This window comes from Bilophila sp., from assembly GCF_057864385.1.
Genome location: NZ_DBMAFI010000008.1, coordinates 1 through 57,671, shown reverse-complemented (window position 1 = coordinate 57,671; position 57,671 = coordinate 1). Strand labels below are relative to the sequence as shown.

The window sequence follows — 57,671 nt, the reverse complement described above, 5'->3', positions numbered from 1 at the left end:
ATAACCTTGGGGGGGCGGAACTCGGCCTGTCCTATACCGCGACCAGTTTCCTGCCCGTGGCCCTGATGGTCGGCATCTGCGCGGGCTCGCTACTCGCCGCGAGGGGCACGCCCGAAAGCTGGCGCACGTTGCTGGTTCCGGCGCTCATGGGCATCGGCATCCTGCTGTGCCTCGTGCCGCTCGCCGCGTCTGCCGATCCCGCGTTCCGGCTTCCGTTGCTGTTCGGGCTGTACGCGCTTGCCGGGACGTGCGGGGGGCTCTACCTCATCCCGATCACCAGTTTTATCCAAGTCCGACCCGCCGCCACGGACAAGGGGCGCATCCTTGGGCTCGACAATTGCCTTTCCTTCACCGGCATCCTGCTTGCGGGCCAGTTGTATCTGCCCCTGTCGGCGTTGCGGCCCTCATACGGGCATGTCGCCCTCGGCATCCTCTGCTTGGGCGTCGCCTGCGTGTTTCTGGCCGTGATGCGTGGGTTCGGGCGGCATCAAACCCCTGAAGAACCGCTTTCGGGGCCAGCCCCGGCCGCTTCGTCCCCGCGCCCGGCGGCGCATGGCCCCGGTTTCCGGGCGCTGCCGGCGTTTGTCCGCGGGCTGCTGCGGCTGCGCTATACGATAGAGGTGGAAGGGCTTGAAGCCGTGCGCGCCCGCGACGATGGACGCCCGATCCTGTTCCTGCCCAACCATCCGGCGCTTATCGATCCGGCGCTTGTCTACACGAGCCTTGCGGACTTTGCGCCGAGGCCGCTTGGGGACGAACGCCAAGTCGGACAGCCGCTGATCCGCACCCTGGCCCGATTGATCGGAACCATTTCCATACCGGATCTGCGCAGGGAAGGGCGCACGGCAGAGGGCGGGGTACGTGAGGCGCTGGAACGTGTTGCCGGAGTCCTGCGCTCAGGCGGGAATGTCCTTCTTTATCCCGCCGGGGGGCTTACCCGCACGGGCCGGGAACGGCTCGGCGGCAATCGGGGTGTATACAGCCTGCGCGGGCTGGTGCCGGACGTGCGGCTGGTGCTCGTCAGGACGACGGGCCTCTGGGGAAGCTCGTTCAGTTGGGCGCGGGGCACGGCCCCGGAGATTTTGAAGGGTTTGGGCAGGGGCATGTTCAAACTGCTGCTCAACGGCATATTCTTTATGCCGCGCCGAAGGGTGCGGATTGTGGTATCGGAACCGGAACTGCCCGGACAGGCCGAGGGGCTGCGCACGCTCAACGAGGCGCTGGAAGCCTTTTATAATGCGGACATGAAGCCCGCGCTCGCTGTGCCGTACCATTTTTTGCTCGGTTCCACGCCGAAGGAACTGCCTGCGCCCGCAGCCCAAACCCCGGACGGGGCTGCCTTGGCGGACGTGCCGAAGGCCATCCGGGAAAAGGTAGAGGGCATCCTGCGGGAAGAGAGCGGGGTGGAGGTTCTTGAAGATACGGCGACGCTCGCCGCGGATCTGGGGATCGACAGCTTGTCGCTCATCAATGTCAGCGTACGGCTGGAAGAGGTTTCCGGCCAGCCCATCGAACGGCTTGAAGCGCTGCGCACGGTTGGGGATTGCATCCTCGCGGCGGCAGGGCTGCTCGGCGCGGCAGGTGAAGCCGCCGAACCGCCCGCCGCGTGGTTCCCCACGGGCGAGGCGCGCACCCTTTCGGTGCCGGACGGACGCAATCTGGTGGAGACGGCATTCCGGCAGGCCATGCGCTCACCCTCGCGGCCCATGCTTGCCGACGGCTCCGCCGCACTCTCGGCGCGGGATATGGTCATGCGGGCTTTTGCGCTGGCGTCCTTCATCAAGGCAAAGGCGGGGGGCGCGGAGCGCGTCGGCATCATGCTGCCCGCTTCCGCCGCAGCCGTGCTCGCGTGGCTTGGGGCGCTCATGGCCGGAAAGACGCCCGTGATGTGCAACTGGACGGTCGGGGCGGCCAACTTCTCCCACGGCCTCGAAGCGGCGGGCGTGCGCCGCGTCTTCACTTCGTCCCGCCTGCTGGACAGGCTTGCGGAGCAAGGGTTCCCCGTCCGCGAATACGTCGATGTCTGGGCGGCGCTTGAAGACGCGAAGCGCCTTCCGTTCCCGGCGAAGCTCGGCGCATTCCTCAAGTCCCGCCTGCTGGGTATCCCCGGCCTTGGCGGGGCCGTCATCCCGCGCCGCGTGCCGGAAACGGCGGCGATCCTGTTTACATCGGGTTCCGAGGCCCTGCCGAAGGCCGTGCCGCTCACCCATGCGAACATCCTCGCAAATTGCCGGGACATCGCCGCCGTGCTCAAGATCACGTCGCACGACAGCATGCTGTCCATGCTTCCGCCGTTCCATTCCCTTGGGCTGACCGGGAATATCGCCTTGCCGCTGGCTTTCGGCCTGCCCGCCGTCTACCACGCGAATCCCACCGAAGGGGCGCGGCTTGCGGCCTTGGCCCAGCGCTGGAAGCCCACGATCACCGTGGCCCCGCCCACGTTCCTTGACGGCATGTTGCGGAAGGCCCGCCCCGGCGATCTCGTTTCCCTGCGCCTTGGGTTCGTTGGTGCGGAAAAGTGCCCCGACAGCGTGTATGCGGCCTTTGCCGAGGCCGCCCCCGGCGGCGTCCTGTGCGAAGGCTACGGAGTGACGGAATGCTCCCCGGTCATCAGCGTGAACCGCCCCGGAAGCGTCCTCCCCGGCACCATCGGCCAGCCGCTGCCGTCCGTAAGGGTTGCCGTCGTGTCCGCGGAAGGGGAACCGCGCCGCGTGGCCCCCGGCGAAACCGGCATGCTGCTGGTGTCCGGCCCCAACGTCTTCGGCGGGTATCTGGGCGCGGATGCGGACAGGCAGCCCTTTGTGGCCTTTGAAGGCACGGAGTGGTACCGCACCGGGGATCTGGTAAGCGAGGCCGCCGACGGCTGCCTGACCTTCCGGGGGCGTTTAAAGCGTTTCGTCAAGATCGGCGGCGAGATGGTTTCACTCCCGCAGATCGAGGGCGTGCTTGCGGCGGCCTTCGGCAGGGGGCGTTCCGAAGAACCCGGCGGGCAGGGCCCCGCGCTTGCGGTCGAAAGCGGGGAGGACGGAGCCATTGTCCTGTTCACCACGCTCGACATTACGCGGGAAGAGGCCAATGCGGCCTTGCGGGCGGCGCACCTTTCCGGGCTGTTCGCCGTCGCCCGTGTGCAAAAGCTGGCGTCCATCCCGGTTCTGGGAACCGGAAAGACCGATTACAAGGCGCTCAAGGCGGCCTGTGCGTGAGAGGGGGCAGCCTTGCCCCATGCGGCCGGAGTTCCCGTCAACGGGGTGCCCTTGGCGGCGTTCTTTGAGTGCCTTGCCCTATCTAGTCGGAGTTCCTTTCTTCTTGACAACCTGCGCACGAAGGGGCAGCCCACAAAAGTCTTTGAGGAGAGGGAGGGGGTGGCGGCCTGCATGTGAAGGGGCAGCCGCTGCGTCCGGCGCGTATGGGGTTTCCTGTCATCATGCAGTAAAAAGTATCTCCGTTCATCAATGCGTCCGGCGAGTATAGTTTCCTGACTGGTGGGGTGCAGCGCGGCGGGAGTCCCGGATGCGTCCGGCGCGTATGTTTTCCCCCTTTTGAGAAACAAAAAAGGTAGGCTGTGTTATAGAAGCTGTGTTATAGAAAATGGTTGATGCTTTTTTCCTTGAAGTTCCAAAGGGACAACCGGAAAAATGCCTTAGCCGTGGCTCCCGCCAAGGGGAAAATCGGAGAAAAAGGCTGTATTTTCACCGCACAGTGGAGATGAAACAACCACATACTCACGAGCCAAAAGGTAAAACGGTTGCGTCCCGCATGGGATTTCCATGCAGTGGCTTACGTGTGATGGCGCGCTTGGCCTCATACGTCCTGCCCTCTTCGCTTTCAAGACGGCCTGTATGGGAGGGAAACGCCCGTTCCTTCCACAGGGTAGGGGAGACACGGATTTCTTCTGCAAAGGATTGAGCGGATTCCAGCAAGGCGGCCTGCACATGGGGAACGTGAGGCCGGGTGATTTGCCCCGTCAGGGCAAACGGCTGATGCCTTATTGCTTGCTCCCCATAACGAACCAACTACATACTCCCAATTGTTAGCATCAACAGAAAAGGCATACACCAAGCCTATCCGCCATGTCGTATGAATATATCAATCATAGCCTATGCCGGGGCCTTCTGAAATATGCCTTTCAGAGCCGACCGGCTGAAGGGGCGGCAGGGAGCCAAGGCGTGCAAGGCCCTTTGCGGGCTGAAGGAAAGGCCCTGCCATTGGGATGTGGTTGTTTCATCTCCACAATATGCTGGAACCACGGACTTTTTCTCTGCTTTTTCTGGCAACAGATCCTGCGGTTGTGGCATTTTGTTGAGTATCCCCTTGGAGTTTCAAGAAATAAGGCATCAACCATTTCCTATGATACGGCCTGGGCCGTGTCGTCATTTTACACATAATTATATGAAATTATTAAAAAACATTTTTTGTGACCTGAAAATGGTCAAATAGTTTCAACAGATTATATCTAATTAACGCCACGGCCTCAGGAAAAGGTTTCACGTTGGCGGGCTGCCGGGGCGGGGAAACTCCGTTGGGAAAATTCCGTTTCGGAAAGCTGCCCCTGCCCCGGCAGTCCCCGGTTTTCAGGCGCATCAGCGGCAGCGCCTTCCCCTGCCGCCCGTCAGCGCGGGCTATACAAAAGGATGAAGGCGCGGTAGGAATGCGCCATATTTCGGGGAGGTTCCTTCCCCTTTTTTGGAGGAAACGTTTCATGCTACAGGTTCCTGTTTTGGCTATTCATGGCGGCGCGGGCACAATCAACCGGGAAGCCCTTTCCGCCGAGGCGGAACGCGAATACCGCGGCGCTCTTCAATCCATTCTGGAGAAAGGGCGGGACGCGCTGGCTGCCGGGGCCTCCGCCCTTGATGCGGTGACGCTGGCGGTGTCCATGCTTGAGGACTGCCCGCTGTTCAATGCCGGGCGCGGCGCGGTGTACACCAGTGCCGAAACCCATGAGCTGGACGCCGCGATCATGGACGGCAGCACGCTGCGGACTGGTGCGCTTTCATGCGTGCACGGCGTCAAGAACCCGATCCGGGCGGCCCGTGTGATCATGGAGCAGTCCCCCCATGTCCTGATGACCAGCGACGGCGCGATGGCGTTCCTCCGCGGGCATGGCGTGGAATTCATGCCCGATGCGTACTTCGACACGGAGCACCGTTTGGCCCAGCTCCATGAGGCGCAGAAGAGGCAGCCCGGCGCGGCTGTGCTCGACCATGACGGCGCGGCTGCGGCAAGCAAGCTCTCCTTCTCTGGAAACCCGCTCGACGAAAAGACGAAAATGGGCACTGTGGGGGCGGTGGCGCTGGACAGCCGGGGCAATCTGGCTGCGGCGACCTCCACGGGCGGCATGACCAACAAGCTCCCCGGACGGGTAGGGGATACGCCCATCGTCGGCGCGGGCTGCTATGCCGATGGCGGCGTGGCGGTTTCCTGCACCGGTTCCGGCGAATATTTCATCCGGCTGGTGGTGGGGCACGACGTTGCCGCCCGCATGCGGTATCTGGGGGAAAGCCTTGAGGATGCCGCCCACGCCGTCCTGTCGCGGGTGGGCGAACTCGGAGGCACGGGCGGGCTCATCGCCGTGGACAACGCGGGGCATGTGGCGCTGCCTTTCATTTCCGAAGGGATGTACCGGGGATGCGTCCGGGGGACGGATGCGCCGCTCGTAGCCATTTATGGAAAGGAAGAAGGCTGCTGAACAGGGAAAACAGCGGGCCTTTTCCATAATGCCATTTCCGCCTGTCGGCGTCGCCTATTCGGAAAGATGAAGGCGTGTTGCGGTTTTGTTCTGTTTTTCACGATAAAAGGGAAAAAGGCGTTCCACCCGTTTTGCAGAGGGGGGAATGCTTTTTTTCTATTGACAGGACAGGGGCGTTTAGGCTTCTAATAGGTATTCTCGAACGAAAACGAAGGCTGCGGGATTTCACAATGTGGTTTTGCCGGTTCTGCAAGGCCCTGTGAGATCCCCAGCCTCGAATTTGTTCCGCAAAAGTTTGGCTTGTCCGTACCGCCTCTGGGAAGCGTTCCGGGGAAGGGCGGAGTACCGTTAGGTTGGGAGTTGGAGAAGGGAATGGGGCCGAGTGACAGAAACGTCCTGGAAGTTCAGGGATTGACCGTCCGCTTCGATACGTCCGAGCGAAGCGTTGTTGCCGTAAAGGATCTGGAATTTCATGTGCGGGCCGGGGAAGTCTTGGCCATCGTGGGTGAATCAGGCTCCGGGAAATCCGTTACGTCATTGTCCATCATGCGCCTCATTGAGCATGGCGGGGGAACCATTGCTTCGGGGAGGATCTCTTTCACCCGCAGGAACGGTGGGAAGCTCGATCTTGCCAAAGCCGCCGACAGCGTCATGCGCACTATCCGGGGCGGCGAAATCTCAATGATTTTTCAGGAGCCCATGACCTCCTTAAACCCCGTGTTTTCCGTGGGGGCGCAGGTGGCGGAGGCGGTCATGCTCCATCAAGGGCTCAGCCACGCGGAAGCCGAGGCCGAAGCGCTCAGGATGCTTGAGCTTGTCCGCATCCCCGAAGCCAAGCAGATCCTCAAGCGGTACCCGCACCAGCTTTCCGGGGGGATGCGCCAGCGCGTCATGATCGCTATGGCCCTGTCCTGTAAGCCTTCCCTGCTCATCGCCGACGAACCGACCACAGCCCTCGACGTGACCATTCAGGCGCAGATCCTCCAGCTCATCCGGCAGCTTCAGGAAGAGATGGGCATGGCGGTCATCTTCATCACCCATGATATGGGCGTGGTGGCGGAGGTCGCTGACCGGGTGCTCGTCATGTACCACGGGGAGGCGGTGGAAGAGGGCACCTGCGAACAGATTTTCCACAACCCGCGCCATCCCTATACGCAATCCCTGCTGGCGGCTGTCCCGCGCCTCGGTTCCATGCGGGGGACTGACGAGCCCGCCCCCTTCCCCTTGCTGCGCATCACTGATCCCGAAGCTGAACAGTTGGGCACCGCCGACATGGACGAAACGCCCGCCAGTGCGCCCGAACCTGCCGCCCCCGCGCCGTCCGTGTCGGATGGCCCCGTACTCAGCGTGGACAAGCTGATCACCCGTTTTGATGTGGAAACCGGTTTCTGGGGGAAGGTCAAACGCCGCGTCCACGCCGTGGAACAGGTCAGCTTCAATCTGTATCCGGGCGAAACCCTCGGCTTGGTGGGTGAGTCCGGCTGCGGCAAATCCACCATAGGCCGTTCGCTGATCGGGCTTGAAACCCCGCGTTCGGGCAGCATCGTCTTTAACGGGCAAGAGCTTACGCAGGTATCCGGGCCTCGGCTGCAAAAACTGCGGCGGAATATCCAGTATGTGTTCCAAGATCCCTATGCGGCTCTGGACCCTCGCCTTACGGTCGGCTTTTCCATTATGGAACCCCTGCTGATCCATAAGGTCTGTTCACGGCAGGAAGCGGAACGCCGGGTTGGGGAACTGCTGGAGCGCGTCGATCTGGACCCCGCGATGGCCGTCCGTTATCCGCATGAGTTCTCCGGCGGGCAGCGCCAGCGCGTCTGCATCGCCCGCGCCTTGGCGATGAACCCGGAAATCATCATTGCCGACGAATCCGTTTCCGCCCTCGACGTGTCCGTACGCGCCCAGATCATCAACCTCCTTTTGGCCCTTCAAAAAGAGTTCCGCATCGCCTTCCTCTTTATTTCCCATGATATGGCCGTCATAGAACGCGTCTGCCACCGGGTGGCCGTCATGTACCTTGGGCGGATCGTGGAGCTGGGCTCCCGGCGTGACGTCTTTGAAAACCCGCTGCATCCCTATACCAAACGGCTCATGTCCGCCGTGCCCATCCCGGATCCCTCGCGGCGCACCATGTCGCACACTTTGCTGACGGGTGAAATCCCAAGCCCTGTCCGCCCAGCGGATTATGAGCCCGTGGTGCCCCCCCTGAAGGAAGTAAGCCCCGGACATTTCGTATCCGAAGATCAGGTGGCGAACTGGTTTTAGGGGCACCTGAAGCCCCGCGTTTCAAGAGGGGTTCGCCGGGGAAGGATTTTTCGGCGGAATTCCGCTTTTATGGCGAGCTTAGCCGTCAGGCGGCTGCCCCCTTTGGGCGAAAGGGCGCTCGTCCAGACATTCAGGATTGTCCGACGTCCCGCAATGGCGCGGGACGCCGTTATCAACCCCGCCGTCAGGCGTATGTGAGGAGTATGTATGTTTTTCTGCAACACATGGAAAAAAGTGCTTATTGCCGCAACGATGGTTGCTGCGTTGTGCGCTCCGCAGGCCCATGCTTCCAAAGACGTGGTGCTTGCCGTCGCTTCGACCCTGACCACCACCGATCCGTGGGATGCCAATGATACGTTGTCCCACGCCTGTGCGAAAACATTCTATGAAGGGCTGTTCGGCTTCAACGAGAAGCTTGAGCTGCGCCCCGTGCTCGCCGAAAGCTACGACGTGTCCCCTGACGGGCTCGTATATACCTTCCATCTGCGCAAGGGCGTGAAGTTCCACGACGGCACCGACTTCAACGCCGAAGCCGTCAAAGTCAACTTCGACCGCGTTACCAACCCGGAAAACAAGCTGAAGCGGTACAGCCTGTATTCCAACATCGCCAAGACCGAAGTGGTCGACGACCTCACCGCCAAGGTCACTTTGAAGACGCCCTTCTCGCCCTTCATCAACCAGCTCGCGCATCCCTCCGCGGTCATGATTTCCCCCACCGCGCTCAAGAAGTACGGCAAGGACATCATGTTCCACCCCGTGGGCACCGGCCCGTACAAGTTCGTGGAATGGAAGCAGACCGACTATCTCAAGGGTGTGAAGAACGAGAACTACTGGCGTCCCGGCTTGCCCAAGATCGATACCATCACTTGGGTGCCCGTTGTGGACAACAATGCCCGCTCCGCGATGATGCGCACCGGCGAAGCCCATTTCACCTTCCCCGTGCCGTATGAACAGGCCGCCGTCCTGGAAAAGGATGAGAACCTCAAGCTCATCGCCGCGCCTTCCATCGTGACGCGCTACCTGAACATGAATATGCTCCAGAAGCCGTTCGACGACATCCGTGTGCGTCAGGCCATCAACTACGCCATCAACAAGGAAGCCCTCGCCAAGGTGGCTTTCAGCGGTTACGCCTTCCCTTCGGAAGGCCCGCTGCCGCAGGGCGTCGACTATGCCATCAAGCTCGGCCCTTGGCCGTACAACCCCAAGAAGGCTAAGGAACTGCTTGCTGAAGCCGGGTATCCCAACGGTTTCACGACCACGCTGTGGTCTGCCTATAACCACACCACCGGCCAGAAGGTGATCCAGTTCATCCAGCAGCAACTCGCCCAGGTGGGCATCAAGGCCCAGGTTCAGGCTCTGGAAGCCGGCCAGCGCGTGGAAAAGGTGGAAAGCCATCAGGATGCCGCCACCGCGCCCGTCCGCCTGTACTATACCGGCTGGTCCTCCTCCACCGGCGAAGCCGACTGGGGCCTGCGTCCGTTGTTCGCCGGCGATAAGACTCCGCCGTCCATGTACAACATTTCCTACTATAAGAACCCCACGGTGGACGCGAACATCATGAAGGCGCTCGGCACCACCGACCGCGCCGAAAAGACCAAGCTGTACACCGAAGTGCAGGAAGAGATCTGGAAGGATACCCCGTGGGCCTTCCTCGTGACCGAAAAGCTGCTCTACGCGACCAGCAAGAAGTTGACCGGCATGTACGTCATGCCTGACGCCAACTACTTCTTTGAAGAAATCGATCTGCAATAACTCCAGTGTCAGGGCCGGGCGTCATGCCCGGCCCGTCATTCCGCCCTTCGGCGAGGTTTCAACGGATGCTCCACTATCTTGTCAAACGCCTTCTTGGGTTGCTGCCCACGCTGTTTCTGGTCGCGGTGATCGTATTCCTGTTCGTACACATGCTTCCCGGCGATCCCGCGCGCCTTGCCGCCGGGCCGGAAGCGGATCAGGTCACCGTGGAACTGGTGCGCAAGGATCTTGGGCTGGACAAGCCCCTTCCTGAACAGTTCATCACCTATTTCGGCAACATCATTACCAAAGGCGACTTCGGCACCTCCCTGCGCACCAAGCGCCCCGTCAGCGTGGAAATCGGGGAGCGTTTCGCGGCGACCTTCTGGCTCACCGTCTGGAGCATGGTCTGGTCGGTCTTCTTTGGGCTGATCATCGGCATGATTTCAGCCACCAAGCGCAACAAATGGCAGGATCACGCGGGGATGGCGCTCGCCGTTTCCGGGATTTCCTTCCCGACCTTTGCGCTTGGGCTGCTGCTCATGGAAATTTTTTCCGTTTCGCTGGGGTGGCTGCCCACCGTAGGGGCGGACTCGTGGAAACACTACATTTTGCCGTCCATTACGCTGGGGGCGGGCGTCGCCGCGGTCATGGCCCGGTTCACCCGTGCGTCTTTTGTGGAAATCCTCCAGGATGACTACATCCGCACGGCCCGCGCCAAAGGCCTGAGCGAATGGGCGGTCATCGTCAAGCATGGCCTGCGCAATGCGCTCATCCCCGTCGTGACCATGATGGGCCTTCAGTTCGGCTTCCTGCTCGGCGGTTCCATCGTGGTCGAAAAGGTATTCAACTGGCCCGGCCTTGGCCGCCTGCTCGTGGATGCCGTGGAAATGCGGGACTATCCGGTTCTTCAGGCCGAAGTGCTCCTGTTTTCGCTCGAATTCATCCTGATCAACCTGCTGGTGGATATCCTCTATGCCATCATCAACCCGCGAATCTGCTTCAAGTGATATGAACATGCAAAACAACGTATCAGCCGCATCCGGCCCCGCAAAAGTCCGTACCCCGTGGAGCGAATTCTGGCGCAAGTTCAAGCGGCAGCGCATGACGCTGTTCGCGGGCAGCTTCATCGGCCTGTTGGTTCTGATCGCCGTCTTTTGGCCGTGGATCGTGCCCTACGACCCGGAAAACTACTTTGACTACGATATGTTGAACGCTGGCCCCTCGCTCCAGCACTGGTTCGGCGTGGATTCCCTCGGACGCGATATTTTCAGCCGCATCCTTGCGGGCGCGCGCATTTCGCTGGCTGCGGGCTTTTCCTCCGTGCTGGTCGGCGCAGTCGTCGGGACGCTGCTCGGCCTGACCTCCGGTTATTTTGAAGGCTGGTGGGATCGTGTGGTCATGCGGGTTTGCGACGTCCTGTTCGCGTTCCCCGGCATCCTCCTCGCCATCAGCGTCGTTGCGGTTCTCGGCAGCGGCATGGCGAACGTCATCCTCGCCGTGGCGATCTTCAGCATTCCCGCATTCGCCCGTTTGGTGCGCGGCAACACGCTGGCGCTCAAGCGCCAGACGTTCGTCGAGGCGGCCCGCAGCCTCGGCGCCGGGCCGATGACGATTATGCTGCGCCACATTTTCCCAGGGACGATCTCGTCCATCGTCGTCTACTTTTCCATGCGTATCGGCACGTCCATCATCACCGCCGCCAGCCTGTCCTTCCTCGGCCTCGGCGCACAGCCGCCCACGCCTGAGTGGGGGGCGATGCTGAATGAAGCCCGCGCCGATATGGTGGTGGCCCCGCATGTGGCGATTTTCCCAAGCCTCGCCATCTTTTTGACGGTGCTCATGTTCAACCTTTTCGGTGATGGCCTGCGCGACGCGCTTGATCCCAAGATCGATCAGGAATAGCCATGAACGGATTGGATTTCCCCCGCGTCGGGGTTTTGCCGAGCGGCCCGTTGGATGCGATCACGGATGTGGGCGACGTCCGCGTCGGGCATTGCACACTGGATGAAGGGGATGTCCATACCGGTGTGACCGTGGTGCTCCCCAACGACGATCCCCTGATGCGGAAGCCGCTTGCCGCCTGCCGTATATTCAATGGGTTTGGCAAGAGCGTCGGCTTGATGCAGATGGCTGAGCTCGGTTGCCTCGAAACGCCGCTGGCGTTGACCAACACGTTTTCGGTGGGGGCAATCGCCACGGCGCAGATCCGGGCGGCGGTGTCCGCACACCCGGAAGTGGGCCGGGAATGGCCGACGGTCAACCCTTTGGTTCTTGAATGTAACGATGGGTATTTAAACGACATTCAGGCCCTTGCCGTAACTGAAAAACAATATATCGAAGCGTGTGCCTCGGCTTCCCGCGAATTCATGCAGGGGAGTGTCGGGGCCGGGCGGGGCATGTCCTGCTTCCACCTCAAGGGGGGCATCGGTTCGGCTTCCCGGATAGCGGAGTGCGGAGGGCAGCCCTTCACCGTCGGGGCGCTCGTGCTTTCCAATTTCGGCAAAGCGGAACACTGCCTGTTGGCGGGCCGTCCCGTAGGCCATCTTTTGGAGGAACGGCTGGATCGCATCGGTGCGGAAGCCGCCGTGCTTGCCGCCGCACCGGAAAAGGGCAGCATCATCATGCTGTTGGCGACCGATGCGCCATTGGATGTCTTGCAGCTTGGGCGGCTGGCGAAACGGGCCGGGAATGGCCTTGCGCGGACGGGCTCCATTTTCGGGCATGGCAGCGGAGACGTCGCCATTGCCTTTTCTTCCAGCCAACACCTCCCGCAGTCGTCAGAATCCGCCGTGCCGCTTCTTCATGCTCCGGACGGTTGGATGGATCGCCTGTTTCAGGCTGCTGCCGAGGCGACCGAGCAAGCCATTTTCAAAGCCTTGTTTTTTGCGGAACCCTTTACCGGGCGCGACGGGCATAGGCGTCCTTCCATTCGGGAAGTGCTGCCGGAGTGGCGTGACATCGTGCGGGGCTGAGGGCCGCAGCTATCCTTGTTCGGAATACGGAGAACATCATGCGCATTTTGATTTCTGCGGATATTGAAGGCATCAGCGGGGTTATGAGCCCGGAGCAGACCTGCCCCGGCTCTGGCGAGTACGAACGGGCGCGGCTCCTCATGACCAGGGAAGTCAATGCCGCCGTCGAGGGGGCATTGGAAGGCGGGGCTGCCGAAATCTGGGTGGCTGACGGTCATGGGCAATACAACAATATCCTGTTGGAAGAGCTGCATCCGAGCGCGTGCCTCGTCTCTGGGAAGCCCCGGCTGTTCGGTATGATGGGCGGCCTTGACTGCGGCCCGTGGGATGGGCTTTTCCTGATCGGCTACCACGCGCGCGCCGGAGCTTATGGCGTGCTGGCCCACACCATCAATGGATCGGCCTTCGCTGAAATCCGCGTCAACGGCGTCCCCGTGGGTGAGTATTACCTGAATGGGTTGTTGGCTGGCGAGTATGATATCCCCGTCCGGCTGATCAGCGGTGACGACAGGCTTGCTGAGGAAGCCGCTTCCGTTTATCCCCATGCGGAGATTGTAACGGTAAAACGGGCACTGGGTACGAGGGCAGCCGTCCATCAGCCGACTGGGGCGGTTCATGAGGCTTTACGTGCGGCGGCCCGGAAATCACTGCAAAACATTTCATGCAAGCCGTTCAAGCTCGCCGGGCCGTTCCCGGTACAGGTTTCCACCGTGCGAACCTACCATGCGGATCTTTTCTGTATGCTTCCCGGTACGAAACGGCTGTCTCCGACATGCCTTGAGTTTATCGCGGAGACGCCGTTTGCCATTTCGCGGACACTCAACTGTTTTTCGAGCATGGCGGCCTCAGTGCATTAGCTTGATGGTTAAGACGAACATACGGCGCGCGGTTTTTCCGCGCGTCTTTTTTTGTGGAATGGCAGATATTCTTTAGATCAGGCCCATATTGTCAAATTTATTACCTAATCATATATAGTTATTTGATAAAATGTAAAAAAACGAAATGCTCGGCATAAAAGGAAATCAGGAAATGTTCCCCTCCAGTATAGTTAACTTTACTGTCATAAAGTTAACTAATATTTCAGAGTGGAGCAGAACCGCCAAAAATGCGCTGTAATCGCTTTTATCCATTTTACGACTCATACATCGGAAAAAATTTTTTAGCGCCTTAAAATCAATTTTTGAAGGACTTTTTCTTTGACGCCATATGGCCCAATTCCGAGCTATCGGGAATAAAACTTTTCTGGCCCGCTTTGGCAAAGCTAAAGCCTGAGTAAAACCAAATCCGCAAGGCTGTGTCATAGAAAACGGTTGATGCTTTATTTCCTTGAAATTCCAAAGAAATAACCAATAAAATCCCCTAATCACAGAGCCCACCAGCGGAAAATTTTGAGAAAAAGCATATATTTTCAGTATATTGTCGAAACAAAAACAACCATGTACTCTGATAGAGCCATCCGCAAAAGGCCAAATCTGCCAACATTGTTCTCATAGTGAAGCAGCCATTAACCGGGTTGTGTTTTCAGTGCTGAAACAATTCTTCAAAAGATGGGATCTACCATAAGATGCGATTGTTTTGCTGGGCTCTGTCAGGGGATGTGGTTGTTTCATCTCCACAGCTCGGTGAAAGTACAGCCTTTTTCTCCAGCTTTCCCTTGAACCTATGGCTAAGGCATTTTGCCGGTCGTTCCTTTCGAGCTTCAAAGAAAAAGCATCAGCCATTTTCTCTGGCACAGCCTTTTGTTGTTATAATACGGTGAAAATACAGATTTTTATCAGGTTTTCCGTTGGCTGCCTCCATAGCCGAGTCCTTCTATTGCTTACCTCTTTGAAGTTTTTGAAGTTAAAAAAAGGCTGTGTTATAGAAAATGGTTGATACTTTTTTCCTTGAAGTTCCACAGGGATAACTGACAAAATGCCTTAGCCCTGTATTCCGCCAAGAGGAAAACCGGAAAAAAGGCTGTATTTTCACAGTACTGTGGAGATGAAACAACCACAAACTATGACAGAGCCTCAAAAAAATATGGCCTCAGCCATTTCTTTTTGGGTTCAGCCAAAGGTTTCTATCCTAAAGGCCATCCCCGGCAATGTATCCGCCCGTTGGCAGTTTTCCCAATCTCATGAAATGCAAAGGGAATGTACCTTGCGGCGCCCGTACAAGTTCGATAGGCTGTAGCCGTTCCCTGTTATGGAGGTTCTATTCATGCCCCCCCTTCCGGCCCCCTCATTTTCACAGCTTCCCGAAACCCTGCCTGACTGGACGCCCCTTGATCGGAAACGGGTCTTGGAACATTTTATGCTCAGCCGCGATTACGAAAACATCGCCGAATACATTTCTTTCCAGTCGGATCTCCTGCCCGATGAGCGCGTCATCCTTTTTTTCCTCCATGCCGTGTATGCCGACTCCACACGGACGATAGAATTGTACGCCCTGTATATCATTGGCCTTTTCAATTATGCGAAAAAGAGTTTCAACCTCTTGAAAGCATGGGATATTGACGCCTATTTACGGCATCTGGCAAACAAGGGGCTGAAGCCAAGCTCCCGGAATACGGCGGCGGCTACGCTTCGGAGTTTTTTCCGGCATCTCGTCGATTCGGGCGTCTGCACAGTCAACCCCGCCGCTTTTTTGAAACGGAAGCGCAGCGATGGGAAAGGAACCTTGCCGGGCCACCTGTCGCATAGCCTCGGACAGGATGAACTGGAGCGCCTATTCACTGGCATGGAAGAACTTGGCGCGCCGTTCCGTGATGTTGTCCTCTTCCGGGTTCTGTTCATGACGGGGCTGCGCGCCGAGGAAGCCGTATCCCTCAAATGGGTGAACGTGATCAACTGGCAAGGGCGCTGGTACCTTGACGTGCTGGGGAAAGGCAGCAAAGCGCGGCGGGTCTATCTTCCCCAAAAAGCTCAAGCGGTACTTGAAGAATTGCGGCGCCGCACCTCACCGCGCCCCGATTATCCGATCTTTGAAAACCTCCGCCACCGCGGACGCCCTATTTCCCGGCATGGCCTGTATGCGCTCGTCAAGAAATGGTCTTCCCTTGTCATTTCCAGAGGTGACGTTTCGCCGCATTGGTTCCGCCATAGCTGTTTCACCCAGCTTGCAAGCCGGGGGGCGCGCCTTGAAAGCATTCAGGCCCTTGCCGGACATGCGAACATCCAGACGACCATGCACTACAACGAGGCGGCCCAGCTTATGGCCCCGGCAAGCGCCATATTTGATGAAGAATAATTATTTCACTAGGCTGTGTTATAGAAAATGGTTGATGCTTTTTTCCTTGAAGTTCCAAAGGGATAACCGGCAAAATGCCTTGGCCGTGGATACCGCCAAGGGGAAAACCGGAGAAAAAGGCTGTATTTTCACCGCACTGTTGAGATGAAACTATAACAAAGACTTTCACCATATTGGTGTGGTGAATACGCAGCCCTTCACGCTCCATTTTCAAGCATAGGAATGCTGAAAACTGAAAAGGGGCATGAGGCACGGAAGCCTTCCCCGCACAGGATGGACAAAAAAACGATGTACACCACAAACAAGGCCGCCCCTCATTAGATGGGGCGGCCTTGCCGTGCTGGGGGAACAGGCGGTGCGCACCGCCTGTTGGGGAACCAAAAGCCTTTTCAGGAAGGGGGATTATCCAAAGAAAGGCTCCGGAAAGTAGATATGCATGATGTTGGTGAAAAAGACTTGGAAAAATACGATAAACGCCGCCGTGAACGCAAGGTCGGCGAAGAGTGCCCTGCCGGTCTTGCGGGGGGTCAGCACAACCAGCATGGCAAACATGCCGACGGCCATGCTGATCTTGAATGAAACATACATTGCGCCAAGCACCTGCGCGATGAAAATCGCGGAAACAAGGCACCAGCGCTGCGGGGGAATGTCCCCGAAGAAGGACATTTCCCCTTTGCCTGCCATAATGGCCTTGAGCGCCAGCAGGACGCTGCACGCCATGATCAAATACAGCACGCACAGCGGAAAGAGTACGCCTTCGCGGGGGATGCCCTCAAGCTGGCCCCGCATGACGAAGCTGAAGGCGATGAGAAAAACAGCGGTCAGAATATCTATGGTACGTTCTTTCATCTGCATCCTTCCTGATGGGCTGCGCAGCATCCCAATTCTTGTTTAGCCGGATACGCCACTATACAGTAAGGGCGATATGTCCCGCGAATCAAACCTTCTTGGCCCCGCATTCCTTCCAAATGGAATAGCCGAGCGAAAGCAGCGTAAGGATGATGAGCACAAGGCTCTGCGGGCGCGAGAAGAAGAACAGCATGATATTGCCTTCCGCCGATCCGAGATGAAGCGACAGCTTGAATCCTTCTTCCATTGTGGTGCCGAGGATAAGCCCAAGCGCCATGGGGGCGACCCCGTACTTATACCGCACAAGCACGTAACCGAGCAAACCGCAAGCCGCCATGGACAGCACGTCCATCAGGGAGCTGCTGATGGAGTAGGAGCCGACCACGGACAGGGCCAGGATCGCTACCACAAGGAAGTGCTGCGGGATTTGCAGCGCCCGCACGAAAATGCGCACCAGTACGAGCCCAAGCAGCAGGATGATGATGTTCGACAGGATCAGCCCGAAGGCATAGGTGAATACGATGTCGCCCTGTTCCGAGAACAGATCGAAGCCCGGCTTCAGCCCGTGGGTCATCAGCGCGCCGAGCATCACGGCGGCGGGGGCGCTGCCGGGGATGCCGAGCGTGAGCATGGGGATCTGCGCCCCCCCGACCACGGCGTTGTTGCAGACTTCAGGGGCCATGATCCCTTCCATGACGCCGGTACCGAACTCTTCGGGCTTCTTCGAGAACCGCTTGGTTTCATTATAGGCTACGAAAGTGGCGATGTTGCCGCCCGCTCCCGGCATGATGCCCACGATGACCCCGACCACACCGGCCACAAGCGTGACCCATATGCGGCGGAAGAAGTCTTTTAACGTCTGCCAAAAGACGCCGGGGGCCGGATTATAGGGGGCCATAACGCCCTTTTCCCCTGCGGGGCGCAGGAGCAGCAGGGCCTGAGGGATGGCGAACAGCCCGATAAGCGCGGGGACTACGTTGATCCCGCCCATGAGTTCCATCGTATTGAACGTGAAACGGGGATACCCCGTGACCGGATCCATGCCCACGCAGGCAAGGACAAGGCCGATAAGCGCCCCGATCACGCCCTTGAGGACATTGCCGGAAGAAAGTGAAGCGATGATCGTCAGCGCGAACACGCACAGCCAGAATTGTTCGGGCGCACCAAACTTCATGGACACGTTGGCAAGGGGCACGGACAGGAACAGCAAGGAGGCAACACCGAAAAGCCCCCCAAAGACCGATGCGATCAGTGCCGTGAAAAGGGCCCTCTGCGCTTGCCCTTTCATGGCCATAGGGTACCCGTCGAACGTGGTGCACAGGGCCGCCGCCGTTCCCGGTGTATTGATGAGGATTGAGGGGATGGAGCCGCCATATTCCGAGCCGCAGTATACGGAACCGAGCATCAGCAGCGCCGTCGCCGGTTCAAGCCCGAATGTAAAAGGCAGGAGCAGCGCGATGCCGAGCGTGCCTGACAATCCGGGGATGGCCCCCATAATGATGCCGAAGCAGGCGCTCAGGGTCATGAGCAGCAGCGTGACCGGGTCGGACAGATTGGAAAGGACTACCCACGGATCAAACATGTTCATCTCGCTCGTGTTATGGATGAAGCTTCAAGGGGGGAGTCGCCTCCCCCATGACCCTACTTGAGGAGACCGGAAGCCTCCAGAACCTTCTTGGCCTGTTCGCCTTCCCTGCTGATGATCTCACCAAAAGCCTTGCCGGTCTGGAACTGGGGCATCAGGCCGCTGCTCTTGACCGCCTTCTGATATTCGGGGTCGGCGCACACTTCCGCAAACTTGCTTTCCAGATACTGCCGTGCTTCGGCGGGAATGCCTTGGGGCGTGGCGAGGCCGCGATACTTGCCGGACTCGATGGCATAGCCCTGTTCAATGAACGTGGGCACGTCGGGGCACAGCTCATAGCGTTCCTTGCTGCCGATGGCGAGCCCGCGGGTCTTTTCCATGCGCAGGAAGCTGGAACCCGAACCGAAGTAGGCGTCCACCTCGCCGCTGAGCAAAGCGGGGATGGCCTTGCCGCTGCCGGAATAAGGCACCTGCGTGAACTTCGCGCCGGTGAGCTTTTCGATTTGCATAAGGAAGAGGTGATCGCCGGTAAGCTTGCCCACGGTCGCCACCTTCACCTTGCCGGGGTTGGCCTTGGCGTACTCGATAAGATCCTTGAACGTCTTATAGGGGGCGTCTTCGGGAACCATGACCACGTCGGCGTCGTACACAAGGCCGCAAAGCGGGCTGAGCTGTTCCGTCTTGTAGCCCGGCTGCCCCTCAGGGCGCAGCATGGGCTGGAGCACGATATGAGGCAGATCCACGCCGCCGATGGTGTACCCGTCCGCCTTTGCGCCGACCAGCCACGTCCAGCCGATTTCCCCGCCCGCACCGGCCTTGTAGGTTACGATGATGGGCTGATCGAAAACGCCCTTGGCGAATTTTTCAAGGAGCCTGTGGCTGACGTCGCTGCCGCCGCCCGCATTGAACGCGGTCATCAGGGTGATCGGCTTTGCAGGATACTCGGCAGCCTGTGCGGGAACCGCCAAGAGGCCCAGCGCCAGAAGAGAGGAAAGGAACAAGCTTTTCATATCTACCTCCAACAGGTGTTTAGATGGCAGTTACAGGGCGTTGTCCGGGACTCAGCTTTTGCAGGAAGGCTTCCACGGCCTCCACGGTCGGGGGGATGACGCCGGGCGTTTCGCGTTCGTCGGTGGCGACCTGCGGCGCGTTCAGCCCGTGCCCGGTGAGGTTGCAGACGGTAACCCCCGGATTCTCAAAACCGGGCACCTTCACGAGATACCGCAAGGCGGCCACGGAGACGGAACCCGCCGGTTCCGTGAACAGCCCCTCTTCCCGCCCAAGCTCGCGGATGGTGTGGATGAAGTCGGCGTCGGAAACGGAAATCATGGTGCCGCCGGTTTCGCGCACGGCTTGCAGGCAGTAGCGCCCCCAGTAGGGGTTGTTGTTCATGATGGCGTCGGAAAGGGAAGGCTTCTTGTCCACGGGCGTCACGGCATCGCGGCCTTCATGGAAGGCGCGGGCCGTGGGATCGCAGGCTTGCAACTGCACCCCGACGAGGCGCGGCATCCGATCGATGACCCCCGCGGCGAGCATCTCGCGGAAGGCGTCAAACGCGGCGACCATCCCGGCCCCGCCGCCGCAGGGGATCAGAACCGTATCCGGGGCCTGCCCAAGCTGCTGGACGACACCGTAAGCGAAGGTGCGCTTTGCGGCGATACGGTAAGGGTTGGGGCCGCCGCACTGGAACCAGTTGCGGCGCTTGACCATTTCCCCGCAGATCCGGCTGGCGGCGGCCATGTCGCCGTCGATGCGGACTACGCGCCCGCCGTAGACGAGGCTCTTGAAAATTTTCGCGGCGGAAACCTGTTTCTGGACGAAGACCACGGGATTGAGCCCGGCGCGGGAGCCGTAGGCTGATACGCTGGCCGCGTTGTTGCCGGACGAGGACAGGCACACGGTTTTACAGCCGAATTCCAAAGCCTTGAGGACGCACAGAGCCGTGCCGCGATCCTTCAGGGACAGGGTCGGCCCCTGCTCCACCTTGAAATGCAGATCCGGTATGCCGAGCTTCTCACCGTAGCGGTGGGAAGACAGCAGCGGCGTTTCGGCTTCGCCAAGGCTCACGCGATCGATGAGCGATTCGTCGGAAATCGGCAGGATAGACCGCCACTGGCGGAGGAATGAGCGCCCATCGGGAGTGGGCAGGCCCGCACCCAGCACCTGACGGAGCGACGCCTCGGAAAACGTGACGCGCATGGGCGCGCCGCAGTCGGGACAAGACAGGGCACATTCGGCCTCAGGCACGCGTTTGCCGCATTCGCGGCAGACAAGCCCCAGACATTCTGCATGCATATGAATCCTCCTGAGTGGAAAAGGCTTGGCGCCTCTCGTGTACGAACAACGGTCGATCGCTGACAGTATTTTTGTCATCCGTCGACAGTATGTGAAAAGAAACACGCCCTGTCAATACTCTGTCGACAAAAATAGTCGACAAAAATACAGACAGCCTCGCACACCCGATGGAGCATCCGCATTTATACAATAGATAAAGTGAAATAGATAAACTACAGATCCGAAAAAATACTGTAAGCCCTGTCTCCTCCAGCACATGGCCGATGCGGGCCCTCCGGCAGGCCTCTGATGCCATTTTTTAGCTGCCCAAACCGGAAACTCCGGCCCCTCACCCTATGAAAGGCCGTTCCCAGCGCTTCACGCGGAGGGGGCTGCGGATGGGGCTGGGGACTGCCGGATGCCATCCAGAAGCCCAAACCTTCGTGCGTAACCGCGCCCACGCCTTATTTTGGAGCTGCCGGGTTCTCTGATACGGGAAATTTATTTTTAGTCGTATTGTAGGAATTGGTTGATGTTTTTCCTTGAAATCCCAAAGGAATGACCGACAAAATGCCGCAGGCATGGATTCCGCCAAGGGGAAAACTGGAGAAAAAGGCTGTATTTTCACCGGGCTGTGGATATGAAACAATCACATGCTATGACGCAGCCTTATTTTTTACAACTGAATGATAAAATATTTATAATAGTTATAATCAAATATAGAAAATAGCCGCCAAGAGTCCCAGCCATGGGCTTTTTCCCCTCCATTGGGTTGGCCCACAGGTACGGCCTGATGTACGCAAAAAACGGCCTTCCTGTGCCCGACTCCCAAATGCCCTTCTGCGGCACGCCGTCTTTTCCCCCCAGCCTTCAAAACATCGCACCATGCCTGCCCCATCCACTCTGAAAGATTTTTTAGGTGTTGTGACAAACAGCACTTGACACAACCCGTCGACAGAGTTCTAATACTGTCAACGGTCGACAAATTTGTTTTTCACCACCCACCTTTGAGGTAGCTATGAAAAGATTCTATGCTTTGTTGCTCGCCCTGGGGATTTGCTTTGTGTCCGCGCTTCCTGCGCTGGCGGAATACCCCGCCAAGCCGATCATGCTCATGACCGCATTCAATGCGGGCGGCGGCAGCGACCTGAGCCACAGGCTCGTCGAGAAATTCGCCAAGGGGGTCATCCCCCAGCCCATCGTCGTGACCTACAAGGCGGGCGCGGGCGGGGAAATCGGCTGGACGTGGCTCATCGGCGCAAAGGCGGACGGGTACACCATCGGCGGCGTGGATCTGCCCCATATCGTGCTCCAGCCCATGCTTCGCCCTGAGGGGCAGCCGGGCTACAAGACGGAACAACTGAATCCGCTTTGTTGCCTCGTGTTCGACCCGGACATCCTGATCGTCAGCGAAAAGAGCCCGTTTAAGAGTTTCGGGGAACTGATCGAATACGCCAAGGCCAACCCCGGCAAGGTGAAGGCCGCAACCGTGGGCAAGCTCACCGGTGACCATATCTTTCTTATGAACGTGGAAAAGTTCACCGGCGCGAAGTTCACGCAGGTTCCCTACCCCGGCGGCAGCAAGGCGGCTCCGGCGCTGCTCGGCGGCGAAGTGGACTGCTATTTTGCTTCCACATCCAACTTCCTGCGTATGCAGGGTGCGCGCGGCCTCGCCATTGCAACCAAGGATCGCTATGAGCTCTGCCCCGATGTCCCGACCATGAACGAGCTTGGCTATAAGCTCGAATCCGCCAAGTATCGCGGCCTTGCCACCCCGCCGGACTTCCCCGCGGAAGCTCAGGCCTATCTCGAAGCCGCGCTTGCCAAGATATGCGCCAACCCTGAATATCAGGCGGGCGTACGCGGGGCCGGACTGCTCCCCTACTTTAAGGATGGCAAGGCGTTTGGCGAAATCATCCGGCAGGAAAAGGAAAAGGCCCACAAGACCCTCAAGGAACAGGGGTTGATCCGGTAACACAGCGAAAGCGGCCCCCTTCTGAAATGATGCAGCCTGCGGCGACGCGGCGGGAAGCCCTCCGATCCGTACCACCATACGGATCAGGGGGCTTTTTTGATGGCTGCGGCTGTAACGATGGACGGGGAAGGGGGATGGAAAACGTGAGGTATGAGGTATGATGGCGGAACAGTGTAGGAAAAGCTCTGTCATGGAAAACGGTTGATGCTTTCTTTCCTGAAATGCCAAAGACATAACCAATAAACTCCCCCAACCATGGAACCCCTCAGCGGAAAAATCTGGGAAAAAGTATATATTTTTCAGCATATTGCTGAGTCAAAACGACCATAAACTCTGACAGAGACATAAAAAAGCTGTCTCATGGAAATAGCTGATGCTTTCTTGATGTCCCAAGGAAATGGCCGATAAAGGGCTTGGGCCATGAAGCCCGCCAACAAAAGCGGAAGCAAGCGGAACACGGGAGAAAAAGGCCCTCTTTTCATCACGCTGCAAACATGAAAGGTTCTATCATAGCATATGGTTGTTTCATCTCCATAATATGGTGAAAATACAGCCTCTTTCTCTAGTTTTTCCTTTGCGGAATTCGTGGTTAAAGTATTTTGTTAGTTATTCCTTTGGAACTTCAAGAAAAAAAGCATCAGCCATTTTCTATGACACAGCCACATGAAACAGCCATATCCCATGACAGGGCCAACTAATAACCACCCGCACAGCAGGTGGTTATTTTTCTGACGCTTCGTATCCTCAACAGGCTGAAGCCCACAAAAAAAAACGCCGGGAAAAGCTCCCGGCATTTTTTGCATTGGCTGCGTCACAGAAAATGGCTGATGCTTTTTTCTTTGAAGTCCCAAAGGGATAAGCGGCAAAATGTTTTAGCTGTGGGTTCCGCCAATGGGAAAACCGGATAAAAAAACCGTATTTTCAGCGTGCTGTGGAGATGAAACAACCACCTGCCATGACAGAAGCCTTTGCCTTCATCTGAAGGCTGTCCGTCAGCCTTCCAACTGGCTGCGGTAATCAGCCGCCGTCATCAGGGCGGGCGTTTCCGTGGGCCGGATACGGAGCATCCAGCCATCGGCGTAGCAGTTGAGGTTCACGAGCGTAGGCTTGCCTTCCAGCGCCCCATTGCGCTCAACGACTTCCCCGGCCACGGGCATATACAGCGAACTGACGGTTTTCAGGGATTCCACAGTCCCGAATTCGTCATCGGCCCCGAAGGAAGCGCCCGCATCGGGCAGATCGACGAACAGGATTTCACCAAGCTGATCCTGTGCGAAATCCGTGATGCCGATGACCAGCGTGTCGCCGTCCTTGCGGGCCCATACGTGGCGGGCCGTGTAACCGAGATCTTCAGGAAAGTTCAGGGATTTTGGCGTGTTCATAATGCCTCCTGCGGTTTGCCGCACCCGGTGGAGCCGTGCGGCATGGTTGAGGGAAACGGGAGCTAGGCGAGCATCCCGGCGGCTTCGTACAGCCCTTCCGAAAGGGTCGGATGGGCATGGATGGTTTCAAAGAGTTCCCGTGCCGTACACCCCTTCTGAAGGGCGAGGGTCGCTTCAGCGATGAGATCCGAGGCGTGCGCCCCGGCAATATGGACGCCGAGGAGCCTGCCCGTGCCCTCTTCGGCAACGATTTTGAAAAGCCCGGAAAGCGCGCCCATAGCCTGCGCCTTGCCGAGTTCCCGGAACTGGAACACCGCCGAACGTACCGCCATCCCCTGTTCCTTGGCCTGTTCTTCCGTCAATCCCACATCGCCGATTTCCGGCGAGGTGAAGATGGCCGAAGGAACCGCCGCATAGGATTGCGTTTTCCGCTTCTCAGGGTGCAGGATGTTATGAACCGCGGTATGCGCTTCGGCTGCGGCCATGTGCGCCAGCATGATCCGCCGCGGGCCGGTGACGTCGCCAATGGCATATACGCCGGGAACCGACGTTTCCAGCGTATCGTCGACGATGATCCAGCCACGCTGGTCGAGCGCAATCCCCGCTTCGGCCAATCCGGCGGTGTTCGGCGTCCGGCCCACGGTAACGCAAACGGCGGACGCGTTCAGGATACGGGAACCGCCCGCCCCTGCGGGGAAAGGCGCGATTTCCACCGCCGCCCCGCCGTCACACGGGGATACGCGGGAAACCGTATGGGCCAGTTCCACGGCGATGCCTTTCTTCTTCATTTCACGGAGCAGCAGACGGCTGATTTCCCCGTCCACGGACGGCAGGGGGAGCAGACGCCCCTGCCCTTCGATGACCGTCACTTTCGCGCCGAAGGCCCGGTAGATGAAAGCGAGTTCACAGCCGATAACCCCGCCGCCGACAATGGCCAAGTGCTCAGGCACGGTTTGCAGCTCCAGCGCATCGTCGCTGGACAGGACAAGCCGGTGATCCACGGGCAGCGAAGGCAGCTCCAACGGGGAGGAGCCGGTGGCGAGGATGACCCGATCCCCGGCGATCTCCAGAACTTCATCCCCGGAAGCGGCCCTGACGAGCCCGGAACCGACAAGCCCCGCCTCGCCGTGGATGATGCGGATCTTCAACTGGGCGGCTGTCTTTTCAAGCCCGGTTTGCAGGGTTGCCGTCACCTTGCGCTTCCGGGCGACGATGGCGGGCATGTCCGGCACGGCGGCGCAATCCCCGGCAATGCCGAATTCCCTGAGCCGGGCAGCCGTATCCAGTGCGTCCGCCGATGAACGCAGCGTCTTCGTCGGGATACAGCCCGTGTGCAGGCACGTCCCACCAAGATGGGCACGCTCGATAAGGGTCACTTCGGCCCCGGCTTTCGCGGCGGCGAATGCGGCGGTGTACCCTCCGGGGCCTCCCCCGATGATGGTCAGCTTCATGACGCGCCCCCTGCCCTGCGGACACTGTGCGAGACGTTGATGCCTTCAAAAATGGATGCCGTGACGAGGCAGTTTTTGACGATCTTCGCGCAATGATCCACCTTGGCGGCATAGGCTTCATCCGCGTCCACGGTCACGTTGATGTCGATGCGTACAAGGCGCATCGCGCCGTCCGCATTGGGTTCCTTGGTTCCCGTCCCCTGCGCCCGGATGGCGCGGAACGGAACCCCGCGGGCCACAAGCGCCGCCCGGATGCTTCCGCAGAAACAGCTCAGGGCCGCGGCTATCAGCAAGGCGGACGAGTTGCCGCCCCGCTCCGTTTCCGGGATTCCGGTATAATCCATGACAATATCTTTAAGGACAGGGGAACCCGTATGGACGGTGTAGACGTCGCCCTCTTGAACGAACGAAACCTGTATGCGTTGGGACATCGCTGACTCCTTGTTTGTTGTGGGATTCCAGAGTGTGCCTATCCTGCTTCCAAGTCCATGAAAACCGTCATCCCCCCAGCTTCGGGTTGGCGGCGAGCCCCCGCAGCAGGGCGGGGACGGAATACATGGCGAGCGCCGAGCTGCGTGGGTTCCGGGGCAGCGGGGCCGGGCGGGTTATGGTTTCCAGCGTACAGTCCCCGGCACGGGCCGAAATGCGGTGCAGGGTTCCTGCCGCGCCGGGATCGGCGAACAGGCGTACCCGCGTCCGCGAAAAGCCAAGCCCCGCCAGGCCGAGGCTGACCGCGACGTTCACGTTCGCGGGGAAACGCCGGATCGCCTCTTCCGCCGTGCCGCTGAACAACAGCCGGGCTTCCGGGGACATGATCAGCGCCTCTTCCGCCGTGGGCGGGTCGAGATCCGTGAGGGGCGGCGTCTGCCCAAGGCTGCGGGGATGCTTCACCGTGGTGAGGGTAACGGCATCAAGCCCCATTTCCCGCATGGCCCGGATGCCATCCAGCCCGGCAATGGCCCCAGAGGGCACATGCACCGCGGTACGGGATGCCTCCACGTCGCGCAGCAGGGAAGGATCAAGCGAAAACCCGCCGACGCTCAACGGCACGACGGCTTTTCCGGCGGCAAGGCAAGCCCGCACGATAGGCGGCATGGAGACGGCGCTGGTGGCTTCGACAAGCAAATCACATGATTCGATAAGGGGTTGCAGGCCAAGCACGGGGACGCCTCCGAGCTCCCGCGCAAGCTCCTCGGCGTGCGCCGTGGTGCGTGAAAAAAGCCCGCCGAGACGATAGGCCGGCAGATGTTCGCGGATATGCCGGGCGATAAGACGCCCCATCGCACCGCATCCGATGATCCCAAGAACCGTTGGCTGCATCGCTTTCTCCAATATATCCGTAGGGAGCATAGCCGAAAACTGTTCTATTGTCGACAATAATAGTCGACCAAAAATAATCCGACAGATCCAGCCCCCTCACTGTTGCCCGCAAAAGGCTTATTCCCTTGCAGCCCTTACGGAAAGGCTGTGCCATAGAAAATGGTTGATGCTTTTTTCCTTGAAACTCCAAAGGGATAACCGAAAGGCTGTGTTTAAGCTTGTGGTTGATACAAGATTCCAACTGGAAAGGAAGAGTTCTTTGGAAATGATTTGGAGGTCTCGCAACAATTCTTCAAAACTGGATTTCATGTAATGAACAAAAAATGAGAGAGGCCCACATCACCAGACGTGGAACGAGCTTTTATCTATTGATTTTCATTGAAAAAAATCATCAACAGTAAATTGAACACAGCCTAAAATTTACACTTCCGCGCAGCCGGGAGACGGAAGCCTCCGAACTGATGCTGTGCGGTTCCCGTTGCCTTCATTGACCCTTACAAAAGTCTTGGGAGGGAGAGGGGAGGAGTTTGAGGAGGGGGGAGGGAACCTTTCTGGAGAAAGGTTCCCTCCCCCCCTCCTCAATGCCTAATTATTCCCAGCCATATCCACGACCCACTGATGGAGGCGCAGGTCATTGGTCAATTCGGGATGGAAAGAGGTTGCAAGGATATTCCCCTGCCGCACGGCAACGGGGAAGCCGTTGATCCGGGCGAGCACCTCCACGCCGGGGCCGACCTCTTCGATGAGCGGTGCGCGGATGAAGACCGCTTCGAGGGGCGCTTGATTCGTCGGCTTCCCGTCCGCTGCGGGAAACGGGTGCAGTTCCAGCGGGGCCGTGAAGCTGTCGATCTGCCGCCCGAAGGCGTTCCGGCGCACGGAAGCGTTCAGGAGGCCGATGCGCGGCTGTTCGGGGTGATCAAGGATGTCCGAGCAGAGCAGGATAAGCCCCGCACAGGTGCCGAATACGGGCATTCCGCTTTGGATCAGCTCCCGCACACGGCTCATCATGCCCCATTCGATGAGGAACTTGCCCATGACCGTGCTCTCGCCTCCGGGGAAGACAAGGCCGGAAAGCCCTTCGAGGTCTTCCCTCGTGCGGATTTCCACGGTTTCGGCTCCGCAGAGGGAGAGGGAACGGACGTGTTCCCGGAAGGCTCCCTGAATGGCCAGCACGCCGATGCGCGGTGCGGACGCTGCGGCCATCGGCTTACCAGCCCCGTTCCTGCATGCGCTGTTCGGGCGCGATGGCCGAGATTTCCAGTCCGGGCATGGCTTCGCCGAGATCGCGCGAGACTTCGGCAAGGATCTTGTAATCATTGTAGTGGGTCACGGCGGCGACAATGGCCTTGGCGCGCTTGGCCGGGTCGGTGGATTTGAAGATGCCGGAGCCTACGAACACACCGTCGAGGCCGAGCTGCATCATGAGGGCGGCATCGGCGGGCGTGGCGATGCCGCCAGCGGCGAAGTTCACCACAGGGAGGCGGCCTTCGGCGCGGATCTTGAGCACGAGTTCGAGCGGCGCGCCGTTTTCCTTGGCAAAATTGGCGACTTCCTCTTCGGGCAGGGCACACAGGGCGCGGATTTCGCCGAGAACCATACGGCAGTGGCGCACGGCTTCGACGACGTTGCCGGTTCCGGGTTCGCCCTTGGTGCGGATCATGGAAGCGCCTTCGGCAATGCGGCGCAGGGCTTCGCCGAGGTTGCGGGCCCCGCATACGAACGGCACGGTGAAGCCGCGCTTGTCGATATGGAAACGGTCGTCGGCGGGGGTCAGGACTTCGCTTTCGTCGATGTAGTCGACGCCGAGGGATTCGAGGATGCGGGCTTCGACGATGTGGCCGATGCGCGCCTTGGCCATGACCGGGATGGTCACGGCGTCCATGATGCGGAGGACGATGCTCGGATCGGCCATGCGGGCGACGCCCCCGGCCTTGCGGATGTCGGCGGGGACGCGCTCAAGGGCCATGACGGCGCATGCGCCCGCTTCCTGCGCGATTTTCGCCTGTTCGGGTGTGGTGACGTCCATGATGACGCCGCCCTTCAACATTTCGGCCAGACCGGACTTGAGCTGGAATGTACCTTTCTCCATGATCTATCTCCTTGAGAACCTAGCGGTTGCGTTGATGATGGACGTAACCTAACAGCGCTCCGGGGAGCCGGGGTAGCGATCCGGCTGGTCATGGATCAATGTTTTTGGCGGGCGGGACAATGTGGATTGTCATGGTGACAATGTATGGTGGCAAAAAGAAGGCAAATACAGCTTGATGGCCTGTGACGGCCGGCGTGCCGCCTCAATATGCGCCTTTTGAAAGAGAGAGCCTCAAAAGGCGCAGGGATTCAATGAGCGCAAAACGCTTGGAAAAGGGAGGCGCGGGGGAGGGAAAACGCGGGGCTTTTTTTCAGAAGGCCCTGCCATAGAATATGGTTGTTGCGCCTCCACCACATGGTAAAGGGCTTTTTCCGCTTTCCTGTCAGTGGGTTCCACATCTGAAGGACTTTATCGGTCATCCCTTTGGAACTTTAAGAAAGCATCAGCCATTTCCTTGAAGTTCCAAAGGATTAACCGAAAAAATGCCTCAATCATGGATTCAGCCGGTGGGAAAACCGGATAAAAGGCCGTATTTTTACCGTGCTGCGGAGGTGAGGCAACCACATCCTATGACAGGGCCTTTCAGAAAAGTTTCCCCCTCCCCAATGGATCTATTTGCCCTCGGCGTTGCCTTCCAGTTCGGCAATGCGGAATTCGACATCCTCCCAGCGTTGGAGGGCGGCGGTCTGTTCGTCGTCAAGCTCGGAAATGCGCTTTGCGGTGGCGTTGAACCCGTCGGGATCGCGCGCGAAGAAGCCGGGATCGTTGAGCCGGTCTTCAAGCGTATGCTGCTCGTCTTCCAGCGCCGTCATCTTGCCGGGCAGGGCTTCCAGTTCGTCCTTGAGCATTTGCAGCTCGCGCTGTTCCTTGAAGGTCAACTTGCGCGGGCCGATCTTGGCGGGAGGGGCCAACGGCTTGGGTTTCGGCTTGTCGGCGTGGGCAGCCACGGGCTCAGGGCGCTGGCGCAGCCAGTCCGTGTACCCGCCCACGTACTCGCGCACCTGCCCGTCGCCTTCAAGAGCCAGCGTGGTGGTGACGAGGTTGTCGAGGAACTCGCGGTCGTGGCTGACCATGAGCACCGTCCCTGAATAGTTGGCGAGCAGTTCTTCAAGCAGTTCCAGCGTTTCCACATCCAGATCGTTGGTGGGTTCGTCGAGAACCAGCAGGTTGGAGGGCATGGTGAACAGCTTGGCGAGGAGCAGGCGGTTGCGCTCGCCGCCGGAAAGCGTATGCACCGGAACCCTGAGCCGATCCGATTCAAAGAGGAAATCCATGAGGTAGCTGGCCACATGGCGTTGCTGCCCGTTAATGGTCACGGTGTCGTTGCCGTTCGCCACGTTGTCCATGACCGATTTTTCAGGATCGAGCGAGGAACGGAGCTGATCGAAATAGCTGACTTCGAGCCGCGTCCCGTGCCGGATGGAGCCTTCCGTGGGCTCAAGCTCACCGAGGAGCAGCCGGAGCAGGGTGGTCTTGCCCACGCCGTTGTTGCCGATGAGCCCGATGCGATCCCCACGCTGGATGATGGCCGAAAAGGCGCTGAATACGCGGTAGCCGTCGGGGTAGGCGAACCCCGCCTGTTTCGCTTCGATCACCAGCTTGCCGGAGCGTTCCGCTTCCTGCGCGAGCATGGAAACGACGCCTTGGCGCGACACGCGGGCCATCCGTTCGGAGCGCATGGCCTGCAGCGCGCGGACGCGGCCCATATTGCGGGTACGGCGGGCCTTGATGCCTTGCCGTATCCACGCCTCCTCCTGCGCAAGCTTCTTGTCGAAGGCCGCGGCCTGTTTTTCCTCGGCATCAAGGCGTTCCTCCCGGCGTTCGAGGAACTGGTCGAACGTGCAGGCGTAGCTGTAGAGATGGGCGCGATCCACTTCCACGATGCGCGTGGCGAGGCGGCGGACAAAGGCGCGGTCATGGCTGATGAAGACAAAGGTTTTGACCCGCCGGACGAGGAAATCTTCCAGCCACGCGATGGTCTTGATGTCCAGATGGTTGGTGGGTTCGTCGAGCAGCAGGTTTTCCGAGGCGACGAGGGCGCGGGCCAGCGCCACGCGGCGCTTGTTTCCGCCGGAGAGCGTGGAGAAGTCCGCTTCGGGATCGAGGCCGAGCTGGTTGATCGCTTCAAGGATGTCGCCGTGGCGCTCCCAACCCTCCCCGGTCTGGAGCAGGTTGCGGGCCAGCGCCAGCCTTGAGGCGGAAAGCTGGTCTTCGCGGCCCGTGGCGATGAGGTGGGCGGCGGCCAGCGCTTCTCCTTCTTTCCCAAGTCCTGAGGCCACCACGCCGAAGACCGGGCCGCTCCAATGATCGGGCACGGCCTGCGGCATATGCCCGAACGTGACGCCCGGCGTGCGGACGATGGTGCCGCCGTCGGGCGTGAGGTCGCCGGACAGCAGGGCCATCAGGGACGACTTGCCGACGCCGTTGCGTCCGACGAGACAGACCCGCTCTCCCTGCTCCACATGCAGGTCGGCGGCATCAAGAAGCGTCTTGCCGCCCAAATTGAGCGTGACGCCCTGTAAACTCAAAAGTGCCATGAACTCCCTCGCAGGATACGCGAAAACGGATCGCGGGAACATTTGTTGCGTAGAAAGGGCGCTGCGGGAACGCTTGGCGGGGCCTTTCCGTGGGTGGCCCGGAGCGTGCCGCGCGGCGCTGACGGTACGGATTCTGCCCAGAAAGATATGCCGCTTTCCCGAAAGAGGCAAGGGAATGGCCCTGATGCCGCCCCGCCGCCATGCCGGGCGCAGTGATGCGCCGCTTGCCCCATGATTCTTTCAACACCGAAAAACTCCGAAGGGGGCCCCGCGTTGCCACTGCCCTTTTTTTAAGGTATGGTTACGGCAAATGTCCTTGGCTGTCCTGTGGGGAGTGGCTCTGTTCGGAAGCCGGGGAAACGAACGTTCTCATGGGTGGATGAGGAAATCATGAAAGTGCGTAATCCCTTTGCTGGTCTGTTGGCCCTGTTTTTTGTGGTCGCGTGGTGCCTGAGCGGCTCCGCAGCGTTCGCCAAGCCCCTTGTGCCCCTTCGTACGGCATGGCTCGGCGAGCATGAAACCTTCTTGGTCTGGTACGCCAGAGAAAAGGGATGGGATAAGGCTGAAGGGCTGGATCTCGAACTGCTGCCCTTTGAATCCGGCAAAAACGTCATTGACGAAATGCAGTCCTCCAATTGGGCCATTGCCGGCGTCGGCGCCATGCCCGCGCTGACCGCCTCGTTGAGCAGCCGCCTGTACATCGTCGGCATCGGCAACGACGAATCCGCTTCCAACGCCATTTTCACGCGTGCCGACAGCCCCATCCTCAAGATGAAGGGCTTCAACCCCAACTGCCCCGAAGTCTACGGCAACCCCGGTTCCGTGCGCGGGAAGACCTTCATCGTCCCCAAGGGTACGTCCGCCCACTACATGCTGAGCCGCTGGCTGCACGTCCTTGGCCTGAACGAGCGTGACATCAAGATCGTCGACATGCAGCCGTCCGAAGCCATGAAAGCCTTTGCCGAAGGCCAGGGCGACGCCATCGCGCTGTGGGCCCCCCAGACCTTTGAAGCTGAAAAGCTCGGCCTGAAGACCATTGCGCACTCCAGCGACTGCAATGCCCGCCAGCCCATCCTGCTCGTCGCCAATATGGACTATGCCAATAAGCATAAGGGCGACATCGTGGCCTTCCTCCGCGTGTACCTCCGCAGCGTGGACATGATGAAGAAGACCCCCGCCGAGGATCTTGCCGACGACTATATGCGCTTCTACAATGCGTGGACCGGCAAGGCCATGACCCGCGAAGAAGCTATCCGCGATATTAAGGATCACCCGGTATACGCGCTTGACCAGCAGCTCGCCATGTTCAAGCAGAGCTACGGGACCAGCGAACTGCGTGAATGGCTGCACGATATCGTCTCCTTCCAGAATGAGACCGGCGAACTGGATCGGCGTGATCTGGCCCGCCTTGAGCGCCTCCATTATGTCACCGACATTTACCTGAAGGCCGTAAAGGAACCTGCCAAAAAGTAGTTCCTCGCGCCAAAAATGTTTTTGAAGGTGGTTCCGGGATGTTGCGTCCCGGAACCACTTTTCTTTGAGAAAGAGGGGGCGGTTTTTGTGAAGTTCTGTTTGACTTTTTCCGTTTGTTTGAGAAAAATCGCTTTCCGTCTTGTTTCTTCCCGGAAAAACGCAGGCTGCGCGGGTCGCGTGCGGCCGTTTCTGTGTGTTCGTTGAACCGGAGCGGTTCCGTGTCCGTTCCGGCTTCATATGGCTGCCGTGTTGGTAACAAGGTGGTATCAAAGTATGTTTTCGCAATATGAAGGGATCTTGAATTTTTTCGAGTTCCGTAATGATGCGGCTGTGGAAAAGTTTTTCACAAGCCGGTGCATAAAGAGGGCTCTTCATATGAAAACCCTTGTCTCCCAAGGGTAAAGAAAACATCGGAGAAGTGGCGGTATTGCAAAAAGGCCTGTCATTACGGGTAACTTTTTTATCCTCCTTTGTGGGAAGCCTTTTGCGCCCCGACGGGCAGAAACTCCGCGAATCTGCTTTGTCACAGGACAAGTCAAACGCTAGAAGAATCGGATATGAAAACTCAGTGGCTCAAAATCTGTGAAGATCTGCAAAACAGGCTCAACCCCGGCACCTATAAGGTTTGGGTTGCGCCTCTCACCGCCGACCTTGAAGGGGAGGGGAAGATCCGTCTGTCCGCCCCCAATGGATTTGTGGCGACGTGGGTACGCGATCGTCTGCTGAACGACATTTCCGATGCGGCTTCGGCCATTTTCGGGCGGCCGATGGAGATCAGCGTGGTCGCGGGCAATCCCCCCGCCAAAACGAGCCGTTCCATTCCGGTGCGCCCCACCGTCTCCGTGGAAGGTGAGCCATCTCCGGCCCGCCGCCCCCGCACGGCCCCCGCGCCCCGTCCGGCGGCCGCCCCGCCCCTGCTTTCTTCCGCTGCAGAACAGCTTTCCCTGCCTATTACCATGCCCGTGAATCAGTCCGTCCCGCGCCACTGGCGGTATGCGTTCGACAGCTTTGTGGTCGGCCCCACCAATGACATGGCGTATGCTGCTGCGCGCAACATGGTGCGTTCCGGCGCCACCGTGGACACCTTGTTCCTCAGCTCCGGGCCGGGGCTCGGCAAGACGCACCTTACGCAGGCCGTAGGGCAGGCTCTATGCGAAGCCAGTAACCGTTCCAACCCCAAGGTCGAATATCTGACCGCCGAAGAGTTTTCGAGCTGTTTCGTGCAGGCCCTTCAGTCGAGGACAGTGGAGCGCTTCAAGGGGCGTTTCCGCGATGTGGATTTGCTGCTCCTTGAGGACGTACACTTCCTCCAAGGCAAGGAAAAGATGCAGGATGAGGTGCTTTCCACCATCAAATCCCTACAGGAAAAGGGGAGCCGCGTCGTCCTGACGAGTTCCTTTGCGCCCTGCGAGCTGCGGAACGTGGACAACAGCCTTGTGTCGCGTTTCTGTTCGGGGTTCCTTGCCGGTATTGAAAAGCCCGACGCCAGCACGCGCCGCCGTATCCTTCAGGAGAAGGCCCGCCAGAACAACGCGCTGCTGCCCGATTCGGTGGTGGACGTGCTGACCGAGCGCCTCACCGGGGATATCCGGCAGTTGGAAAGCTGTGTGCATAACCTGCTGCTCAAGGCTAAACTGCTTGGCTGTACCATTTCCGTGGAAATGGCGCAGGAGATCCTGGCGCAGTACAGCCTTGACGATCCTTTTGTGGATGTGGACTCCATTATCCGCAAGGTGTGCGAAGGGTTCGGCCTTTCGCCTGAGCAGTTGGCCTCCCGCAGCCGGAAGCAGAATCTGGTGGTGGCCCGCAACACGATTTTCTATCTCGCCCGCAAGCACACCGAGCTGTCCTTGCAGGACATCGGCGATAAATTTTCCCGCCGCCATTCCACCGTGCTTAAGGGCATCGCTTCAGTTGAGCGCGAGCTGCGCCGCGAGTCTCCCCTTGGGCGGCAGATTGCCGGTACGCTGGCTTTGTTGGAACGGCGTTAGGCTTTATTGGAAGGTTCCATCATAGAGGATGGTTGATGCTTTTTTCTTGGGCTCTGTCATAGTATATGGTTGTTTTATCTCCACAGTATGGTGAAAATACAGAATTTTTCTCGAATTTTTAGTTGATGGACTCCATAATTGTGGCATTTTATTGGCTATTCCCTTGGAATTTCAAGAAATAAGACATCAATCGTTTCCTATGACACAGCCTATTGGAAAGGCTCTCTCATAGAGAATGGTTGATGTTTTTTCTTAAAGCTCCAAAGGAATAACCAGCAAAACGCCTTAGCCGTGGATTCCGCCAATGGGAAAAACAGGATAAAAAGGATGTATTTTCACTGTGTTGTGTGGATAAAACAACCAAAAGTATGACTGATCCATTAAAAACGGAGAAGGGAAATCTTTTTGAGGAGAGGAAAGGATGGGATGTCCTTTATGTTTTCTCCCTTATCCGGCCTCCTTTCCAATGGCTTTAAGTATTATTGAGTCCTTCATTGCGGGGGATGTGAATATTTTTTAAGGCTCTGTCATAGCCTGTGGTTGTTTTATCCCCATAGTATGATAAAAATAAAGACGTTTTTTCCATTTTTCCCGGCGATGGACTTCATGCTTGGGGCATTTTATTTGGCTATCCCTTTGGAGCTTCAAGAAGAAGCATCAACCATTTTCCATGACACAGCTTTTTTTAACAGGAAAGGGCACCCAACCGAATGCCCTTTTTTGTTATGTGTGTTCTGCCACAGTAATCTATTTCTTAAGGTTCTGTCATAACGATTGATTACTGCAATTTTAGATTGGTATATTTTATTGATTTTTTTGAAAAATATTTTGCTGTGTTATAGAAAATGGTTGATGTTTTTTCCATGAAGTTCCAAAGGGATAACCGGTAAGATGCCTTAGCCGTGGATCCCGCCAAGGGGAAAATCGGATAAAAAGGCTGTATTTTCACCGCACTGTGGTGATGAAACAACCACAAACTATAACAGAGCCTTTTGTTATGTGTGTCCTGCCGCAGTAATCTATTTCTTAAGGTTCTGTCATAACGCTTGGTTGCTACAATTTTAGATTGATTTTATTGATTTTTTTGAAAGTGTTTTGTGATGAGCCCCATGATGAAAACGCTTTCCTCAGTATCTATTCTGAATTGTATGAAGTTAAGAGGCAGTTTTTTGCTATGGCAGAGCCTTTCTTAAAGGTTCTGCCATAGCAAGCGAGTGCTGTTTTATTCCTTAAAAATTCAAAGAAATGGCCAACAAAATGTTTGGCTATGAAGCCTACCAACGGAAAAACTGGAGAAAAAGTTTTCTTTCTCTTTCTTTCTTTCTTTCTTTCTCTATATATATTATGGTGAAAATAACCAGTTACACTCCATGAGAGAGCTTCATGCATTGGCCGATTGAGAGACCGTGAACTGATTGAAACATCGAATTACGCCTTTTCGGGTGGCTGCTGCCTGACAACCGAAGGGACTCCCTTCAGCCTTGCCTCCCCACCTCGTAAAAGTCTTAGGAAGGAGAGGGGAGGGGGTTCGGGGGAGGGGGAGGAAAGCCCTTCTTCAGAAGGGTTTCCTCCCCCCTCCCCCGATTTTCCTCTTTCTCTTTTTTCATTCCACAGGCGGATTCCAGCCGCTGTCGCCGCCCGCTCCAGTCGTGGTGATGAAACGGACTGCGGAAACCGCGCCATCCGGGGCTACGCGGGCCATGATGCGGAAGGCCGTGGGCTTGCCCTGCCGCCGCACCTGAATATCGTCGACCCAGCCGATGGTCGAGCCGAAGCGCAGATCGCTGAATACATATTCCGTGTACCCTTTGAGTGGGCCCTCAAGCGGGATTTCAGCTTCAAGGGCGGGGTAGAGGGCAAAGCGTTCATACGCCCGGAACATGCGATCCTTTTCGGCAAGCTCGGCCCAGAGCGGCTGCGGCGGCTTGGCATAGGCAATGAACGTCTGAGGCTCCTCCGTGAATACCGTATAGCCCGCCACGTCCCAAACATCCCCGCGATCCAGAATAAGTTTCCAGTGGAAAGGCGTGAAGGCGTCGGGTACGAGATGCACGGCGCGCACATCATCCCAGAGTCCCTTTCCACTCTGGCCGGGAGCCAAATCCTCACTGAGAAGCTGTTGGGTGAAAACGTCGGGCGTGTAGTGGCTGTCCTTAAGATGCGCCTCAAGGCCCACACGCGTGGCCAGCGAGCCGAGCGGGTAGAGAATAGTCCAGAGCAGGAGGCCGATCATGACGGCGCGCCGTTTCCGCCAGAATATGATCCCAAAGGCCAACGGCAGGAGAAGCAGCGGGTCTACGATGAACAGCGCATTCAAACGCACCCTGTAGTCGCTGAACGGCAGAAAGACCTGCGTGCCGTACGAATTCATGCAGTCCAAAAAAATATGGTGCAGAATGAGCAGATAGGCCACGAGCCACGCCAGCGGCAGCGGCCAGTTGAACGGCGGAGAGCCGTCGGGGGCTTTTGGGACGCGCCAGCGGTTCATCAGCCGGGGGATGAGGGCAAGGAGAAAAGCGAGCCCCAAGCCTCCGATGAACGAATGGGTGATCCCCCGGTGGTATTCAATGTATTGCAGCGGGGTGTGGATAAAGAAGACATCCATATCGGGCGAAGCCGCCACCAGCGCCGCCCATACCGGAAGCCACCAGTTGCGTTTTCCCGGCAGGGCGTAGCCGATGACGGCTCCGCTCAAGGCATGTGTGATCGGTTCCATAGCGTTCCTTCCCTTGCAAAAAAGAAGGGGAAGCGCTTTTTCCGCGAAAAGCCCTCTTCCCCTGTGCTTTGCCAAGTGATGCGGCGTATCACGGTACTGTGTACTGGACTCACTGCCGCCTCCCGCTTTTTCATGCTGAGGCAGGGCTGAAGTGTTTTATACCGGGCGCATGTGCCGCATTCAACAGGAAAATAAGCCCGGACTGCACTTGTGCAAGCCGTTCCCCAGATCCGACCAACGATTCGCCCCCAAGGGAAGAGGCGTGGGCGGCGTCGGGGATACGGCTTTTCAGCAAAGGCGCCGTCATAGCATTTTGGTTGTTTTTATCACTACAATATAATGAAAATACAGACTTTTTATCCGAATTTCCACAGGCGGCCCCATGCTTGGGCCTTTTATTGGTTATTCCCTTGGAATTTCAAAAAATAAAGCGTCAACCGTTTCTTATGGGGCAGCCTCAGCAAACAAGCACCATTGCGGGCATCAATGCTGTGAAAAGGCAATGCTGCCCTGACCAAGCAGGTCGTGCATGTGAACCATGCCGAGCAGGCGGCGTTCCTCATCGGCGATGGGCAATACCGTGATAGCTTTGCTTTCCATGAGCTCAAGAAGCGTGGCGACCGTATCCCCTAGGGTTCCGCAGCGGGGGGAAGGCGTCATGACGGTGCTGACAGGGGCCTGCGGATCGAGCGTCCCGCGGCAGACGGCCCGCCTGACGTCGCCGTCGGTCAGGATGCCGCTGATCCGGCGCTCGCCATCGAGCAGGAGCACGGCCCCAAGCTTGCCTTGATCCAGTTGGCGCAGGGCTTCCGACAAGAGGCTTGTTTCGGAAAGCTGGGGAAGCCCTTCAGTCCGCATCACTTCTCTGACGTTGAGCTTCAGGCGCTGCCCCAGGCTGCCTCCGGGATGGTAGCGCAGGAAATCTTTTTCCGTAAATGATTTTAGCTGCATCAGGCAAACGGCCAACGCATCGCCGAGGGCGAGGACAGCAGTGGTCGAGGCTGTAGGGGCGAGCCCGTGCGGGCAGGCTTCGCGGGGGACGCCCGAATGCAGCGTCACGTCGGCAAGGCGCCCAAGGGTGGAGTCCTCCCTCCCCGTCATGGCGATCAGGCTGGTGCCGAGCGATTTCAGCGCGGGCAGGATGGCGTTCAGTTCCGCCGTTTCGCCTGAATTGGAAATGGCAATGATGACGTCATCCTTGCGGAGGCTCCCCAGATCGCCGTGGGCCCCCTCCACTGGATGGAGGAAGAAGGCCGGGGTGCCGGTTGAGGAAAACGTGGCGGCGAGCTTGCGGCCGACCAAGCCGGATTTGCCGATGCCGGTCACGACGACACGCCCGGTGCATGCCGCCAGCAACCCCAGCGCAAGGACGAGGGGGGCTTTTTCCGGCGTTTGGGCGCTGAGCCTGTCCCGCACGGCGGCGAGCCCGGCGATTTCAGTATTCAAAACGTCCTGCGCGAGCTTGATGAGCGCGGCGGGCCCGGTATGGGAATGTACGGATTGAGTCATGGGGAAACGTCCTTGAAGCGGCACGGCATGCCGCCGTTACACGGGAAAAAGAGAGCGAACAGGAAGCATAGAAAAAGAATGGCCCGCAGGCAAGCCGGCAAAGGGGCCGCCGTCTCTCATGCGGAGAACGATATTTCTCAGCCTGTTGACGATATATGTCGGTTCACGTACTCAGAAAAGAGGCTGTTCCGCCCGCTTTCCCCCTTTTCGTTTCCTTCTTTTACGATATGGAAACCTTTCACAATATTGCAAGGCGAAGCCCGTTCGGGTATCCACCTCTCTCTATCATTTCATTTGGGAGTCCCCTATTATGGATATTAAGGAAATCCGCGCCCACGCCAAGGATCGCATGAAGGGCTTTTGCCGTGTTTGCCCCGTGTGCGATGGGCGTGCCTGCGCGGGAGAAACGCCCGGTATGGGCGGCATCGGAACCGGGAGCGCTTTCAAGAACAATGTGGCCGCGCTTGCCGGCGTCCGCCTGAACATGCGCCTGATTCATGAGGTCAAGGAGCCCGTCACGGAAACGGAAGTGCTCGGCTTCAAGCTGCGCCTGCCCGTGCTGGCCGCACCCATAGGGGGAACCTCCTTCAACATGGGCGGGGCCCTTTCCGAGGCGGAATATGCGCGGGCCATCGTATCCGGCTGCCGTGAGGCGGGCATTGTCGGCTGTGTCGGCGACGGCGCGCCGGACGAGCTGCACGAAGCGGGGAATGCCGCCATCGCCGCCGAAGGCGGCTGGGGGATTCCGTTCATCAAGCCGTGGGAAGGCGAGGAGCTGGAACGCAAGATGTGCAGGGCCGCCGCCACAGGAACACGTGTGCTCGGCATGGACATCGACGCGGCGGGGCTGATTGCCCTAGCCCGCATGGGGCGGCCCGTGTCCCCGAAAACTTGTGCCGAACTGAAGGCCATTGCGGATCGCTCACACGGGCTCGGCATGAAATTCGTGCTCAAGGGCATCATGACGGTCGAGGATGCCATCGCCGCCGAGCGCGCCGGATGCGACGGCATCGTGGTTTCCAACCACGGCGGGCGGGCCCTGGATCATACGCCGGGAACCATTGAGGTCCTTCCCGCCATCGCCGCTCAGGTCAAGGGCCGCATGGCCGTTTTGATGGATGGGGGCATCCGTGACGGGCTCGACGTGCTCAAGGCGTTGGCCTTCGGCGCGGACGCCGTGTTGATTGGCCGCCCCTTCTGCCTCGCCGCCGTGGGAGGCGGTTCCGAAGGCGTAAGGCTGACGGCGGATCATTTTTACAACCAGCTTGTGCGCAGCATGGTGCTGACAGGCTGTCCGTCCGTCCGCGAAGCCGGGCGCCGCCTCGTCAGCACGGCCTCCCTCGCCTGAAGACATACGGAGTATTCATGAAACTGACATTGCCTCAAAGACATAAGCTTGGCCAGTCCATGCTGTGGAACCTGTTTGTGCTGACTGTCGGCGCTGTGTTCTTTTCTCTCGGCGCGCAGGCCGTGGCCTCGCATCACGGGTTCCTTACCGGGGGGATTTTTGGCGCCGGCCTGCTCGGCTGGTACGCCACGGGGCTGTTCACGCCCGCTATCTGGTACCTGCTGATCAATATTCCGCTGTTTTTCGTATCGTGGTTCCAGATCGGGCGGCAATTCTTTTTCTATAGCCTCTACGGGAGCCTTGCGACCACGGTCATCAGTGAGTTCATCACCTTTCAGGTGCCGATTCAGGATCATTTCTACGCGGCAATCACGGCGGGCGTGCTCTGCGGCACAGGCACCGGGCTCATGCTGCGGACGCTCGGATCCGGCGGGGGCTTGGATCTCATCGGCGTTATCCTGAACAAGCGCTGGAACATCGGCATCGGGCGGTTCAACTTCAGCTTCAACGCGGTGATGTTCCTCGCCTCCATGACGACCATTTCCCTTGATATGGTCATTGTGTCGTTCATTCAGGTTTTCGTGGCCTCCGCGACCATCGAATACGTGCTCCGCATGGGCAGCCAGAGGAAAATGGTCTATGTCGTCACTGATCGGGGCGAGGCGCTGTGCGAGGCGATCATTGCCGAAGGCTACGGCGGCGCGACCGTGCTCAAGGGCAAGGGCGCGTACAGCGGCGGCGACCGCGAGATCATCCTTACCGTAACCAACAACATCATGTTGCGGCGCTTGGAGAACCTTGTTTTTGCCATCGACGACAAGGCCCTCTTTATTGTGGAAAATACCTTCTACGTTTCCGGTACCCGGTACCCCAGAAAGTCGATTATTTAGAAGAATTCTCCTTGGGGAGGAAAACGCCTTTTCAAAAGGCTGTGTTATAGAAAATGGTTGATGCTTTTTCCTTGAAGTTCCACAGGGATAGCCGACAAAATGCCTTAGCCCTGTATTCCGCCAAGAGGAAAACCGGAGAAAAAGACTGTATTTTCACCGCACTGTGGAGATGAAACAACCACATACTATAACAGAGCCTTTCAAAAAGGGCCTTTCCACCTTCCTCTCCCTAGGTTGTGTCGTCATTTTAAATGTAATTATTTGAAATTATTGAAAATAATGTTTTTGTGGCCTAGAAAGATAGTTAAATGATTTCAATGTATTATATATAATTGATGACACAACCTAATAAAGCCGCCTCCCTTCCTTCACATTTTGTAAGGGCAGATGATGGCTGCCGTGGCTCGGATGGCGGCGGATTTCCCGCCGTCCCCCGGTCTTGCTCTAAAAGAGAATCACTTCCGTATCGGCATAAGCAAAAAAGAGACATTCACTTTTACAATGAAAGCCTCCTTTCAGGTATCTGAAATTCAAAATGAATTTTTCAGAACATTATCGAAAGGCTATGTCATAGAAAACGGTTGATGCTTTATTTCCTTGAAATTCCAAAGAAATAACCAATAAAATCCCCCAATCACAGAGGCCACCAGCGGAAAATTTGGAGAAAAAGCATATATTTTCAGTATATTGACGAAACAAAAACAACCATGTACTCTGACAGAGCCTATCGAAAAGGCGAATGCCTCGCAAAAAAGCCCTATTGATATAAGCAAAAGCCCTTCTGAAATCATCCAGAAGGGCTTTTTTCATAGGCTCTGTTTATAGTATATGGTTGTTTCATCTTCACAGTACGTGAAAAATACAGCTTTTTCCAGTTTTCCCCTTGGCAGGCTCTACGGCTAAGGCATTTTGCTATCCCTTTGGAGTTTCAAGAAACAACCAATAAAATGCCCCTAGAGCGTTTTCAGGTTGAAAATGTTCTTTAGGAAGCAGACAGCCGCTGCGAAGGTATACCCACAATGTCTTTACGCTGTTCAATGCCGGAGCGAGCGTGTCTTACACTTTAACATTGTAAATTTTTAAAGTTAATGGCTGTGTCATAGAAAACGGTTGATGCTTTATTTCCTTGAAATTCCAAAGAAATAACCAATAAAATCCCCCAATTACAGAGGCCACCAGCGGAAAATTTGGAAAAAACATATGTTTTCAGTATATTGCTGAAACAAAACAACCATGTACTATGACAGAGCCAAGTTAATTTACCCCAGCATGGAGTCCATCGACGGAAAAACTGGAGAAAGCGTCCCTATTTTCACCTTCACCATATGTGGAGACAAAACAACCACATATTATGACGGAGCCTTTTCATAATACAAAGGCGTGTCCACCTTTTTCCCCGAATCCTTTATGAGGGATTCGATAAAGACGAAACTCTTTGAAGGGAAGGGGTGGGGTTTGGGGAGGGGAAGGGAAACTTTCTTGAGAAAGTTTCCCTTCCCCTCCCCAACATATTTTACCAATCCAGCGTCGCCTTGAAAGCGTGGGCCAGCGCTTCGACGGGGACGGAGAACAGCGCGCTGTCGGCGGAGGCCACGGTAAGGCGGGCATCGGAAGTGACTTCGCCGATGAAGGCCGCGGAGGCCCCGAAGAGGGCTTCAAACTCGGCGGCCTTGTCGGGGGCCACGGCTACCAGCAGACGGCTGGCGGATTCGCTGTACAGGGTTTCCGTGAGCGTGAGCGCACCGATGACCGGAACGCGGTTCAGGGCCAGATGCGCGCCAAGGCGTCCGCCGATGCACATTTCCGCCAGCGACACGGCAAGGCCGCCGTCGGAGAGGTCGTGGCAGGCCGAGATGAGGCGGCTGTTGATGGCCTGATGGAGCTTCCGGTAGCTGGCGAGGGCGGACTTGGCATCCACGCGGGGCACCGTGTTGCAGGCAATGCCGAGCTGGTCGGCGATTTCGCTGCCCGCCAGTTCGCGGGCCGTGCTGCCGATGATGTAGAGGCGGTCGCCCGGCTTCTTGAAGTCGGAGGTCACGGCCTTCTTCACATCGTCCATGATGCCGAGGACGGAGAAGAGGACGGTCGGCGGAATGGAGATCTTCTTGCCGCCGCCGGTATAGTCGTTCTTCATGGAGTCCTTGCCGGAAATACAGGGCACGCCGTAGGCCACGCAAAGCTCGGAGAGGGCCTTGCAGGCGCGTACAAGCTGGGCGAGCTTGTATTCGCCGTCCGGGGTCTTTTCGGACTGCACCGGGTCGCACCAGCAGAAGTTGTCCACGCCGGCCATGCGGTCGGGGTCGGCGCCCACGGCCACGGCGTTGCGGATGCCCTCGTCCATCGCGTTCGCCATCATCCAGTAGGCGTCGTAATCGCTGTATTTGGGGCAAATGCCGTGGCTGATGACCAAGCCGGCCTCGGATTCGAGGATGGGCCGGATGACTCCCGCATCGGACGGGCCGTCGCGCTTCACGCCGGTGAGGGGCTTCACCACGCTGCCACCCTTCACTTCATGGTCGTACTGGCGGATCAGGTATTCCTTGCTGCAAATGTTCAGGCGGCCAAGCATGGCCTTGAGGAGTTCCGCCTGATCCACGCCGCCGTCTTCGATGCGGGCGTCGGGGTGCACGGGCGCTTCCCATACGGCGTTGAGCTGGTACTGCGGCACGCCGTCGTGCATGAATTCCATGTCGAGATGGGCCACAAGCCTGCCGTTGTAGGTCACATGGAAGACGCCGTCGTCGGTAAATTCACCGAGCGGGGTGGCTTCCACATCCATGCGCTTGGCAAGGGCAAGAAATTCGTCGAGCGCCGCCGGAGGCACGGCGAGGGTCATGCGCTCCTGCGCTTCGGAAAGCAGGATTTCCCACGGGCGCAGGCCGTCGTATTTGAGGGGCGCACGGGCCAGATCGATGCGGCAGCCGTTGGTGTCTTCCGCCATTTCTCCGATGGAGGAGGACAGGCCGCCCGCGCCGTTGTCGGTAATGGCGTTGTACAGGCCGAGATCGCGGGCGCGCATGATGAAGTCGTACATCTTGCGCTGGGTGATCGGGTCGCCGATCTGCACAGCGGTGGCGGGGGAACCTTCGTGCAGCTCTTCCGAAGAGAAGGTCGCGCCGTGGATGCCGTCCTTGCCGATGCGCCCGCCGGTCATGACGATGATGTCGCCTACCTGCGCCTTCTTTTCATAGCCCTTGCGCGGCTTGCCGTCCGTGGAGGACTTGCTGGCGGGCACTTCGGCGGGGATCAGGCCGATGGTGCCGCAGTAGACCAGCGGCTTGCCGAGGTAACGCTCGTCGAACACGATGGAGCCGTTGACGGTGGGGATGCCGGACTTGTTGCCGCCGTGTTCCACGCCTTCGCGCACGCCTTCAAAGACGCGGCGGGGATGGAGCAGGCGGGGGGGCAAGGCTTCGTCATGGAAGGGGGACGCGAAGCAGAACACGTCGGTGTTGCAGATGAGTTCCGCACCGAGGCCGGTGCCCATCGGGTCGCGGTTCACGCCCACGATGCCGGTCAACGCCCCGCCGTAGGGATCGAGGGCCGAGGGGCTGTTGTGCGTTTCCACCTTGATGCAGGCGTCGTATTCGGGCGTGAAGGCGATGACGCCCGCGTTGTCCTTGAACACGGAACGGCAGAAGTCCTTGTCGCCGAGGCTCTCGCGGATCCGCTTGGTCGTGTTCATGATACAGGTCTTGTAGAGGCTGTTGATCGTCTCGCTGGTCCCGGCGTCCTTGTCCGTATAGGAAATCTTGGACGCGAAAATCTTGTGCTTGCAGTGTTCCGACCACGTCTGGGCGAGCACTTCAAGCTCGGCGTCGGTGGGATCGGCGGGCAGGCCGAGCTCCTTGCGCTGCGCTGCGACTTCGGGGCTGGAGAACCAGTCCCTGATCTTGGTCATTTCCTCAAGGCTGAGGGCCAGCGTGTTTTTCTGGCTCACTTCCAAGAGCTGGGCGTCGTTCATGGAGGAGAGCGGGACGATGTTCACTTCATCGCAGGACGCGCCGGTCACGCGGGCGGCCTTGGGGGCGAAGCCGGGTTCGGCGTCCCACTGGGCGCGGCTCTTGATTTCAAATCGCTGGATGAGCTCGTTGGCGAGGAGGTCGCGGGCGATGCGGGTGGCCTGTTCTTCCGTCAGCGGGCCGTGGAGACGGTACTGGACGGACGTGTACACGGCGAGGCTGCTGCGGTCTTCGATGCCGAGCACGAGCGCGGCGGTGTCGCGGGCGGTGCGGCCTTCATTGTCCGTGACGCCGGGGCGGTAACCGACTTCAATGATCCACGACGTGCCTTCTTCGGGCAGGGGCAGGGGAGACAAGGATACGGCCTGCAACACCGGATCGTGCAGCACGCTTTTCGCCATGAGCGTATTCACCTGTTGCGCGTCGAGCCCCTCCAGCGTGAACACCTTGATCGTGCGCACGGACTTGACGGGGATGCCGAGGGCCTCACGGATGCTGGCCGCCGTTTTACGGCCGATCGTGTCGTCAAGGTGGGGGAAAAGGCCGGCTTCAATGCGGTAGAGCATGTCTGTCTCCTGAAAAGGCTGTTTGAGTGACCGTGGAAAAGGTTGCGTGGACAAAAATCAGGCGTCGCGGTTGCGGACGTAGCCGATAAAGCTCGTGAGGATTTCCCCGTACGGCGAGGCAGGGAGCCCGGCGGTGAGGGCATCGAGGTTTTCCTGCGCCTTATGCAGATAGGAATCGGCAATGCCGCGTGTCTTGTCGTCAAAGCCTTGGGCGCGGACGGCATCAATGACGTGCCGGACGTCTTCGTCGGTAAAGGACTGTTCCGCGAAACGGGCGAAAAAGGCGTCACGCTCGGCCGGGGCCAGCGAGTCGGCATAGAAGAAGATGGGCGGCGTCAGTTTGCCTTCGCGGACATCCCCGCCTTCGGGTTTCCCGGTCAGGCTGGAAGGGGCGAAATCAAGCGCGTCGTCGACGATCTGGAAGGCCATGCCCAGATTAAAACCATAGCCGGTCGCCCCGGCAATCTGTTCCGGGGTGCCGTTGGCCCTGATCGCGCCGATGTTGCAGGCGGTCCGGATCATCCACGCCGTCTTGCCGGCAATGATCTGATTGTAAACCAGCAGATTGGGAGCCCTCTTCCCCTGGTTGGCGATTTCGAGGATTTCGCCGTTGGCGGTCTGGGCGATGGCGTCGGACGTGGCGGCGGTCAGCCTCGGATCACCGAACCCGGCCACGATCTGGTTTCCCTTTGCGAGCAGCGCGTCCCCGGCGAGAATGGTCTCGGTAACGCCGAAGACCTTGTGCGTGGCCGTGCTGCCCCGGCGCATTTCCGCGTTGTCCATAACGTCGTCATGGAGCAGGGTCGCCACATGGAACATCTCCATTGCCGCGGCGAGGGAATAGATGTCGTTGTCGGCATAGCCGAGCAGACGGGCCACGAGTACGGTCAGCAAGGGCCGCAGCCGTTTTCCCCCGTTCCCCATCGCGTATTGGGCGATGGGCATGATGGAGGCGGGGAGTTCGGCGGCAGCCTCGGCCAACGCCGCATTGATGCTGGGTTGTTCCTGTTCGATAAAGGTGCGGAGTGTGATCATGGGCAGATGAGGATAGGGTTAGCGGCTGAGGGTACGGCCCCGCCGCGAATCCGTTCTACATAGCTGTTAGCCGGTTGATGTGCAAGTAGCTTTACAGCTTCCACGGCTTTTCCTACAAGGGAACTTCGTTTCGTCCACCTCTTGCAGCGAGGAGCGCATGGAGTTCAACAGCAAGCTTTTTTTCAGTGCACTTGGGCTGGCCTTCATTCTGGAAGCCCTTCCTTATACACTCTTTCCCGAACGAATGCGGCAGGTTCTGCAAACCCTTGGCGAGGAGGGGGCTTCCGGCCTGCGCCGGATGGGGCTCTTCTCCCTTGTGGTGGGCCTCATCGTACTTTGGCTTACGCTTGGATAAAAGCCTTTCAGCCTCCGACACTCCGGCTCATACTCGGATGAGAGTCCACGATAAACCCCCGCCCCTATCCCCACTTGGGTGGCCCCTTGTGGATTCTTCGCATTGTTCCGACAAGCCGGAGGCGCGGCCTGAGCCGGACAGATTTTCCTTGGAACGGAAAAGCCCCTGAAGGCGGATGCATTCAGGGGCTTTCGTTACGCTTGGGCCGCTCTTACATGAAGAACAGGTAGGTGATGAGGGCGAAGCAGGGGAACAGGATCCCCACGGACCACAGCATGTAACCGAAGAAGCTGGGCATCTTCACGCCCTGATCTTCGGCGATGGAACGAACCATGAAGTTCGGGGCGTTCCCGATGTAGGTCACGGCGCCCATGAACACGGCACCGGCGGAGATGGCGGAAAGGGTCTCGGTCCAGTCGGTCATCAGATGCGCGGCGTCGCCGCCGGCGGTGTTGAAGAACACCAGATAGGTCGGGGCGTTGTCGAGGAACGAGGAGAGGAGGCCGGTCAGCCAGAAGAACATGGCGTTCACGGGCTGGCCTTCGTGGAAGACCATGTTGATGACCCCGGCGAGGGCGCCGTCGGTACCGGCGCGCAGAATGGCGATGGCCGGGATCATGCTGATGAAGATGCCGATGAACAGCTTGGCGACTTCAAGGATGGGCTCCCACGTAAAGTTGTTCAGCTTGCGGCATTCCTTCGTGGTCAGGGCAAGGGAAGCGCCGGCGAGGGCAAGCAGGATGACGTCGCGGGCGGCGTTCTGCAGCTCAATGTGCGTGCCGTAGATTTCAAAGCTGGATTCGGGCTTCCAAATGCCGGACATGAGCACCGAGATGACAACGCCGGCCAAAAGCAGGAGGTTGACCTTACCGTCAAGGCCGAGTTTTTCATTGGACTGGGTGGCAGGCTTCGGCTTGCCTTCCTTGCTGAACAGAACCGTATCCAGAAGGAAGAAGATGCCGAGCAGGATCAAGGAAAGCAGCGCGGTCTTGCAGAACAGATGCACGGTCGTCCAGAAGAAGGACACGCCCTTGAGGAAGCCGAGGAACAACGGCGGGTCGCCGAGGGGGGTCAGGGAGCCGCCGATGTTGGCGACAAGGAAAATGAAGAAGATGACGATGTGCATGCGGTACTTGCGGTGCTCATTAGCCCGGAGCAGGGGGCGGATGAGCAGCATGGCCGCACCGGTGGTTCCCATCCAACTGGCGAGGATGGTTCCGAGGGCGAGCAGGCCGACGTTCACCGCAGGCGTACCCACGAGCTGACCTTTGAGGCGGACACCACCCGCAATGGTGAACAGTGCGAACAGCAGGATGATGAACGGCACGTATTCCATGAAGAGGACATGGACGAACTGATAGACAGCCAGCTGGAGTCCGAAGACCATGGCGCAGGGCACGAGGAAGGCGAGGCCCCAGAAGACAGCCACCTTGCCGAAATGGTGATGCCAGAAATGCGGCACGGCGAGAGGGCCGATGGCGATGGACAGCAACATGCAGACAAAGGGAACCACCCAAAGGATGGACAATTCCGCTCCGTTGAGGTCGTGACCGCCGGAAGCCTGGGCAGACAGGGGTACCAGCGCCGTCAGCGCCAGTGCCATAAACATGGCAAACAGTCGTTTCATCTCAGGTCAGCTCCTTGGGAAAACTTTTTTTATCAGATGTCCCTTTAGTATGAAAATGCAAGAAGATCAAGACGCACACCTACAAAGGGCTTCTTGTCTCCATAGGAAAGGATTTATTTTTTACGCTTTGGAGAGCTTGTCTTCTTTTTCCCGTAAGTCCGTAAAGACGGCGGAAAGGCCTCCCCTTCCCCGTGACGCATAGGCATTTTGAAAAACTTCCGCGGCTTCATGGAGCTCCTCGGCGCTGCCGAAGCCATAGCTCGCCGTTGGTTCTGCCGTGTCCGCGGCGTAGAGGTCAAGGCGATGCATCTGCCAGTCGCTATATCCGTGAAGGCGTTTGATGTCGACAATCATCCCGGCGGAACCGTTGATGATCCATGAACCTTGCCGCTCGTCGATGAGCAGATAGCCCGCTCCGGTGTCCCACCATGTAGGATGCATGCCGAGCTTGTGGATGAGGCGGCGCGTTTTCCAGTAGGGGAGGGTACGGCTGACGAGGTTAAGCCCACGGAAGAAAAAGAAGATGGCGATGACGGGGGTAATGCCGATGGCTACGAGGCCGGGCAATGGCGACCAGAGGTAAAGATGCCACGCTCCCACGGCAAAGAGGATTGCCAAACTCCAGCGGAAGAGCCCGCGAAGCAGGGGAAGGGGGCCAAGGACAGTATGGATCGCAACTGGCGGCATAACGGCTCCGGAAAACGCCGCTGGACGTTTTGGCTAGACGGGATAATAGAGGTATATGCACCTATATCTAACGTGACAGAGGGAGTGTGACAACCTCTTTTTATAATTATAACACGGAAGAAAATCACGGTTTACAGATACTGCGCCGGTGGGTTAACATACCTACCTGTTCTCCTCCAACCGTTCGGGTATCCTATGTCTTGTGCATTTTTTTCCGGCTCCTCCTTTAGAAGATCTCAGATAGTGTGTTCCAAGCGTTCCATCACATTGCTGGCTGCGGATTGTATAGCACTTTTTGGGACTATGTTTTTAATAGGCGTCATTCGGATTCTATTGGGTGGTGAAATCTCACTTTCACAGCATGTTCCTTTAGCATTATTTCTGTTGCTTGCTCCCATCGTCAACGCTTTTGAAGGATTGTATAGTGAGGTTCCTCCGGCATTGCCGGAAGAAATGCGTCTGCTTGGGATATCAACATCCATCGCCTACTTCAGTATTGCTATTTTTCTTTTTCTTGGCCGTGGCGATCTCCCTTCACGTACTGTTTATGTCTGGTCTTGGTTCTTGAGCCTTGGGACGGTTCCCTTGGTTCGTTGTGCATTGCGTTCCCGTTTCTCCCGGGAAACATGGTGGAGAGTGCCCACAGTTGTGTTCGGTGCGGGAGAGCTTGTTCCTCGCGTAAAGGAGTACCTCAATAAGCATGCAGAAGCGGGATTGCTTTTGAAAGCCCATTTCGTCGGTCAGGCATGCATGGAAGGGGAAAAGGAACGGGAGAATACGTCTCAATATACCTGCAGCGGTCTTGAGCCGTTGTACAGCCGTTCGGACTTGGATACGTTCATCCGCCTTTATCCGAGAACGTGCGCCATTGTCGTCATGGAAAGAGACGCTCCGCTTTCATGCCGCCAAGATTTGATTGATTTAGCAAGCTTGTTGTTTAGTTCGGTCATTATTGTTCCTGAAGACTTTTCGGAAGGGGAAATTCCTTTCTGGGTACGCCCCGTGGAAATTGGGGACGTCCTTTGCTTTAAAGTACGGCAGAATCTGCTTGATCCCAAAAGATTAACTCTGAAACGTGCCGTGGATTTGTTTCTCTCGGTCGTAGGCGGCATTGCCATTTCCCCTTTTCTTGTCCTCATTGCCCTTGCCATTAAATTGGAATCGCGCGGCCCGGTTTTTTTTAGGCAGAATCGTATAGGCCGGGGAGGGCAGACCATCCGCATCTTAAAGTTCCGAACGATGGTGCATAATGCAGAGGAAGTCCTTCAGACGTATTTACGGGAAAACCCTGAGCTGCGTGAAGAGTGGAAAGCGGATCAAAAGCTGCGTAATGATCCCCGTATTACAAAGGTCGGGGCTTGGCTGCGCAAGACAAGCCTAGACGAATTGCCTCAGCTCTGGAATGTTATACAAGGAGAAATGAGCTTGGTGGGGCCGCGTCCCATCGTCGATGATGAGATCGTGAAGTACGGTTCGGCTTTCGCTTCCTATACGCGTGTACGGCCCGGTATGACCGGACTCTGGCAGGTTTCCGGGCGAAACGATCTTTCATACAGCCAGCGTGTTCACCTTGATCGTTTTTATATCTGTAACTGGTCAACATGGCTCGATATTTTGATTTTGGCAAAGACGTTTCCCGTTGTCCTTGGGCGCAAAGGGGCTTATTGAGATTTCCAAAGTATACAGCAATGTTTTATCTGACTAAGTAAGAAGAAGGCCCGGAATATTTTCCGGGCTTTTATTATGGATTTTACTGTATTGAGGATGTGAAGTGGCCGAAACAAAAGGCTCTGTTATCGTATGTGGTTGTTTCATCTCCACAGTGCGGTGAAAAGTATAGCTTTTTTCCAGTTTTCCCCTTGGGGGATCCACGGCTAAGGTATTCTTTGGGGTATCCCTTTGGAGTTTCAAGGAAAAAAGCATCAACCATTTTCTATAACACAGCCAAACAAAAAAGGAACCTATCGGCATAGCGAGTGTTTTTTTGAAGGAAGAGGCGATTAGAGTGGAAATTCATAAAATACTGTGAGGAAGTAAGGAGGCTTTCCCATGCATCCAGAGAATATCCCTGAGGGAATGGATAGGAGCAGGGGGAAGGAAAACTGTGATGAGATCCGGTATGCCTTTTTTCTTTGGCTGTATCATAGTATATGGTTGTTTTGTTTTTAGCAATATATTGAAAATATGTGCTTTTTCTCCAAATTTTCCGCTGGTGGGCTCTGTGGTTGAGGGATTTTATTGGTTATTTCTTTGGAATTTCAAGGAAATAAAGCATCAACCGTTTTCTATGACACAGCCTTTTCTTTTTCAGGAGATTACGGAGAACGGACGGACAAGTTTTACAGTTTATTACTTGTATAAAAAACAAGGCCATGAATTGCTTCATGGCCTCGCATCAATTTGGGATAATGCTTAGTTGGCGGGCTTGTCGGCAGCGGGAGCGGCGGGCTTGGGCGCATCTTCCAGCCGGACGTCAAGAATTGTGGATTCCTGCGCCTTGTGGGAGCTGGACACGTAGTTGTAGCTCAAGGATGTAATGATGAACAGCACCGCCATGAATGCGGTCATCTTGGCCAGCAGGCCGCCCGCACCGGAGCTGCCGAATACGGAGGCGTTGCCGCCGCCGAAAATGACGCCCATTCCTTCCTTGCCCGCTTGGAGCAGGACAAGGATAACGAGGGTTACACATACGATGACATGCAAGGAAAGAATCAGGGTCTGCACGGGGGGAACTCCTCAGCAGGCTGGACAATGCCTGCGCTGAACCGGCTGTGCCAGTAAATGTATGGGCCGATACGTTGGCCGAAGATACGCCGACTTCCTGCCGGGCGGGAACACGGTGTTCCACGGTAGAACAGGATTGGTATCGGCGTTCCGGGAACGGAAGGCGGAATCCTGCGCGCCTGCCGTTCTTCTAGGCAAGATCGGCACGGACGATGTCGGCAAAACTTTGCGCCTGTAAAGAAGCGCCACCTACCAGAAGACCGTCAACGTTGTCAAGGGAGAGAATGGCCTTGGCGTTGTCCGGCTTTACGCTTCCGCCATATAAGATCTGGATGCCGATGCCGTTGGAACCCAGCAGGCTGCTCAAAAGTTCGCGTATCAGCGTGTGCACCATGCGGATGTCTTCGTCGGAAGCGGTCTGGCCCGTGCCGATGGCCCACACGGGTTCGTAAGCCACGGCAAGACGGGAATAATCCGCATTGGGGCCGAGCCCGGCAAGCCCCCTTTCGAGCTGGAGCCAGAGGATGCTGTTGAGTTTCCCGGCTTTGCGTTCGGCGAGGGTTTCACCGATGCAAAGGATGACGGAAAAGCCTTGTTCCAGCGCAAATGCCGTCTTCTTGCCCACGAAGTCCGGGCTTTCCCCAAGCACATGGCGGCGTTCGGAATGGCCCGTGAGCACCCATGTGCAGCCTGCTTCGCGGAGCATGGCCGGGGAAATCTCGCCGGTGAAAGCACCGGATTCGGCGGGGTACATATTTTGTGCGCCGATGAAGATGCCGGGGGCGCCGTCGAGCCCTTCCTTTGCGGCTTCCAGAGCGGTGAACGGTGCGAACACGATGACATCCCTATCGTCCGGGGCGCCGCCAAGGATAGAGGCGAGTTCGTGCGCGGTGGCTTTGGCTTCCGTGCGGGTTTTGTTCATCTTCCAGTTGGCGGCGATAATGGTGCGCATAGAATACTCCCACGAGCGTAATTTATGGATTCGTCCGAGTCTGTCCCATATCCAAAGTATAAATGAGCGCGTCTTCTCCGGTATCTTGGTAATACCCGCGCCGCTTGCCCACTTGCCGGAATCCGAAGGACTCATACAGATGGATGGCGGGCGCGTTGCTGATCCGCACTTCAAGCACTCCCCGTAGTATGCCCGTTTCTTTGGCATCCTGCAAGGCTGTAGCCATGAGCAGGCTGCCATATCCGCGGCGGCGCCTGTCTTCCCGTACCGCAATATTGAGGATTTCAACTTCGTCCGGCGTGTGGTACACCGCGATGTACCCTGCAAGTTCCCTTGCGGGGAGCGGCGAAGCCGTTTCCCGGATGCCGAATGCACGAAAGGTTTTTCCCGCGAACGCTTCGGCAAAGCTCTGCTCCGTCCACGGAAGGGCGAAACAGCGGCTCTCCAAAGAGGAGAGGGCGGGGGCATCTTCAATAGCCAGCCGTATGCAACGGACGGCCTGTTTAGGAGAATCATGCGTCATACGATCGTTCCCGAACCATGTGAAAGTGAAGAACCGTTGATCGAATATGCGGACGAACACGATCGCCCCCTGCTGATTGCCCCTCCCTCAGAGGCATTCCCCCTGCGCAGGAAGGCGGTTGGTGCCGTCCTGTGCGACAGGCGGGGCAGGGCATTCGTACGGAGGCGGGCATCCGAAAGGGGCGTGGAAACGTGGGACATTTCCGCTGAAACATACGTCCGCTCCGGTGAGGCGAGGGAAGAGGCCGTAGGGCGCGCCGTACGCGAGACGCTGGGCCTGTCCAATGTGCCCTTCGGGGAAGCGGTTCCCGCAGCCTTCAAGCCTGCCGGGGGGAACGTCTCCCTCACGCTGTTCCTTGCCGAACTTCCGGGGCTCCTGCCCCCTGACTCATTGCGGGAGGGGCATTTTCTGGATCGTGAAGAGCTTGTGGGGATGGCGGAAACATTTCCCGATTTGTTCAGCCCGGTATTGCTTTGGGCAATCGGGACAGGGTGCCTTTGGAAGCGCCGGTGATCCAGCTTCAGCATTCGATCAATAAATCCCTATACTTTTCGGGATCGTCCAGAGTGATGCCCGCGCCGCGCAGCACCGTGGTCAGCGGATCGGAATCCACATGCACGGGGATGTGCGCCGCCTTGGTGATGCGGTCGGCGAAGCCTCTCAGCAACGCCCCTCCCCCCGTCAACAAGATGCCTTGCCGCATGATGTCGGCCCCCAGTTCGGGCGGAGTGGCTTCCAGCATTCCCATAATCGCGCCGACGAGCTTTTCGATGGTGGGTTGGAAGGCTTCACGAATATCCGCATCGGAGAGAGTAAGAGTCCGGGGGCTCGCGGTTGTGAGATCCTTGCCCGAAACTTCAAATGACAACGGCGCGGGAAGGGGGGCGACGGAACCGAGGGCGATTTTGATACGTTCGGCCATATTTTCGCCCACGACGATCTGGTATTGTTCTTGGACGAAACGCTGGACTGCCGCGGTCAGGGCATCGCCCGCAAGCTTGAGCGAGGTGGAGCAGGCCATGCTGCCGAGCGTGATGACCGCGATGTCGGTCGTCCCGCCGCCGATGTCCATCACCATGCTGCCCACGGGTTCGAGCACGGGCAACCCCGCCCCCACTGCTGCGGCGACGGGCTCTTCAATGAGCTTCACGTTACGGGCCCCGGCCATCGCAGCAGCTTCGGCTACGGCACGGCGCTCCACATCCGTGATGTTTGTCGGCACGCAGATGACCACATCCGGTTTTATCGGCCAGTTGCCGATGGCTTTTTTCAGAAATGTGGCGATGAGCGCCTGCGCCGCATCAAAATCAGCGATGACGCCGTCCCGGAGGGGGCGGATGGTGGAAATGCGCTGCGGGGTCTTCCCTATATAGCCTTTGGCTTCCTTGCCCACGGCAATGAACCGTTCGCTGACGGTATCCGCAGCGACAACGGAAGGCTCATTGATGACGATGCCTTGAGACTGGACAAAGACCAGCGTGTTCGCAGTCCCCAGATCGATCGCTATGTGCTTGCGGAGCATGGATCAATCTTCCTCATTCATCGGGGCAGACGGCGCAGAGTCCGGATCATAGGCCATTGCGCCGTCACGGTGTACTTTTGCGCGCGGCAACAGGCTTTTGAGCCGGTGGCGGAGATACAGCATCTCAAGGTACTGCGCCAGATAGGTTACGGCAATCTTGGTGAACGTCCGCAAGTTCTGGGACAGGGAACGGGGGTTCAGCCCGGCGAAACACAGGACGCCGCAAGTGACCTTATTAAGATGCACGGGCAGGCACATGACGGATTGGAAGTTGGGCACTCCCGGCAGCTTGCCGAAGAGCGGCGTACTGGGGGAGCCATCGCCTCCTTCCGCATGTACGGGCACTTCGTTGCGGAAAACCCAGCTGACGAGGCCGCCGCTCGTGAGGGGCAGTTCGGGCATGCCGTCTTCCGTAATGAGCAGAGGCGTGTTTTCGCCTTCCACCGTATATGTGGATCCGCCTTCCTGCGCGGTGGCGAACGCGACGTATTCAAACTCCGTGCTCTCGGCCATCAGGCGCAGGAAGGCCCCAAGGTACTCCCGCCAATGCGGGGTCTGCGCACTGAGTTCGGAAAGCTGCTCCAGCCGGGTGAAATAGCGGCGCAGATCTTCGGCGTCGCATGCCAGCCCGGCGGAATGGACTTGGCGGGCGAGGTGCCGGGCGAAACGATGGAGGAGAAGCTGATCTTCTTCAGTGTAGGCACGGGGGCGTACGCTGTCCACGCACAAGGCCCCGCCCTCTGGGATATGGCAGCCCATGAATGCGGAAATGGCGCCTTCGTCGTTTTCATCATAATAACCGAGGAAGGTATGCCGCATATCAAGGTTGTTCACGATGACGGGCTGCTTATGCCGCAAAATCCACCCGACAAGCCCCTTCCCCGGCGCAATGCTGACCTCCTGCACGTTCGGCTCGCTGTCTGTGGAAGAGAGCGCGACCGTATAGTTGCCGGACTGATCCGGCAAAAAGAGGACGGCGCTGTGTGCGTCGAAGGTGGTTCTTATAAGAGCCAGGAGCGTGTTGTCATTATCGTGAAGCGTTGCCATGAAAATCTCTTTCAGGGATAGAGTGTCGATATGAAAGCGCAAAGGAGTCGCTTCCGTTTCACCGGAAGCCAAGTCCTCATACAAACACGTCCTTCAACATAGCAGGGGGAGGATGCCCATGCAACCGTCTTTTACGGTAGAATGTACCGTCCTCGCCCTTAGAAAGACATTATAGTCTATCTATGGGTAAAAATAAACTCTTTTGGGAGAGTACGGCCGAGTGCGGCCCCAATGGGGGCCGTTGTCCCTCTGTGGGGGCATCTGCCGCCTAAACGGAGTCTGCGGCATATCCGAAAAGGGATAAAAACTTGTGAGCGGCAGGCGTCGGCGTGAGGGAGGGCCTAAGTTCAAGGCGTACCCCTGCAAGGGGGCGTTCCTCCCGAATGGGCTGCGCCTTGCTGCGGTATAGCCTCCGGTACGTTGTGTTCCGTCCATGCTTTTTGTTTCATTAGAGAGGGCGGATATTCCTGACCCCAGCATCTGACGAGCAAGCCCCGATAATCCGGTATGGTGCAGTGTGGGGCTGCAATCCGTACTGTTGCCGGAAGCATTTCAATTGACGGAAAACTCTTTTCAACCATATAAGAGATGTTCTGAATCCGATGAACAAATGGGAGAATAGCCTTTGAAAACATCAGTTTTATTTGCGGCACTTGGTGTTGCCTTGATCTCTTTTCCCGGTACGGGCTCCGCTTCCGACGATTTTGCCGGTGGGTGCAAGCGTAAGGAGCAGGCTATCGAGACAAAGATGGAATATGCCAGAAAACACGGGAATCAGGAGCAGCTCCGTGGACTGGAAGAAGCTCTCAGCCAAGTCCGCCGATGGTGTTCGGATGGCAGCCTGCGCGCCAAGGCAGAACTCAAGGTTTTGGAAAGGCAAGATAAAGTGCAGGAGCGGCAGGCGGATCTCGATAAGGCTGTCGCAGAAGGCAAGGGAGAAAAGAAAAGAGCCAAGTTGCAGCGCAAGTTGAGCGAGGCCAAAGAGGAATTGGCGGAAGCCATCGCGAAGCGTGACGCGCTGGCCCTGTAATACTTTTATTCTTCCAAGTTTGGATGGATGGCCAACAGGGGGGAGTTTACAGCTTTCCCCCATACTCTTTAAGGAGCTGCTGCCCGGATGGAGCGTGATGGGGGAAAGCCTCGCAACTGGCCTTGTAGATAGCTTTTGTGGGGCAATTGCTTTTTTGTGTGGGAGCAAGCCTTGCCCCTCCCACGTGTCCGGGAAGCGCGCTAGAAAAATTTTATATCCAGACCTGCGCGAAAACACAGGAGAAACGGGTGTCTCCCGTCAAAAAAATCAGGAAAAAAATAAAAAGTCGTTGACAGGAGTCGCGCAGAGGTGCATAACCCGTTCTCGCCGCTGCGGGACAAAGCGTCCCGTTGAGCCGGGC

46 protein-coding genes (1 of these 46 running past the window's edge) are annotated in these 57,671 nt (G+C 57.8%); 20 read left to right on the top strand and 26 right to left on the bottom strand.

Going from position 1 to position 57,671, the window contains the following annotated elements; genetic code table 11:
* The 8 genes from ACZM8Y_RS04105 to ACZM8Y_RS04070 form a co-directional block, all read left to right on the top strand.
* Positions 1-3,203, top strand: partial view of an MFS transporter gene (locus tag ACZM8Y_RS04105; protein WP_487479994.1) — the 3' portion only. The gene continues 745 nt to the left of window position 1, outside the view; the window shows 3,203 of its 3,948 coding nt (coding positions 746-3,948); its start codon lies beyond the left edge, outside the window; it ends in the stop codon at positions 3,201-3,203.
* 1,496 nt (positions 3,204-4,699) lie between these two features.
* Complete coding sequence (locus ACZM8Y_RS04100) at positions 4,700-5,689, top strand: isoaspartyl peptidase/L-asparaginase family protein (RefSeq protein ID WP_482334158.1); 990 nt, start codon at positions 4,700-4,702, stop codon at positions 5,687-5,689.
* 372 nt (positions 5,690-6,061) lie between these two features.
* The gene (locus ACZM8Y_RS04095) at positions 6,062-7,954 is read left to right on the top strand and encodes a dipeptide ABC transporter ATP-binding protein (RefSeq protein ID WP_302554268.1); all 1,893 of its coding nucleotides are present in this window, start codon (positions 6,062-6,064) and stop codon (positions 7,952-7,954) included.
* Positions 7,955-8,161: 207 nt separating this feature from the next.
* Positions 8,162-9,706, top strand: coding sequence for a glutathione ABC transporter substrate-binding protein GsiB (gsiB, locus tag ACZM8Y_RS04090; RefSeq protein WP_302554269.1), 1,545 nt, complete (start codon positions 8,162-8,164; stop codon positions 9,704-9,706).
* Between the two features lie 65 nt (positions 9,707-9,771).
* A complete protein-coding gene (gene gsiC, locus ACZM8Y_RS04085; RefSeq protein WP_337430814.1) occupies positions 9,772-10,695 on the top strand; it encodes a glutathione ABC transporter permease GsiC in 924 nt (307 codons plus the stop codon).
* A gap of 7 nt (positions 10,696-10,702) precedes the next feature.
* Positions 10,703-11,590 (top strand): glutathione ABC transporter permease GsiD, encoded by an 888-nt coding sequence (gene gsiD, locus ACZM8Y_RS04080; RefSeq protein ID WP_302554272.1) that lies wholly within the window; start codon positions 10,703-10,705, stop codon positions 11,588-11,590.
* A gap of 2 nt (positions 11,591-11,592) precedes the next feature.
* Entirely contained in the window at positions 11,593-12,660 is a 1,068-nt protein-coding gene (locus ACZM8Y_RS04075) for a P1 family peptidase (RefSeq protein ID WP_482334739.1), read from the top strand.
* A 38-nt stretch (positions 12,661-12,698) separates the two neighbouring features.
* Positions 12,699-13,517 carry a M55 family metallopeptidase gene (locus tag ACZM8Y_RS04070; RefSeq protein ID WP_479860091.1) on the top strand — a complete coding sequence of 273 codons (819 nt, stop codon included), beginning with the start codon at positions 12,699-12,701 and terminating at the stop codon, positions 13,515-13,517.
* Positions 13,518-13,682: 165 nt separating this feature from the next.
* Here the strand turns inward: ACZM8Y_RS04070 and ACZM8Y_RS04065 are convergent, their stop codons facing one another.
* Complete coding sequence (locus ACZM8Y_RS04065) at positions 13,683-13,961, bottom strand: hypothetical protein (RefSeq protein ID WP_489501591.1); 279 nt, start codon at positions 13,959-13,961, stop codon at positions 13,683-13,685.
* A 901-nt stretch (positions 13,962-14,862) separates the two neighbouring features.
* Here ACZM8Y_RS04065 and ACZM8Y_RS04060 point away from each other — a divergent pair.
* Positions 14,863-15,891, top strand: a complete 1,029-nt coding sequence (locus ACZM8Y_RS04060) for a tyrosine-type recombinase/integrase (protein ID WP_482332501.1) — start codon at positions 14,863-14,865, stop codon at positions 15,889-15,891.
* On the opposite strand, the gene ACZM8Y_RS04055 is transcribed toward ACZM8Y_RS04060, so the two are convergent.
* The 6 genes from ACZM8Y_RS04055 to ACZM8Y_RS04030 form a co-directional block, all read right to left on the bottom strand.
* Positions 15,854-16,144 carry a hypothetical protein gene (locus tag ACZM8Y_RS04055; RefSeq protein WP_482332503.1) on the bottom strand — a complete coding sequence of 97 codons (291 nt, stop codon included), beginning with the start codon at positions 16,142-16,144 and terminating at the stop codon, positions 15,854-15,856. The genes ACZM8Y_RS04060 and ACZM8Y_RS04055 overlap by 38 nt on opposite strands.
* A 149-nt stretch (positions 16,145-16,293) precedes the next feature.
* Positions 16,294-16,740, bottom strand: coding sequence for a hypothetical protein (locus tag ACZM8Y_RS04050; RefSeq protein WP_302552466.1), 447 nt, complete (start codon positions 16,738-16,740; stop codon positions 16,294-16,296).
* Positions 16,741-16,828: 88 nt separating this feature from the next.
* The gene (locus ACZM8Y_RS04045; RefSeq protein ID WP_308770642.1) at positions 16,829-18,328 is read right to left on the bottom strand and encodes a tripartite tricarboxylate transporter permease; all 1,500 of its coding nucleotides are present in this window, start codon (positions 18,326-18,328) and stop codon (positions 16,829-16,831) included.
* A gap of 53 nt (positions 18,329-18,381) precedes the next feature.
* Complete coding sequence (locus ACZM8Y_RS04040) at positions 18,382-19,335, bottom strand: tripartite tricarboxylate transporter substrate binding protein (RefSeq protein ID WP_482332508.1); 954 nt, start codon at positions 19,333-19,335, stop codon at positions 18,382-18,384.
* A gap of 19 nt (positions 19,336-19,354) precedes the next feature.
* On the bottom strand, positions 19,355-20,620 hold the full coding sequence (gene thrC / locus ACZM8Y_RS04035; protein WP_482332510.1) for a threonine synthase: 1,266 nt from the start codon (positions 20,618-20,620) through the stop codon (positions 19,355-19,357).
* A 443-nt stretch (positions 20,621-21,063) separates the two neighbouring features.
* Complete coding sequence (locus ACZM8Y_RS04030; RefSeq protein ID WP_489501589.1) at positions 21,064-21,252, bottom strand: hypothetical protein; 189 nt, start codon at positions 21,250-21,252, stop codon at positions 21,064-21,066.
* Between the two features lie 410 nt (positions 21,253-21,662).
* On the opposite strand from ACZM8Y_RS04030, the gene ACZM8Y_RS04025 reads away from it, so the two are divergent.
* The gene (locus ACZM8Y_RS04025; RefSeq protein WP_308770645.1) at positions 21,663-22,574 is read left to right on the top strand and encodes a tripartite tricarboxylate transporter substrate binding protein; all 912 of its coding nucleotides are present in this window, start codon (positions 21,663-21,665) and stop codon (positions 22,572-22,574) included.
* Positions 22,575-23,566: 992 nt separating this feature from the next.
* On the opposite strand, the gene gcvH is transcribed toward ACZM8Y_RS04025, so the two are convergent.
* From gcvH to ACZM8Y_RS03990, 7 genes are all read right to left on the bottom strand, one after another.
* The gene (gene gcvH, locus ACZM8Y_RS04020; protein ID WP_308770647.1) at positions 23,567-23,956 is read right to left on the bottom strand and encodes a glycine cleavage system protein GcvH; all 390 of its coding nucleotides are present in this window, start codon (positions 23,954-23,956) and stop codon (positions 23,567-23,569) included.
* Positions 23,957-24,018: 62 nt separating this feature from the next.
* On the bottom strand, positions 24,019-25,407 hold the full coding sequence (gene lpdA, locus ACZM8Y_RS04015; protein ID WP_302552478.1) for a dihydrolipoyl dehydrogenase: 1,389 nt from the start codon (positions 25,405-25,407) through the stop codon (positions 24,019-24,021).
* Positions 25,404-25,838 (bottom strand): OsmC family protein, encoded by a 435-nt coding sequence (locus tag ACZM8Y_RS04010; protein WP_479859608.1) that lies wholly within the window; start codon positions 25,836-25,838, stop codon positions 25,404-25,406. Before ACZM8Y_RS04010 ends, lpdA begins: the two co-directional genes overlap by 4 nt.
* A gap of 67 nt (positions 25,839-25,905) precedes the next feature.
* Positions 25,906-26,727 (bottom strand): aspartate dehydrogenase domain-containing protein, encoded by an 822-nt coding sequence (locus ACZM8Y_RS04005; protein WP_479859609.1) that lies wholly within the window; start codon positions 26,725-26,727, stop codon positions 25,906-25,908.
* A 585-nt stretch (positions 26,728-27,312) separates the two neighbouring features.
* Positions 27,313-27,930: a pyridoxal 5'-phosphate synthase glutaminase subunit PdxT gene (pdxT, locus tag ACZM8Y_RS04000; RefSeq protein ID WP_482333465.1), complete on the bottom strand. Its 618-nt coding sequence runs from the start codon at positions 27,928-27,930 to the stop codon at positions 27,313-27,315.
* A 4-nt stretch (positions 27,931-27,934) separates the two neighbouring features.
* Entirely contained in the window at positions 27,935-28,816 is an 882-nt protein-coding gene (gene pdxS / locus ACZM8Y_RS03995) for a pyridoxal 5'-phosphate synthase lyase subunit PdxS (RefSeq protein ID WP_487474556.1), read from the bottom strand.
* Between the two features lie 611 nt (positions 28,817-29,427).
* Complete coding sequence (locus ACZM8Y_RS03990) at positions 29,428-31,353, bottom strand: ATP-binding cassette domain-containing protein (RefSeq protein ID WP_482333467.1); 1,926 nt, start codon at positions 31,351-31,353, stop codon at positions 29,428-29,430.
* A 390-nt stretch (positions 31,354-31,743) separates the two neighbouring features.
* On the opposite strand from ACZM8Y_RS03990, the gene ACZM8Y_RS03985 reads away from it, so the two are divergent.
* Both ACZM8Y_RS03985 and dnaA read left to right on the top strand, forming a co-directional pair.
* On the top strand, positions 31,744-32,826 hold the full coding sequence (locus ACZM8Y_RS03985; protein WP_302554261.1) for an ABC transporter substrate-binding protein: 1,083 nt from the start codon (positions 31,744-31,746) through the stop codon (positions 32,824-32,826).
* 557 nt (positions 32,827-33,383) lie between these two features.
* The gene (gene dnaA / locus ACZM8Y_RS03980) at positions 33,384-34,817 is read left to right on the top strand and encodes a chromosomal replication initiator protein DnaA (protein ID WP_482333470.1); all 1,434 of its coding nucleotides are present in this window, start codon (positions 33,384-33,386) and stop codon (positions 34,815-34,817) included.
* Between the two features lie 1,603 nt (positions 34,818-36,420).
* Here the strand turns inward: dnaA and ACZM8Y_RS03975 are convergent.
* From ACZM8Y_RS03975 to ACZM8Y_RS03965, 3 genes are all read right to left on the bottom strand, one after another.
* Positions 36,421-37,533 carry a metal-dependent hydrolase gene (locus tag ACZM8Y_RS03975; protein ID WP_482333472.1) on the bottom strand — a complete coding sequence of 371 codons (1,113 nt, stop codon included), beginning with the start codon at positions 37,531-37,533 and terminating at the stop codon, positions 36,421-36,423.
* Between the two features lie 130 nt (positions 37,534-37,663).
* Positions 37,664-37,840, bottom strand: coding sequence for a hypothetical protein (locus ACZM8Y_RS03970; protein WP_487480083.1), 177 nt, complete (start codon positions 37,838-37,840; stop codon positions 37,664-37,666).
* 176 nt (positions 37,841-38,016) lie between these two features.
* Complete coding sequence (locus ACZM8Y_RS03965; protein ID WP_337432177.1) at positions 38,017-39,042, bottom strand: KpsF/GutQ family sugar-phosphate isomerase; 1,026 nt, start codon at positions 39,040-39,042, stop codon at positions 38,017-38,019.
* A 310-nt stretch (positions 39,043-39,352) separates the two neighbouring features.
* Between ACZM8Y_RS03965 and ACZM8Y_RS03960 the strand changes: the two genes are divergently transcribed.
* From ACZM8Y_RS03960 to ACZM8Y_RS03950, 3 genes are all read left to right on the top strand, one after another.
* Positions 39,353-40,390: an alpha-hydroxy-acid oxidizing protein gene (locus ACZM8Y_RS03960; protein WP_308771723.1), complete on the top strand. Its 1,038-nt coding sequence runs from the start codon at positions 39,353-39,355 to the stop codon at positions 40,388-40,390.
* A 17-nt stretch (positions 40,391-40,407) separates the two neighbouring features.
* Entirely contained in the window at positions 40,408-41,280 is an 873-nt protein-coding gene (locus ACZM8Y_RS03955) for a YitT family protein (RefSeq protein ID WP_302553134.1), read from the top strand.
* Positions 41,281-41,667: 387 nt separating this feature from the next.
* On the top strand, positions 41,668-41,865 hold the full coding sequence (locus ACZM8Y_RS03950) for a hypothetical protein (protein WP_482333475.1): 198 nt from the start codon (positions 41,668-41,670) through the stop codon (positions 41,863-41,865).
* Between the two features lie 928 nt (positions 41,866-42,793).
* Here the strand turns inward: ACZM8Y_RS03950 and ACZM8Y_RS03945 are convergent.
* Positions 42,794-45,808: an AIR synthase-related protein gene (locus ACZM8Y_RS03945; protein WP_482333524.1), complete on the bottom strand. Its 3,015-nt coding sequence runs from the start codon at positions 45,806-45,808 to the stop codon at positions 42,794-42,796.
* A 57-nt stretch (positions 45,809-45,865) separates the two neighbouring features.
* On the bottom strand, positions 45,866-46,843 hold the full coding sequence (locus tag ACZM8Y_RS03940) for a polyprenyl synthetase family protein (protein WP_482333522.1): 978 nt from the start codon (positions 46,841-46,843) through the stop codon (positions 45,866-45,868).
* A gap of 157 nt (positions 46,844-47,000) precedes the next feature.
* Here ACZM8Y_RS03940 and ACZM8Y_RS03935 point away from each other — a divergent pair, with 157 nt between their 5' ends.
* Positions 47,001-47,198, top strand: coding sequence for a DUF2065 domain-containing protein (locus tag ACZM8Y_RS03935; protein WP_302553127.1), 198 nt, complete (start codon positions 47,001-47,003; stop codon positions 47,196-47,198).
* A gap of 211 nt (positions 47,199-47,409) precedes the next feature.
* Here the strand turns inward: ACZM8Y_RS03935 and ACZM8Y_RS03930 are convergent, their stop codons facing one another.
* Positions 47,410-48,825 (bottom strand): sodium:proton antiporter, encoded by a 1,416-nt coding sequence (locus ACZM8Y_RS03930; protein ID WP_302553125.1) that lies wholly within the window; start codon positions 48,823-48,825, stop codon positions 47,410-47,412.
* Positions 48,826-48,945: 120 nt separating this feature from the next.
* Positions 48,946-49,512 carry a hypothetical protein gene (locus ACZM8Y_RS03925; RefSeq protein ID WP_482333520.1) on the bottom strand — a complete coding sequence of 189 codons (567 nt, stop codon included), beginning with the start codon at positions 49,510-49,512 and terminating at the stop codon, positions 48,946-48,948.
* A gap of 195 nt (positions 49,513-49,707) precedes the next feature.
* Between ACZM8Y_RS03925 and wbaP the strand changes: the two genes are divergently transcribed.
* Both wbaP and ACZM8Y_RS03915 read left to right on the top strand, forming a co-directional pair.
* Positions 49,708-51,180: an undecaprenyl-phosphate galactose phosphotransferase WbaP gene (gene wbaP / locus ACZM8Y_RS03920; protein WP_482333518.1), complete on the top strand. Its 1,473-nt coding sequence runs from the start codon at positions 49,708-49,710 to the stop codon at positions 51,178-51,180.
* A 439-nt stretch (positions 51,181-51,619) separates the two neighbouring features.
* Positions 51,620-51,928, top strand: a complete 309-nt coding sequence (locus ACZM8Y_RS03915) for a hypothetical protein (RefSeq protein WP_482333517.1) — start codon at positions 51,620-51,622, stop codon at positions 51,926-51,928.
* Here ACZM8Y_RS03915 and secG read toward each other — a convergent pair.
* The 3 genes from secG to rimI form a co-directional block, all read right to left on the bottom strand.
* The gene (gene secG, locus ACZM8Y_RS03910) at positions 51,925-52,236 is read right to left on the bottom strand and encodes a preprotein translocase subunit SecG (RefSeq protein ID WP_479859492.1); all 312 of its coding nucleotides are present in this window, start codon (positions 52,234-52,236) and stop codon (positions 51,925-51,927) included. The genes ACZM8Y_RS03915 and secG overlap by 4 nt on opposite strands.
* A 190-nt stretch (positions 52,237-52,426) precedes the next feature.
* On the bottom strand, positions 52,427-53,188 hold the full coding sequence (gene tpiA, locus ACZM8Y_RS03905; RefSeq protein ID WP_302553120.1) for a triose-phosphate isomerase: 762 nt from the start codon (positions 53,186-53,188) through the stop codon (positions 52,427-52,429).
* Positions 53,189-53,210: 22 nt separating this feature from the next.
* The gene (gene rimI / locus ACZM8Y_RS03900) at positions 53,211-53,711 is read right to left on the bottom strand and encodes a ribosomal protein S18-alanine N-acetyltransferase (protein WP_479859491.1); all 501 of its coding nucleotides are present in this window, start codon (positions 53,709-53,711) and stop codon (positions 53,211-53,213) included.
* Here rimI and ACZM8Y_RS03895 point away from each other — a divergent pair.
* Positions 53,703-54,224: an NUDIX domain-containing protein gene (locus tag ACZM8Y_RS03895; RefSeq protein WP_479859490.1), complete on the top strand. Its 522-nt coding sequence runs from the start codon at positions 53,703-53,705 to the stop codon at positions 54,222-54,224. The genes rimI and ACZM8Y_RS03895 overlap by 9 nt on opposite strands.
* A 7-nt stretch (positions 54,225-54,231) precedes the next feature.
* On the opposite strand, the gene ACZM8Y_RS03890 is transcribed toward ACZM8Y_RS03895, so the two are convergent.
* Together ACZM8Y_RS03890 and ACZM8Y_RS03885 are read right to left on the bottom strand one after the other, a co-directional pair.
* Positions 54,232-55,233, bottom strand: a complete 1,002-nt coding sequence (locus tag ACZM8Y_RS03890) for a rod shape-determining protein (RefSeq protein ID WP_479859489.1) — start codon at positions 55,231-55,233, stop codon at positions 54,232-54,234.
* 3 nt (positions 55,234-55,236) lie between these two features.
* A complete protein-coding gene (locus tag ACZM8Y_RS03885; RefSeq protein WP_308770871.1) occupies positions 55,237-56,280 on the bottom strand; it encodes a GAF domain-containing protein in 1,044 nt (347 codons plus the stop codon).
* Positions 56,281-56,905: 625 nt separating this feature from the next.
* Between ACZM8Y_RS03885 and ACZM8Y_RS03880 the strand changes: the two genes are divergently transcribed.
* Positions 56,906-57,310, top strand: a complete 405-nt coding sequence (locus ACZM8Y_RS03880; RefSeq protein WP_479859488.1) for a DUF1090 domain-containing protein — start codon at positions 56,906-56,908, stop codon at positions 57,308-57,310.
* Positions 57,311-57,671: the final 361 nt, after the last annotated feature.

Coding starts and splice junctions, on each gene's coding strand:
- ACZM8Y_RS04100 (WP_482334158.1), top strand. CDS start 4,700: ATGCTACAGGTTCCTGTTTTGGCTATTCATGGCGGCGCGGGCACAATC.
- ACZM8Y_RS04095 (WP_302554268.1), top strand. CDS start 6,062: ATGGGGCCGAGTGACAGAAACGTCCTGGAAGTTCAGGGATTGACCGTC.
- gsiB (WP_302554269.1), top strand. CDS start 8,162: ATGTTTTTCTGCAACACATGGAAAAAAGTGCTTATTGCCGCAACGATG.
- gsiC (WP_337430814.1), top strand. CDS start 9,772: ATGCTCCACTATCTTGTCAAACGCCTTCTTGGGTTGCTGCCCACGCTG.
- gsiD (WP_302554272.1), top strand. CDS start 10,703: ATGCAAAACAACGTATCAGCCGCATCCGGCCCCGCAAAAGTCCGTACC.
- ACZM8Y_RS04075 (WP_482334739.1), top strand. CDS start 11,593: ATGAACGGATTGGATTTCCCCCGCGTCGGGGTTTTGCCGAGCGGCCCG.
- ACZM8Y_RS04070 (WP_479860091.1), top strand. CDS start 12,699: ATGCGCATTTTGATTTCTGCGGATATTGAAGGCATCAGCGGGGTTATG.
- ACZM8Y_RS04065 (WP_489501591.1), bottom strand. CDS start 13,961: ATGACACAGCCTTGCGGATTTGGTTTTACTCAGGCTTTAGCTTTGCCA.
- ACZM8Y_RS04060 (WP_482332501.1), top strand. CDS start 14,863: ATGCCCCCCCTTCCGGCCCCCTCATTTTCACAGCTTCCCGAAACCCTG.
- ACZM8Y_RS04050 (WP_302552466.1), bottom strand. CDS start 16,740: ATGAAAGAACGTACCATAGATATTCTGACCGCTGTTTTTCTCATCGCC.
- ACZM8Y_RS04045 (WP_308770642.1), bottom strand. CDS start 18,328: ATGAACATGTTTGATCCGTGGGTAGTCCTTTCCAATCTGTCCGACCCG.
- ACZM8Y_RS04040 (WP_482332508.1), bottom strand. CDS start 19,335: ATGAAAAGCTTGTTCCTTTCCTCTCTTCTGGCGCTGGGCCTCTTGGCG.
- thrC (WP_482332510.1), bottom strand. CDS start 20,620: ATGCATGCAGAATGTCTGGGGCTTGTCTGCCGCGAATGCGGCAAACGC.
- gcvH (WP_308770647.1), bottom strand. CDS start 23,956: ATGAACACGCCAAAATCCCTGAACTTTCCTGAAGATCTCGGTTACACG.
- lpdA (WP_302552478.1), bottom strand. CDS start 25,407: ATGAAGCTGACCATCATCGGGGGAGGCCCCGGAGGGTACACCGCCGCA.
- ACZM8Y_RS04010 (WP_479859608.1), bottom strand. CDS start 25,838: ATGTCCCAACGCATACAGGTTTCGTTCGTTCAAGAGGGCGACGTCTAC.
- ACZM8Y_RS04005 (WP_479859609.1), bottom strand. CDS start 26,727: ATGCAGCCAACGGTTCTTGGGATCATCGGATGCGGTGCGATGGGGCGT.
- pdxT (WP_482333465.1), bottom strand. CDS start 27,930: ATGGCCGCAGCGTCCGCACCGCGCATCGGCGTGCTGGCCATTCAGGGA.
- pdxS (WP_487474556.1), bottom strand. CDS start 28,816: ATGGAGAAAGGTACATTCCAGCTCAAGTCCGGTCTGGCCGAAATGTTG.
- ACZM8Y_RS03990 (WP_482333467.1), bottom strand. CDS start 31,353: ATGGCACTTTTGAGTTTACAGGGCGTCACGCTCAATTTGGGCGGCAAG.
- ACZM8Y_RS03985 (WP_302554261.1), top strand. CDS start 31,744: ATGAAAGTGCGTAATCCCTTTGCTGGTCTGTTGGCCCTGTTTTTTGTG.
- dnaA (WP_482333470.1), top strand. CDS start 33,384: ATGAAAACTCAGTGGCTCAAAATCTGTGAAGATCTGCAAAACAGGCTC.
- ACZM8Y_RS03975 (WP_482333472.1), bottom strand. CDS start 37,533: ATGGAACCGATCACACATGCCTTGAGCGGAGCCGTCATCGGCTACGCC.
- ACZM8Y_RS03970 (WP_487480083.1), bottom strand. CDS start 37,840: ATGACGGCGCCTTTGCTGAAAAGCCGTATCCCCGACGCCGCCCACGCC.
- ACZM8Y_RS03965 (WP_337432177.1), bottom strand. CDS start 39,042: ATGACTCAATCCGTACATTCCCATACCGGGCCCGCCGCGCTCATCAAG.
- ACZM8Y_RS03960 (WP_308771723.1), top strand. CDS start 39,353: ATGGATATTAAGGAAATCCGCGCCCACGCCAAGGATCGCATGAAGGGC.
- ACZM8Y_RS03955 (WP_302553134.1), top strand. CDS start 40,408: ATGAAACTGACATTGCCTCAAAGACATAAGCTTGGCCAGTCCATGCTG.
- ACZM8Y_RS03950 (WP_482333475.1), top strand. CDS start 41,668: ATGATGGCTGCCGTGGCTCGGATGGCGGCGGATTTCCCGCCGTCCCCC.
- ACZM8Y_RS03945 (WP_482333524.1), bottom strand. CDS start 45,808: ATGCTCTACCGCATTGAAGCCGGCCTTTTCCCCCACCTTGACGACACG.
- ACZM8Y_RS03940 (WP_482333522.1), bottom strand. CDS start 46,843: ATGATCACACTCCGCACCTTTATCGAACAGGAACAACCCAGCATCAAT.
- ACZM8Y_RS03935 (WP_302553127.1), top strand. CDS start 47,001: ATGGAGTTCAACAGCAAGCTTTTTTTCAGTGCACTTGGGCTGGCCTTC.
- ACZM8Y_RS03930 (WP_302553125.1), bottom strand. CDS start 48,825: ATGAAACGACTGTTTGCCATGTTTATGGCACTGGCGCTGACGGCGCTG.
- ACZM8Y_RS03925 (WP_482333520.1), bottom strand. CDS start 49,512: ATGCCGCCAGTTGCGATCCATACTGTCCTTGGCCCCCTTCCCCTGCTT.
- wbaP (WP_482333518.1), top strand. CDS start 49,708: ATGTCTTGTGCATTTTTTTCCGGCTCCTCCTTTAGAAGATCTCAGATA.
- ACZM8Y_RS03915 (WP_482333517.1), top strand. CDS start 51,620: ATGAGATCCGGTATGCCTTTTTTCTTTGGCTGTATCATAGTATATGGT.
- tpiA (WP_302553120.1), bottom strand. CDS start 53,188: ATGCGCACCATTATCGCCGCCAACTGGAAGATGAACAAAACCCGCACG.
- ACZM8Y_RS03895 (WP_479859490.1), top strand. CDS start 53,703: ATGCGTCATACGATCGTTCCCGAACCATGTGAAAGTGAAGAACCGTTG.
- rimI (WP_479859491.1), bottom strand. CDS start 53,711: ATGACGCATGATTCTCCTAAACAGGCCGTCCGTTGCATACGGCTGGCT.
- ACZM8Y_RS03890 (WP_479859489.1), bottom strand. CDS start 55,233: ATGCTCCGCAAGCACATAGCGATCGATCTGGGGACTGCGAACACGCTG.
- ACZM8Y_RS03885 (WP_308770871.1), bottom strand. CDS start 56,280: ATGGCAACGCTTCACGATAATGACAACACGCTCCTGGCTCTTATAAGA.